General features: G+C 62.0%; 53 protein-coding genes and 1 riboswitch (1 of these 54 running past the window's edge). Of the genes, 23 read left to right on the top strand and 30 right to left on the bottom strand.

Annotation, left to right across the window (positions count from 1 at the left end; all coding sequences use genetic code 11):
- Positions 1-650: the 5' portion of a Fe(3+) ABC transporter substrate-binding protein gene (locus AB9K34_RS12005; protein WP_369954668.1), read on the bottom strand. It extends 367 nt beyond the left edge of the window; 650 of the gene's 1017 nt are visible here — the first part of the coding sequence; it begins with the start codon at positions 648-650; its stop codon lies beyond the left edge, outside the window.
- A 227-nt stretch (positions 651-877) separates the two neighbouring features.
- Between AB9K34_RS12005 and AB9K34_RS12000 the strand changes: the two genes are divergently transcribed.
- Complete coding sequence (locus AB9K34_RS12000; RefSeq protein WP_369954667.1) at positions 878-2134, top strand: D-amino acid dehydrogenase; 1257 nt, start codon at positions 878-880, stop codon at positions 2132-2134.
- 126 nt (positions 2135-2260) lie between these two features.
- Here the strand turns inward: AB9K34_RS12000 and AB9K34_RS11995 are convergent, their stop codons facing one another.
- The 4 genes from AB9K34_RS11995 to AB9K34_RS11980 form a co-directional block, all read right to left on the bottom strand.
- Positions 2261-3664, bottom strand: a complete 1404-nt coding sequence (locus AB9K34_RS11995; RefSeq protein ID WP_369954666.1) for an FAD-binding oxidoreductase — start codon at positions 3662-3664, stop codon at positions 2261-2263.
- Between the two features lie 62 nt (positions 3665-3726).
- Positions 3727-5517: a gamma-glutamyltransferase gene (ggt, locus tag AB9K34_RS11990; protein WP_369954665.1), complete on the bottom strand. Its 1791-nt coding sequence runs from the start codon at positions 5515-5517 to the stop codon at positions 3727-3729.
- A 54-nt stretch (positions 5518-5571) separates the two neighbouring features.
- On the bottom strand, positions 5572-6108 hold the full coding sequence (gene thpR, locus AB9K34_RS11985) for an RNA 2',3'-cyclic phosphodiesterase (protein ID WP_369954664.1): 537 nt from the start codon (positions 6106-6108) through the stop codon (positions 5572-5574).
- Between the two features lie 2 nt (positions 6109-6110).
- Positions 6111-7097, bottom strand: a complete 987-nt coding sequence (locus AB9K34_RS11980) for a 2-hydroxyacid dehydrogenase (protein ID WP_369954663.1) — start codon at positions 7095-7097, stop codon at positions 6111-6113.
- A 181-nt stretch (positions 7098-7278) separates the two neighbouring features.
- On the opposite strand from AB9K34_RS11980, the gene AB9K34_RS11975 reads away from it, so the two are divergent.
- Complete coding sequence (locus AB9K34_RS11975; protein WP_369954662.1) at positions 7279-7743, top strand: SH3 domain-containing protein; 465 nt, start codon at positions 7279-7281, stop codon at positions 7741-7743.
- A 206-nt stretch (positions 7744-7949) separates the two neighbouring features.
- A complete protein-coding gene (locus tag AB9K34_RS11970) occupies positions 7950-8939 on the top strand; it encodes an NADPH:quinone reductase (RefSeq protein WP_369954661.1) in 990 nt (329 codons plus the stop codon).
- Positions 8940-8953: 14 nt separating this feature from the next.
- Here AB9K34_RS11970 and tal read toward each other — a convergent pair whose 3' ends face one another.
- The 10 genes from tal to thiB form a co-directional block, all read right to left on the bottom strand.
- Positions 8954-9898 (bottom strand): transaldolase, encoded by a 945-nt coding sequence (gene tal, locus AB9K34_RS11965; protein WP_369954660.1) that lies wholly within the window; start codon positions 9896-9898, stop codon positions 8954-8956.
- A 183-nt stretch (positions 9899-10081) separates the two neighbouring features.
- Positions 10082-10828, bottom strand: coding sequence for a triose-phosphate isomerase (gene tpiA / locus AB9K34_RS11960; protein ID WP_369954659.1), 747 nt, complete (start codon positions 10826-10828; stop codon positions 10082-10084).
- A gap of 185 nt (positions 10829-11013) precedes the next feature.
- Positions 11014-11802: a cytochrome c1 gene (locus AB9K34_RS11955; protein WP_369954658.1), complete on the bottom strand. Its 789-nt coding sequence runs from the start codon at positions 11800-11802 to the stop codon at positions 11014-11016.
- Between the two features lie 17 nt (positions 11803-11819).
- Positions 11820-13166: a cytochrome b gene (petB, locus tag AB9K34_RS11950; protein WP_369954657.1), complete on the bottom strand. Its 1347-nt coding sequence runs from the start codon at positions 13164-13166 to the stop codon at positions 11820-11822.
- A gap of 11 nt (positions 13167-13177) precedes the next feature.
- A complete protein-coding gene (gene petA, locus AB9K34_RS11945) occupies positions 13178-13762 on the bottom strand; it encodes a ubiquinol-cytochrome c reductase iron-sulfur subunit (RefSeq protein ID WP_369954656.1) in 585 nt (194 codons plus the stop codon).
- A gap of 207 nt (positions 13763-13969) precedes the next feature.
- A complete protein-coding gene (locus tag AB9K34_RS11940) occupies positions 13970-14584 on the bottom strand; it encodes a glutathione S-transferase (protein ID WP_369954702.1) in 615 nt (204 codons plus the stop codon).
- A gap of 39 nt (positions 14585-14623) precedes the next feature.
- The gene (locus AB9K34_RS11935) at positions 14624-15253 is read right to left on the bottom strand and encodes an FMN-binding negative transcriptional regulator (protein WP_369954655.1); all 630 of its coding nucleotides are present in this window, start codon (positions 15251-15253) and stop codon (positions 14624-14626) included.
- Positions 15254-15351: 98 nt separating this feature from the next.
- Entirely contained in the window at positions 15352-16044 is a 693-nt protein-coding gene (locus AB9K34_RS11930; RefSeq protein ID WP_369954654.1) for an ATP-binding cassette domain-containing protein, read from the bottom strand.
- Positions 16031-17587: a thiamine/thiamine pyrophosphate ABC transporter permease ThiP gene (locus AB9K34_RS11925; RefSeq protein ID WP_369954653.1), complete on the bottom strand. Its 1557-nt coding sequence runs from the start codon at positions 17585-17587 to the stop codon at positions 16031-16033. The genes AB9K34_RS11930 and AB9K34_RS11925 overlap by 14 nt, the downstream gene beginning before the upstream one ends.
- Positions 17563-18540, bottom strand: coding sequence for a thiamine ABC transporter substrate binding subunit (thiB, locus tag AB9K34_RS11920; RefSeq protein ID WP_369954652.1), 978 nt, complete (start codon positions 18538-18540; stop codon positions 17563-17565). The genes AB9K34_RS11925 and thiB overlap by 25 nt, the downstream gene beginning before the upstream one ends.
- Before the next feature lie 33 nt (positions 18541-18573).
- A riboswitch (TPP riboswitch) is annotated at positions 18574-18673 on the bottom strand.
- Between the two features lie 167 nt (positions 18674-18840).
- Between thiB and aroC the strand changes: the two genes are divergently transcribed.
- The 3 genes from aroC to AB9K34_RS11905 all read left to right on the top strand — a co-directional run bounded on the left by aroC (position 18841) and on the right by AB9K34_RS11905 (position 22642).
- Positions 18841-19941 (top strand): chorismate synthase, encoded by a 1101-nt coding sequence (gene aroC, locus AB9K34_RS11915; protein WP_369954651.1) that lies wholly within the window; start codon positions 18841-18843, stop codon positions 19939-19941.
- A 112-nt stretch (positions 19942-20053) separates the two neighbouring features.
- Positions 20054-20992 carry a DMT family transporter gene (locus AB9K34_RS11910; protein WP_369954650.1) on the top strand — a complete coding sequence of 313 codons (939 nt, stop codon included), beginning with the start codon at positions 20054-20056 and terminating at the stop codon, positions 20990-20992.
- Positions 20993-21196: 204 nt separating this feature from the next.
- Complete coding sequence (locus AB9K34_RS11905; protein ID WP_369954649.1) at positions 21197-22642, top strand: fasciclin domain-containing protein; 1446 nt, start codon at positions 21197-21199, stop codon at positions 22640-22642.
- A 60-nt stretch (positions 22643-22702) separates the two neighbouring features.
- On the opposite strand, the gene AB9K34_RS11900 is transcribed toward AB9K34_RS11905, so the two are convergent.
- Both AB9K34_RS11900 and AB9K34_RS11895 read right to left on the bottom strand, forming a co-directional pair.
- Complete coding sequence (locus tag AB9K34_RS11900; protein WP_369954648.1) at positions 22703-24262, bottom strand: alkaline phosphatase; 1560 nt, start codon at positions 24260-24262, stop codon at positions 22703-22705.
- A gap of 113 nt (positions 24263-24375) precedes the next feature.
- Positions 24376-25242, bottom strand: coding sequence for a branched-chain amino acid aminotransferase (locus AB9K34_RS11895; protein WP_369954647.1), 867 nt, complete (start codon positions 25240-25242; stop codon positions 24376-24378).
- Positions 25243-25400: 158 nt separating this feature from the next.
- Between AB9K34_RS11895 and AB9K34_RS11890 the strand changes: the two genes are divergently transcribed.
- Genes AB9K34_RS11890 through dxs form a run of 6 tightly spaced genes read left to right on the top strand, consistent with a single transcriptional unit; the run spans position 25401 to position 30644 of the window.
- Positions 25401-25910, top strand: coding sequence for a MarR family winged helix-turn-helix transcriptional regulator (locus AB9K34_RS11890; RefSeq protein WP_369954646.1), 510 nt, complete (start codon positions 25401-25403; stop codon positions 25908-25910).
- A complete protein-coding gene (locus AB9K34_RS11885; RefSeq protein ID WP_369954645.1) occupies positions 25910-26611 on the top strand; it encodes a response regulator in 702 nt (233 codons plus the stop codon). Before AB9K34_RS11890 ends, AB9K34_RS11885 begins: the two co-directional genes overlap by 1 nt.
- Positions 26612-26658: 47 nt before the next feature.
- Positions 26659-27585 (top strand): histone deacetylase family protein, encoded by a 927-nt coding sequence (locus tag AB9K34_RS11880; RefSeq protein ID WP_369954644.1) that lies wholly within the window; start codon positions 26659-26661, stop codon positions 27583-27585.
- Positions 27582-27824, top strand: coding sequence for an exodeoxyribonuclease VII small subunit (locus AB9K34_RS11875; RefSeq protein WP_369954643.1), 243 nt, complete (start codon positions 27582-27584; stop codon positions 27822-27824). Before AB9K34_RS11880 ends, AB9K34_RS11875 begins: the two co-directional genes overlap by 4 nt.
- Positions 27825-28691: a polyprenyl synthetase family protein gene (locus AB9K34_RS11870; protein ID WP_369954642.1), complete on the top strand. Its 867-nt coding sequence runs from the start codon at positions 27825-27827 to the stop codon at positions 28689-28691.
- A gap of 24 nt (positions 28692-28715) precedes the next feature.
- A complete protein-coding gene (gene dxs, locus AB9K34_RS11865; protein ID WP_369954641.1) occupies positions 28716-30644 on the top strand; it encodes a 1-deoxy-D-xylulose-5-phosphate synthase in 1929 nt (642 codons plus the stop codon).
- On the opposite strand, the gene AB9K34_RS11860 is transcribed toward dxs, so the two are convergent.
- Positions 30645-31487 (bottom strand): SDR family oxidoreductase, encoded by an 843-nt coding sequence (locus AB9K34_RS11860; RefSeq protein ID WP_369954640.1) that lies wholly within the window; start codon positions 31485-31487, stop codon positions 30645-30647. It lies immediately after the preceding gene.
- A gap of 87 nt (positions 31488-31574) precedes the next feature.
- Between AB9K34_RS11860 and AB9K34_RS11855 the strand changes: the two genes are divergently transcribed.
- Positions 31575-32207: a class I SAM-dependent methyltransferase gene (locus tag AB9K34_RS11855; protein WP_369954639.1), complete on the top strand. Its 633-nt coding sequence runs from the start codon at positions 31575-31577 to the stop codon at positions 32205-32207.
- A gap of 9 nt (positions 32208-32216) precedes the next feature.
- On the opposite strand, the gene AB9K34_RS11850 is transcribed toward AB9K34_RS11855, so the two are convergent.
- From AB9K34_RS11850 to AB9K34_RS11835, 4 genes are all read right to left on the bottom strand, one after another.
- Positions 32217-33002 carry a carnitinyl-CoA dehydratase gene (locus AB9K34_RS11850; RefSeq protein ID WP_369954637.1) on the bottom strand — a complete coding sequence of 262 codons (786 nt, stop codon included), beginning with the start codon at positions 33000-33002 and terminating at the stop codon, positions 32217-32219.
- Positions 32999-35059 (bottom strand): acetate--CoA ligase family protein, encoded by a 2061-nt coding sequence (locus AB9K34_RS11845; RefSeq protein WP_369954636.1) that lies wholly within the window; start codon positions 35057-35059, stop codon positions 32999-33001. The genes AB9K34_RS11850 and AB9K34_RS11845 overlap by 4 nt, the downstream gene beginning before the upstream one ends.
- A 202-nt stretch (positions 35060-35261) precedes the next feature.
- The gene (locus tag AB9K34_RS11840) at positions 35262-36422 is read right to left on the bottom strand and encodes an acyl-CoA dehydrogenase family protein (RefSeq protein WP_369954635.1); all 1161 of its coding nucleotides are present in this window, start codon (positions 36420-36422) and stop codon (positions 35262-35264) included.
- Positions 36423-36509: 87 nt separating this feature from the next.
- The gene (locus AB9K34_RS11835) at positions 36510-37265 is read right to left on the bottom strand and encodes a class II aldolase and adducin N-terminal domain-containing protein (protein ID WP_369954634.1); all 756 of its coding nucleotides are present in this window, start codon (positions 37263-37265) and stop codon (positions 36510-36512) included.
- Between the two features lie 103 nt (positions 37266-37368).
- Here AB9K34_RS11835 and AB9K34_RS11830 point away from each other — a divergent pair, with 103 nt between their 5' ends.
- Complete coding sequence (locus AB9K34_RS11830; RefSeq protein ID WP_369954633.1) at positions 37369-38262, top strand: LysR substrate-binding domain-containing protein; 894 nt, start codon at positions 37369-37371, stop codon at positions 38260-38262.
- A gap of 91 nt (positions 38263-38353) precedes the next feature.
- On the opposite strand, the gene AB9K34_RS11825 is transcribed toward AB9K34_RS11830, so the two are convergent.
- A complete protein-coding gene (locus AB9K34_RS11825) occupies positions 38354-38800 on the bottom strand; it encodes a DUF1810 domain-containing protein (protein WP_369954632.1) in 447 nt (148 codons plus the stop codon).
- A complete protein-coding gene (locus AB9K34_RS11820; protein ID WP_369954631.1) occupies positions 38797-40014 on the bottom strand; it encodes an argininosuccinate synthase in 1218 nt (405 codons plus the stop codon). Before AB9K34_RS11820 ends, AB9K34_RS11825 begins: the two co-directional genes overlap by 4 nt.
- A gap of 99 nt (positions 40015-40113) precedes the next feature.
- Here AB9K34_RS11820 and ilvA point away from each other — a divergent pair, with 99 nt between their 5' ends.
- Positions 40114-41340: a threonine ammonia-lyase IlvA gene (ilvA, locus tag AB9K34_RS11815; protein WP_369954629.1), complete on the top strand. Its 1227-nt coding sequence runs from the start codon at positions 40114-40116 to the stop codon at positions 41338-41340.
- A gap of 27 nt (positions 41341-41367) precedes the next feature.
- Here the strand turns inward: ilvA and AB9K34_RS11810 are convergent, their stop codons facing one another.
- Entirely contained in the window at positions 41368-41700 is a 333-nt protein-coding gene (locus AB9K34_RS11810; RefSeq protein WP_369954628.1) for an Hpt domain-containing protein, read from the bottom strand.
- A gap of 158 nt (positions 41701-41858) precedes the next feature.
- Here AB9K34_RS11810 and AB9K34_RS11805 point away from each other — a divergent pair, with 158 nt between their 5' ends.
- Positions 41859-43139, top strand: coding sequence for a PP2C family protein-serine/threonine phosphatase (locus AB9K34_RS11805; RefSeq protein ID WP_369954627.1), 1281 nt, complete (start codon positions 41859-41861; stop codon positions 43137-43139).
- On the opposite strand, the gene AB9K34_RS11800 is transcribed toward AB9K34_RS11805, so the two are convergent.
- A complete protein-coding gene (locus AB9K34_RS11800) occupies positions 43126-43578 on the bottom strand; it encodes an NUDIX domain-containing protein (protein ID WP_369954626.1) in 453 nt (150 codons plus the stop codon). The two genes, AB9K34_RS11805 and AB9K34_RS11800, sit on opposite strands and share 14 nt — an antisense overlap.
- A gap of 78 nt (positions 43579-43656) precedes the next feature.
- Between AB9K34_RS11800 and AB9K34_RS11795 the strand changes: the two genes are divergently transcribed.
- The 7 genes from AB9K34_RS11795 to AB9K34_RS11765 all read left to right on the top strand — a co-directional run bounded on the left by AB9K34_RS11795 (position 43657) and on the right by AB9K34_RS11765 (position 52083).
- A complete protein-coding gene (locus AB9K34_RS11795; protein ID WP_369954625.1) occupies positions 43657-44643 on the top strand; it encodes an Hsp33 family molecular chaperone HslO in 987 nt (328 codons plus the stop codon).
- Positions 44633-45232 (top strand): CoA pyrophosphatase, encoded by a 600-nt coding sequence (locus tag AB9K34_RS11790; RefSeq protein WP_369954624.1) that lies wholly within the window; start codon positions 44633-44635, stop codon positions 45230-45232. The genes AB9K34_RS11795 and AB9K34_RS11790 overlap by 11 nt, the downstream gene beginning before the upstream one ends.
- Positions 45229-46383 (top strand): CCA tRNA nucleotidyltransferase, encoded by a 1155-nt coding sequence (locus tag AB9K34_RS11785; protein ID WP_369954623.1) that lies wholly within the window; start codon positions 45229-45231, stop codon positions 46381-46383. The genes AB9K34_RS11790 and AB9K34_RS11785 overlap by 4 nt, the downstream gene beginning before the upstream one ends.
- Before the next feature lie 175 nt (positions 46384-46558).
- A complete protein-coding gene (locus AB9K34_RS11780; protein ID WP_369954622.1) occupies positions 46559-48397 on the top strand; it encodes an ABC transporter ATP-binding protein in 1839 nt (612 codons plus the stop codon).
- A complete protein-coding gene (locus tag AB9K34_RS11775) occupies positions 48394-50226 on the top strand; it encodes an ABC transporter ATP-binding protein (RefSeq protein WP_369954621.1) in 1833 nt (610 codons plus the stop codon). The genes AB9K34_RS11780 and AB9K34_RS11775 overlap by 4 nt, the downstream gene beginning before the upstream one ends.
- Positions 50227-50264: 38 nt before the next feature.
- Entirely contained in the window at positions 50265-51518 is a 1254-nt protein-coding gene (locus tag AB9K34_RS11770) for a class I SAM-dependent RNA methyltransferase (RefSeq protein ID WP_369954620.1), read from the top strand.
- A 64-nt stretch (positions 51519-51582) separates the two neighbouring features.
- Positions 51583-52083: a murein L,D-transpeptidase family protein gene (locus tag AB9K34_RS11765; protein ID WP_369954619.1), complete on the top strand. Its 501-nt coding sequence runs from the start codon at positions 51583-51585 to the stop codon at positions 52081-52083.
- A gap of 302 nt (positions 52084-52385) precedes the next feature.
- Here AB9K34_RS11765 and AB9K34_RS11760 read toward each other — a convergent pair whose 3' ends face one another.
- The 4 genes from AB9K34_RS11760 to AB9K34_RS11745 form a co-directional block, all read right to left on the bottom strand.
- Positions 52386-53675, bottom strand: coding sequence for a carbohydrate porin (locus AB9K34_RS11760; RefSeq protein WP_369954618.1), 1290 nt, complete (start codon positions 53673-53675; stop codon positions 52386-52388).
- Positions 53672-54373, bottom strand: a complete 702-nt coding sequence (locus tag AB9K34_RS11755) for a hypothetical protein (RefSeq protein ID WP_369954617.1) — start codon at positions 54371-54373, stop codon at positions 53672-53674. Before AB9K34_RS11755 ends, AB9K34_RS11760 begins: the two co-directional genes overlap by 4 nt.
- Before the next feature lie 88 nt (positions 54374-54461).
- The gene (locus tag AB9K34_RS11750; RefSeq protein ID WP_369954616.1) at positions 54462-56009 is read right to left on the bottom strand and encodes a hypothetical protein; all 1548 of its coding nucleotides are present in this window, start codon (positions 56007-56009) and stop codon (positions 54462-54464) included.
- Positions 56010-56125: 116 nt separating this feature from the next.
- Positions 56126-57130, bottom strand: coding sequence for a helix-turn-helix transcriptional regulator (locus AB9K34_RS11745; protein ID WP_369954615.1), 1005 nt, complete (start codon positions 57128-57130; stop codon positions 56126-56128).
- Between the last annotated feature and the right edge of the window lie 541 nt (positions 57131-57671).

The raw sequence follows: 57671 nt of genomic DNA, 5'->3' as shown, positions 1-57671 counted from the left end.
TTTGCAACCGAAATGTCGCATTCCCCCGAAACGATGCCGCGCAGCTGGTCGGTATCCCCGCCCTGCGGTTCGCGGGCCATGTTATCGACCACGCCCTGCGCCCAGGCTTTGGCCGCTTCTTCACCGGAATGGGCGATGACCGAGGCCAGCAGGGTCTGGTTATAGAGGTTGGACGACGAGCGGATGCAAACGAGGCCCTTGTATTTGGGATCGGCCAGATCGGCATAGGTCAAGGGCGGCTCGCTCACATCTGCCTTGTCATAAAAGATGATACGCGCGCGCTGCGAAAAGCCGAACCACTGGTTGTCATCGTCCTGAAGATAGCCGGGAACGCGGGCTTCGAGCACTTCGCTGTCCACTGATTGCAGCACGCCGGCATCCTTGGCGCGCTGGAGCCGCGATGTATCTACCGTCAACAGAACATCGGCAGGCGAATTGGCACCTTCGGCCTGCATGCGGGCGATCAGTTCGTCTGCCTTGCCTTCGATACGGTTGATGGTAATGCCGGTGGCATCTTCGAAATCCGAATACAGACGCTCGTCGGTATCATAGTGGCGTGAGGAATAGAGGTTCAATTCGCCTTCGGCGCTGGCTGTGCTGGCCAGGGTGACCAGCAGGGTGGCCGTGATGCAGGTGGAAGATTTCAGCATTAAGCAAATTCCTGTCAGTTGGTGTCGGGTCCTGAACGTTTCCGACTTAATTAGTCAATTATAGGATATCTTGCGGGATGCAACCGGAATCCGAGTGAAACACTCGGAAACGGAGCTCGTGAAATGGAGCCTTGCCGATTTCAAGGGGTGTGCCACCCATTCTTTCCGTTTGGTAAGAGCGGAGCTTTGTGGTCTCATCGCGTGCATAATCCAGACGAGGTAGTTGCATGAAAATTGTCGTGATGGGCGCGGGCGTGATCGGGGTGACAACCGCATATTATCTTGCGCGAGCGGGAGCCGAGGTTGTCGTGCTTGATCGACAGACGGGGCCGGGGCTTGAGACCAGCTATGCCAATGCGGGCGAGTTGTCATACGGGATGACATCGCCATGGGCGGCACCGGGGATACCGGTCAAGGCCATCAAATGGCTGTTCATGAAGCGCCGCCCGCTGTTCATCTGGCCGCTGATCAGCCCGACTATGTGGAAATGGTGCGTGCAGATGCTGCGCAACTGCAACGACGAAAGCTATCGCATCAACAAGTCCCGGATGGTTCGGATTTCCAACTACAGCCGCGATGTCATGCCCGACCTCATTTCTGAAACGGGGATCGAATATGACGGCCGCGCGCAGGGGACGCTGCAGCTGTTTCGCACCGCCAAGCAGATGAAGGCGTCGCGCGCCGATCAGGAGATTCTCGCGGAATATGACAGCCCGTTCGAAGTATTGGGCCGCGATGCCTGCATCGAGGCCGAGCCGGCGCTGGCCGAAGTCCGCAACAAGTTTGTCGGTGGTTTGCGTTTGACAGCGGACCGGACCGGGGACTGCCGGATGTTCACGATTGCGCTTGCCGAAAAGGCGGCGGAACTGGGTGTCCAGTTTCAATATGGACAGTCAATTCGCGGCATCGCCGTGGAAAACGGCAGAATCGCGGGCGTCGATACCGAACTTGCCGGGCGCATCAGCGGCGATAAATATGTCTGCGCCCTGGGCAGCTTTGCGCCAGGCTTGCTGAAACCGCTCGGCATCCGGCTGCCGGTCTATCCGGTCAAAGGATATTCTGTCACGTTGCCTGTGGTCGATGACGCAATGGCGCCGCAGTCAACGATCATGGATGAAACCCACAAGGTTGCGATTACCCGTTTGGGCGATCGTATCCGGGTGGCGGGCACCGCCGAAATTGCCGGTTACAGCAATCGGCTTGGCCCGCATGCGACGGACACGGTGAAGCATGTTATCGGCGATTTGTTCCCCAAGGGCGGCGATATATCACAGGCCGAAGGCTGGACCGGGCTGAGACCGATGACACCGGACGGAACGCCGGTTCTTGGCGCGACGCAGTTCGACAACCTGTATCTGAACACCGGTCACGGAACACTGGGATGGACCATGGCCTGCGGTTCGGGGCGCGCGGTCGCCGATGTTGTGCTCGGGAAGACGCCAGAGATCTCCTTCGATGGCCTGACTGTGGCGCGCTATGGCTGACCGTCCGTAGTGGCGTGCGTGAAAACCGGACCGGAATGGTCATCGATTTGATCGGGTCCTGTCCGAGCCACGGTATTCGGTACGGTCCGGGGGCATGTGACTGCGCCCCGGACCATCGCATGACGCTCAGTTCGAGAGGATCTTGCCGGGATTGAGGATGTTGTCGGGATCGAACGCCGCCTTGATCGCAGCCATATAGCGTGTGCTGTCGCCCAGTTCGCGCGTCAGGTAGGGGCGCTTGCCCTGCCCGATGCCGTGTTCTCCGGTACAGGTCCCGTCCATGGAGATCGCGAGGTCGTTCAGCTTGCCGACAAACTGCTCGGCGCGGGCGACTTCCTCGGGATCATCAAGGTCGATCAGCAGAGTGGTGTGGAAATTTCCGTCGCCCACATGGCCGACGACCATTCCGATCAGCCCCAATTCCTCGATCATCTCGTTGTTGCGGGCGACGCACTCCGCGAGACGTGAAATCGGAACGCAGACGTCGGTGGCAATTCCGCTCTTGCCCTTGCTGACCTGGAGTGTCGCCCAGTAATAGTCATGCCGTGCCTGCCAGAGTCGGTTGCGCTCCTCGGCATTCGAGGTCCATTCGAATCCTGTGCCGCCCACATCCTTGGCAATCTCGCCGAACATCGCTGCCTGTTCGGCGACGCTGCTTTCAGAGCCGTGAAATTCGAGCAGAAGCAGCGGCGACACCGGCAGATCGAGCTTGGAATAGGCATTCACCGCCTCGACCGATGCAGTGTCGAGCAGTTCCATCCGCGCCACCGGAACCCCATACTGGATTGTTGCCATCACAGCCTGGCAGGCCGCATCTACGGTTTCGAACGAGCATCGCGCCGAGGACATCGCTTCGGGAATGCCCTGAAGCCGCAAGGTGATCTTGGTGATGATGCCCAGCGTTCCCTCAGAGCCGACCAGCAGACGGGTCAGATCATAACCGGCCGAGGATTTCTTGGCGCGCTGCGCGGTCTTGATGACATCACCATTGGCCATGACCGCCTCGAGCGCCAGCACATTGTCCTTCATCGTGCCATAGCGCACCGCATTGGTGCCCGAAGCGCGGGTTGCCGTCATGCCGCCGATGGTCGCGTTGGCACCCGGATCGATGGGAAAGAACAGGCCCTGATCGCGCAGATGGGCGTTCAACTGCTCACGGGTGACGCCAGGTTGCACAACGCAGTTCAGGTCTTCGGGATAGACCGCGAGGATCTCGTTCATCTGCCCCATGTCCATCGAAATGCCACCCGCCGGGGCATTCACATGCCCTTCGAGAGAGGTCCCGACGCCGAACGGAATAAGCGGCACCTTGTGGGCCGCGCAAATCCTGACGATCTCTGCAACCTCGTCAGTGGAGTGCGGAAACACGACGCCATCGGGCGGCTGGTTCCTGATCCATGTCGTCGTGTGGCCGTGCTGCTCGCGGATGGATGCACCGGTCTGGAACCTGTCGCCAAAACGCTGCTTGAGAATGCCAAGTGCGGCGGAGATTCCGTCTTCGTTGCGGGGCAGGTCAGTGGCCTGAACCATGATGTCACCTCTTGCTGTTCCCCCAATATCTGAAGCAGTTTGCGGTGACCCACAAGGTCCGACTATTCGCCCATGGCAATTCCCTCGCGCCTCGGATCGGCCGCTCCGAGCAACCCGTCGGGGGTTATCTCGATCGCGTGAAGGCCCGACGTCAGATCCCGCAGGTTGATCTCGTATCCCATTGCCGCCAGGGGCTCCTGCAATTTTTCGGCGTCGGTTCCTTCTTCCAGATCATAGGTCCCAAAACGGTTGACCGCATGGGGCAAGGACAGAGCCTCCTGAATGTTCAGCCCCCAATCGAGCCAGCCTATGATGCCGCTGGCGACATAGCCGATGATCCGGCTGCCGCCGGGTGATCCGATGGCAAGCACGGGTTTCCCGTCTTTCATCACGATGGTCGGTGCCATGGACGAGCGCGGGCGCTTGCCGGGTTCGATGCGGTTGGCAATCGGGACGCCATCGCTATGACTGCGGAAGGAGAAATCGGTGAGTTCGTTGTTCAGCAGGAACCCCCGCACCATCAGGCGCGAGCCAAAGCCGTTTTCGATGGTGGTCGTCATGGACAATACGTTGCCATATTGATCGACAATCGAGATATGCGAGGTCGATGGCAGTTCGATGGACTCGTCATCGGCGAGCAACAGGGCGTGATCGAACTCCGGCGTTCCGGGCGCTGTTTCGGGCAGGGCATCATCTCCGCCCAGCAATTCGGCCCGTCCTTTCAGGTATCCGGGATCGAGCAGCCCCCGTGCCGGTACTGGAACAAAATCGCTATCGGCCATGTAGCGGCCGCGATCGGCAAAGGCGAGGCGGCTGGCATCACCGATCAATCGCCAGCTTTCGGCGCTTTGCGGACCAAGTTTGCCGATATCATAGGGGGCAAGCATTCCGAGAATCTGCCCCACCGTCAGCGCCCCCGAGGATGGGGGACCCATGCCGCATATATCATGCGCCCGGTATGTTGTGCAGACCGGCGCGCGTTCCCGCACCTTGTATATGGCAAGGTCCAGTTGCGACAGCATGCCCGGATTACCCGGTGCATTGGCGACGGTGGCGGCGATATCGGCTGCGATCGGCCCGGTGTAAAACGCGTCGATCCCGTCGGACGCGAGGGCGCGCAGCGTCGCCGCATAGTCGGGGTTGCGCAGGATCTGACCTGCTTGCAGCGGCGCACCATCCGGCAGGAAATAGGCGGCGGTCGCCGGAAAACGGCCAAGACGCTCGGCGTCGCCGGCGATCAGGTCCGCAAGGCGCGGAGACACGGCGAAACCGTCCTCGGCATGATCGATTGCAGCACCAAACAGGGTTGGCCAGGGTGTGCGGCCCCATCTGCGATGTGCCTCGGCCAGCAATGCGGGTGTGCCGGGCGTTCCGACCGAGCGGCCCCCCACGACGGCATCGAAGAACGCGAGCGGTTCGCCGTTCTCGTCCTGAAACAGTCTCGGCGTCGCGGCGAGCGGAGCGGTTTCGCGCCCGTCCAGCGTTGTCAGCGTTTCGCTGGCCGCGTCATACCAGACGAGGAAGGCCCCGCCTCCAATGCCCGACGATTGCGGCTCGACCAGACCCAGAACGGTCTGTACCGCGACCATCGCATCCGCCGCGCTGCCACCGGCGCGCAGGATGTCCGCGCCCGCCTCGACCGCGAGCGGATTCGCGGCGGCAACCATCCATTTGTCAGCCTTGACCGGCTTATTCGCCTCTTTGGCCGCAAGTGCTGCCTCCACGGCGGCTGAGCCCCCGGCGAACTCAGTCCTCGCCGCGCCCTCTGGCGCAACGCTGTCGGCGGTTTCCTGTGCCAGCGCAGGCAGGGCAAGAGCGGTACTCAGAGCCAGGCAGATTAGTGTGCGTGTCATAGCGGTTCCTCCCGACATCAACCTTACGCGCACAACCCCTGATCGCAAAACCCCTTAGATCAGGTCATAATGCGCGAGTTCGTCATAGATCGGCCCGTCCGGACGCAGGTCGGAGCGGAACAGCGACATGGAGCTCACCGGCATGCTGGGGAGAGGCCTGTCGCCCAGCCCGGAGATCGCCGCCGCGATGCGATCCGCGCCAGCGCTACCGGGGCGTATGCGGGCGAGGGTGACATGCGGATGAAACCGTCGGCGGGCGAGGGCGATACCGGCGCGGCGGGCAGCGCCCAGAATCTTGCGGTGCACGTCTTCCAGTGCCGGGCTGGGCGAGACATCCGCAAAGATCAAACGGGGCTTGTCACCGCCAAAGCACCCGAGGCCAGAGAGCGACAGGGTGAATGCGGCAGCCCGTACCCGGTCCAGCTCGGCATGCAATTCTTCGAGCCTGTCCTCTGGCTGCTCATCGAGAAAGGCCAGCGTCAGATGCAGATTCTCGCGCGCCACCGGCCGACCCAGCGGCAGATGCGCCTGCACCGAGACAAGCGCGTCGCGCAGGTGGTCCGGAACGGGAATGGCAACAAAGCACCGCACGCTCAGAGCATGGAGGGAACGACCTGATCGGGCGGGCGGTGACCGTCTTCGAAGGTCTTGATGTTGATGATGACCTTCTCGCCCATCTCGATCCGTCCCTCAAGCGTGGCCGAGCCCATATGCGGAAGCAGCACGACATTGGGCAGATCGCGCAGCGTGGGATTCACATCGGTGCCGTGTTCGTAGACGTCAAGTCCGGCCCCCGCCAGTTCACCGGCGGCAAGCATCCGCGCCAGCGCGTTTTCGTCGATCACCTCGCCCCGGCTGGTGTTGACGATCACCGCAGTGGGTTTCATCAGCTTGAGCCGACGCGCGTTCATCAGGTGAAACGTGCTGGGCGTGGATGGGCAATTGACCGAAATCACATCCATCCGCGCGACCATCTGATCCAGACTCTCCCAATAGGTCGCCTCGTAACGTTCCTCGATCTCGGGGCGCAGACGTTTGCGGTTGTGATAATGCACCTGCATCCCGAAGGCTGCGGCGCGGCGCGCGACCGCCTGTCCGATGCGGCCCATGCCGAGAATGCCAAGGCGTCGCCCGCCCACCCGACCGCCAAGCAGCGCAGTGGGCGCCCAGCCCTGCCATTCGCCCTTTTGCATGATGGCCAGACCCTCGGGTATGCGGCGCGTCACGGCGAGCAGCAGCGACATGGTCATGTCGGCGGTGTCATCGGTCAGGACGCCGGGCGTGTTGCTGACCAGGATGCCGCGCTGCCGCGCGGTTGCAACGTCGATGTGATCGACGCCCGCGCCGTAATTGGCAATCAGCTTCAGGCGCCCGCCCGCCTGTCCGATCAGCCGCGCATCGATATCGTCGGTGACGGTCGGGACGAGAACATCCGCATCGCGCATTGCCTCGGCCAGTTCGGAACGGGACATGGGGGTATCGTCGTCACGCAGCTTGACGTGGAACAATTCGCTGAGCCGGGTTTCGACCTGTTCCGGCAACCGTCGCGTAACAACAACACTCAGACGTTCTCTTGGCACTCTGTCTCTCCCGCCGCTTTTCAAATCGCTTCGCGCCGTGTCATGGTGGCGCAGTAAGCATCGGGGCACAAGAACCCCACGCGAAAAACACTCGGCAGTTTTCTTGAGAGCAGGCAGACGGAAAGTGAAAATTCAGGATTCGATGCGACGTCTTTGCGCGGCGGTGTGTCTGGCGTTGGTCATGACCAGCGGTGCCACCGCGTCTCTGGGGGCGCCCGAACGCGGACCGGTCACCAACCTGCCGCTTCCACGTTATGTTTCGATGAAGGCGAACGAAGGCAACGTGCGGCGTGGTCCATCCCTGACCCATCGGATCGATTGGGTTTTCAAGCGTCGCGACATGCCGGTTCAGATCACCGCCGAACATGGCCACTGGCGCCGGGTTCAAGATCGCGATGGTGCCGGTGGATGGGTGCATTATGCGTTGTTGTCCGGCGTGCGCACGGTGCTGGTAGAGAAAGACATGCTCGCGATACATGCGCGGCCCGATCCCAGCTCTCCGATCAAGGCGGCATTCGAACTGGGCGTCGTGGCCCGGTTGGGCGCGTGCGAACCCGACTGGTGCCAGATCAGCGCGGGCGGCTACCGTGGCTGGGCCGCGAAAGAAGACCTGTGGGGCGTGGCCCCTGACGAAATCCGGGACTGAGCCGGGGCGTTTCGCGATCACCTGAAACATCTCGTATCACCTGATAGCTGCAAAATCCCCGATTTCAGGCAGCGCCCGGTGCGTGCGGTTCATCGCGCGACGCATCAAGGGCATGTCCGGTCCTGCAATCCCCACTCGACGCGCGGACACGGGCCGCTATGGTGCACTCTGTTATCCCCTGTGAAACACGCTGAAAGGATCGGGACTTGAAAGCTGTTGTTTATGATCGGTTCGGCGGGGCGCGCGACGTACTCCGGTTAGAAGAAATCGAAACGCCACGTCCCGAGGCGGGCGAGGTGACCGTCGATCTGCTGTTTTCCGGGGTCAACCCGTCCGACGTCAAGGCGCGCGCCGGCTCTCGACCCGGCGTGACCCGCCCGCCTTTCCCACTGGTGATCCCGCACAGCGACGGGGCTGGTGTGATCAGCGCGGTGGGCGAGGGCGTTGACGCGGCACGGATCGGTGAGCGCGTCTGGATATGGAACGGGCAATGGCGGCGGGCCTTTGGCACGGCGGCCAGCCGGATCACCCCGCCACAATCACAGGCCGTGACACTGCCGGACAGTGTCGATTTCGAAACCGGGGCCGTGTTGGGCATTCCCGGACTGACTGCGGCCTTTACCGTCTTCAGCGGCGGTGACGTCGCGGGCAAGACCCTTTTGATACAGGGCGGCGCCGGTACGGTCGGACTGTTGGCGGTGCAACTGGCGAAATGGGGTGGTGCGCACGTCATCGCCACCGCACGCGGGCGCGGTGCGGAGCGCGCCCGCGAAGCCGGGGCAGATGCCATGGTCGACTATGCGGCACCCGATCTGGGAGGGCGGATCCTCGCGGCAAATTCCGGCCGGCCCATAGATCGTATCGTCGAGGTGGAATTCGGCCGCAATATCGCGGCGGATACCGAGGTAATCGCCGAGAACGGCACGATCTGCGCCTATGGGTCCGCGCTCGAAATGCAGCCCGCGCTGCCCTTCTATCCGCTGCTCTTCAAGGCGGTGACCATCGAGATTGCGTTGATCTACCTGCTTGGAGAGGACCAGCGCAAATCGACAATCGACCGGCTCAATCACGCGTTGGCCGAGGGGGCGCTGCGCTGTCCGGTCGAGCGGGTCTATCCGCTCGCCGAATGCGCGGCGGCCCATGAAGCGGTCGAGGCGGGAAACCGGGCCGGCGCCATTCTGCTGGGCACCGGCTGACCGGCAGACGGTCTTCAGGCCATGCGATCGGCGATGAGGGCGATCAGCTTCTTGTGATCCGCGTCGAAATTGCGAATCCCCTCGGCGAGCTTTTCGGTCGCCATCGCGTCGCTGTTCATGTCCCAACGGAAGGTTTTTTCGTCCATCTCGATCCTGGCAATCTCACCCGCACTGTCCGGTGACAGGACCCGTGGCAGGGTGCCCGTTTCGCTGTCGAGCTGATCCAGCAACTTGGGCGCGATGGTCAGGCGGTCGCAACCGGCCAGGGCCTTGATCTGTTCCGTGCTGCGGAACGAGGCGCCCATCACAACCGTGTCGATAGCGTTGGCCTTGTAATAGGAATAGATCCGTCGCACCGATTTTACGCCGGGATCCTCGTCTGGCGTATAGGTTTCGACATTTTCCGCCTTCTTGTACCAGTCGGTGATCCGGCCCACGAAGGGAGAGATCAGGAAAGCGCCGGCATCGGCGCAGGCAACGGCCTGCGCGAGGCTGAAAAGCAATGTCAGGTTGCAGTCGATGCCCTCGCCCTGAAGCACCTCTGCGGCGCGGATGCCCTCCCAGGTGGAGGCGAGTTTGATCAGGATGCGATCCTTGTTCACGCCGCGCGCGTCATAATCGGCAATAATGTTGCGGGCGCGGGTCACGGACGCGTCGGTGTCAAAGGAGAGGCAGGCATCGACCTCGGTCGAAACGCGACCTGGGACGAGAGCAGCCAGCTCGGTTCCGACGGCCACGGTGAGCGCGTCACACACCGCTGCGGGGCTGAGCCCGGCCTTCTGCCCTGCCTCGATTTCGCGCGCGACCAGGTCTTCGGAGGCCGGATCCTTGAGCGCGCCGAGAACCAGCGAGGGGTTGGTCGTGCAATCAACCGGTGCGTGGGCCTTGACCGCCTCGACTTCGCCGGTGTCGGCGACCACGACGGTCATGGCCCTGAGTTGATCGAGAATGGTTGTCATTTTCTGTTCTCCTGTGCCCGGGACGGGTGCGGTTGACGATACCGATGGTTCGACCCGGCGCGCTTGCCAGCCACAAGTTCGAACAATGCGATACGGGTGCCGTGGCAAAGCCGGATTTGCAGCCGACATACCGGGTTCGGGCAAATTTGACCACCGCGTTGATGCCTGTCGGATGCGTGGAAATCAGGCCGCGTCAAGCGCGCGGATGATCGCCAGGAAATCCGATGCCTTGAGCGATGCGCCACCGACCAGCGCGCCATCCACATTCGGCACCGCGAATATCTCCGGCGCATTGCCGGGCTTGACCGACCCGCCATACAGCAGGCGCAGCGTGCGTGCCTCGGTGCCCAGTTGGCGGGTCAGCGTCTCGCGCATGAAATCGTGCATTTCACCGATCTGCTCCAGAGTCGGGGTTCGCCCGGTGCCGATCGCCCAGACCGGTTCATAGGCGATCACCGTGTTGGCCCCGGTTACGCCATCTGGCAGAGAACCGGCGATCTGCTCACCAACGATGTCCAGCGCGCGCCCGGCGTCGCGTTCGGCCTCGGTCTCGCCGACGCAGACCACGGCAACCAGCCCGGCCGCCAGTGCTGCCCCGGCCTTGGCCCTGACCAGATCGTTGGTTTCGCCATGATCCGCACGGCGCTCCGAATGGCCGAGAATGACGTGGCTTGCACCGGCATCCGACAGCATCGGCGCGGAAATGTCACCGGTATGTGCTCCGGACTCACTGAAATGGCAATCCTGCCCGCCCACAAGCAGGCCCGACCCCGCAGCCCAGGACGCCATTGGCGCGATCAGAGTTGCCGGTGGACAAAGCAGCACATCGCAAGCGACCTGCCCGAGCGCGCCGCGCAACGTCGCGACCTCGGGTTCGGCGGCGCGTGTCCCGTTCATTTTCCAGTTTCCGGCAGCGAGTTTCTTGGGCATGGTGGTTCCTTGTTTTCGGCAGGTGTGGATGATACCCGCAAGCCTGACATCTGCAAGGCCGGGATGGCCCACGAACCGGACATCCGAAGGCACTCGTAAAGCTGGGTGTCGCAAGGCGCGCAAGGGCACAAAAAAACTCCCGCACCGGGGATGCGGGAGTTGATGTTACGGGGGCGTGATCCGGATCAGGCGGTTTTCTTGCCTTTGATCGGTGCCCAGATACGCTTGTTCGTCAGATAGAGCAGAACCGACAGCAAGGTCAGGAACAGCACGCCGACAAAACCGGCCTGCTTGCGCGCCATCATCTTGGGCTCGGCGGCCCACATCAGGAAGGCGGACACATCCTCGGACATGTTGCGCACGGTGCTGGCGCGGCCGTCGGCGAATTCGACCAGATCATCCGAAAGCGGCGGCGCCATCGAGATCCAGCCGCCGGCGAACGCGGTGTTCTCGTAGAGGATCGTGCCGGCCTCTTCCTTTTCTTCGCCGGTATAACCGTTCAGCAGTGAGGCGATATATTCCGCGCCGCCCATGCCCTTGAAGAGCTGGTTCAGGCCCAGGCCATAGGGGCCGTGGAACCCGGCGCGGGCCTTGGCCATCAGGCTGAGGTCGGGCGCGCCGACCGCGTCGTTTGCCGGAAAGTGGTCGGTCGGCTTGGCCGGACGAAAATCGTCCAGCTCGGGGTCGAACACTTCGAAGTTCAGCGCAGCATAGGCACGCACGGCGACATCGGAGAGGCCAACGCCATCCTTGTCCGCAAGCGTGCGCAACGGCACATAGCGCATGCCGTGGCAGGCGGCGCAGACCTCGGTATAGATCTGCAGGCCGCGTTGCAGCTGCTGCTGGTCATAGGTGCCGAACGGGCCTTCGAACGAGAACGCAAAGTCCTCGATATGCTGCTCTTCATCGCCGGCCGCAAAGCTGGCGACAGGCGCGAGGGCGAGGGCGGCACTGAGTGCGAGTTGTTTGATCATCTGTCCCGGTCCTCTTCTTATTCGGCTGGGGCCGCTGCGGCATCCTTGCCGGCATCAGCTGTCTTGCCATAATGCGCCTCGAAATCCTCTTCGATGGTCGCCGGTTGCGGGTCGGGTTTCTCGATCACGCCCATGATTGGCAGGATCACCAGGAAATAGGCGAACCAGTAGGCCGAGGCGATCAGCGAGAAGGTCGCATAGGGTTCTTCCGCAGGCATGGCACCCAGCCACATCAGCGCGAAGAAGTCGATGACCAGCAGCCAGAACCACCATTTGAACATCGGACGATAGCGACCCGACCGGACCGAGGAGGTATCGAGCCAAGGTACGATCGCCATGACCGCAATGGCACCGAACATCGCCAGCACGCCGAAGAATTTGGCGTCGATGATGCCGCCGGTGATGAAAGAGGCGATCTGAACGACCCAGACCTCGGACGTGAAGGCACGCAGGATCGCGTAGAAGGGCAGGAAGTACCATTCCGGAACGATATGCGCAGGCGTCACCAGCGGGTTGGCTTCGATATAGTTGTCCGGGTGCCCGAGATAGTTCGGCATGAACCCGACGATTGCCCAGAAGACCACCAGGATCACCGCGAGGGCAAACAGATCCTTGATCACGAAATAGGGCCAGAACGGAACCGTGTCTTTCTCGGCCTCGGCTTTCGAGCCCCGGCGCACCTCGACCCCGGTGGGGTTGTTGTTGCCGGTGGTGTGGAAAGCCCAGATATGCACCGCAACCAGCCCGACGATCACGAAGGGCAGCAGATAATGCAGGCTGAAGAAGCGGTTCAGCGTGGCATTGTCGACCGCCGGTCCGCCGAGCAGCCATGTCTGGATGCTGTCACCGATGAACGGGATCGCACCGAACAGGCCGGTGATCACCGTTGCACCCCAGAACGACATCTGACCCCAGGGCAGAACATAGCCCATGAAACCTGTGCCCATCATCGCCAGGAAGATCAGCATGCCGATGATCCAGGTGATTTCGCGCGGCGCCTTGTAGCTGCCATAGTACAGGCCACGGAAAATATGCGCGTAGACCGCGATAAAGAACAGCGACGCGCCGTTCATGTGCAGGTAGCGCAGCATGTAGCCGCCATTGACGTTGCGCATGATGTGCTCGACGCTGGCAAAGGCCATGTCGACATGCGGCGTGTAATGCATCACCAGGACGATCCCGGTGACGATCTGCAGCGCCAGGCAGAAAGTCAGGATGATACCCCAGATCCACATCCAGTTCAGGTTCTTGGGCGTGGGGATCATGATCGTGTCATAAAGCAAGCCAACGATGGGCAGGCGGCTGTGCAGCCACTTTTCGCCACGGGTCTTGGGCTCGTAATGATCGTGCGGAATACCGGACATGATGTGCTCCCTTATCCCAGTTGGATCGTTGTGTCGTCGACGAACTCGGCCAACGGAACCGGCAGGTTCTCGGGCGCGGGTCCTTTGCGGATACGTCCGGCTGTATCATAGTGCGAGCCGTGGCACGGGCAGAACCAGCCATCGAAATCACCGGCCCCATCGCCCAGCGGAACGCATCCCAGGTGGGTGCAGACGCCCATCATGACCAGCCATTCGCTGTCCGATCCCGCCTCGGCACCGGGAGGCAGCAGGCCCCGGTTCGGGTCGGTTGCCGGTGATCCAGCCGAAATGTTCGCGTTGCGTGCAAGCGGATCGGGCAGGTCCGATATGTCGACTGCATTCGCCTCGTCGATCTCTTCCTGCGTGCGACGGCGGATAAAGACCGGTTTGCCGAGAAACTTGACACTGATCTGGGTGCCGACTTCGACATTGGCCACGTCGACGCGGATCGACGACAGCGCCTGAACATCGGCGGACGGGTTCATCTGATTGACCAGCGGCCAGATGGCGGCCCCTGCGGTTACGGCTCCGGCGCCAGCAGTGGCAAAGTAGAGGAAATCTCTCCGGGTGCCTTCGTGGTCTTCTGCGTGGGACACGAGGTTTACTCCAATTCCTGCGCCCGGGTCCGGGCAAATATGCATAAGGGCCGCATTTTCATGCAGCTTCTCACGGGCGTATTATCGTTGTGGTCCTCCTTCGTCCAGCGGTCATAGGCGCGCAGGATGCCGCAATTGGGCTGCTGTGTCGCAACTGCGTCGGTTGGGCGCGCCCCGGATCGGGCCGTTTCAGCTCCTGAACCGGTATCATGCGTCGGCAGGCGGGCGGGTTGCCTGCATCGATGCCCGCGATTCGAACTCGGCGAACCACGCCGCCAGCGCGTCGTTGCCATGCCGCCAGTTGCGCGGGCCATGCCGGAAATCGAGATATCCAAGCGCGCAGCCGACGGACACGTGCCCCATCGTGACCGGCCCCGAAAGATGGCTCATCCAGCGCGCGTTCAGGGCCGCGAGCGCTCGGGTGATCTTGCTCCATTGTGCCTCGAGCCAGTCGGTCGATTGCCGCTCTTCCGGGCGCAGCCGCACTTCGTAGGCCATCGAGACCGCCGAATCCATCATCCCGTCGCCGGTCGCCTCAAGTGTCAGGGTGTCCCATCGCGCGCCGCCCTGCGGATACAGACCGCCGCCATACAGGTCATTCAGGTAGGCGGTGATCACCCGGCTGTCATAGAGCGTGGTGCCCTCGGGCCGTTCCAGCGAGGGCAGCCTCGCGAGCGGATTGGCCGCCTTGAGCCCGTCGTCCGAGGCCATCACCGTTGTCGTGACCGTTTTCAGTTCGACCGCATCGGTCCGGTTCAGTTCATGCAGCAGCACACAAACCTTGCGGACATATGGCGAGGCGGGAGAGTGATAGAGCTTCATCATGATGGGTCCCGTGTTGTTTGCACCAGACTACCGCACCTATCCGCCCTGTCCATCCGCGGCGCGCATCAGGGCGGCGAGCGACGCTGTTTCCGCTCCGATGCCGGAGGCTTCGACATGGTCCGCCGCGCCAAGGCGTGCGTCATCGGGCTTGTTCTGGTTCAGCTTCCAGGTTCCATCCACCGCCTCGATCCGCAGACGATAGGGAACGATCATGCGCATCATCCGGTCCAGTGCGTCGCCGTCCATCTTGTCGGCACGCCACGGTGTCTTGGGCAGAAGGCGAGATTCGAAAAACGCCGATTCCCGATCCAGAATGTCGCGCAACTCGTCCTGTGGTCGCCGCTCCAACACTCCGGTCAGATGCACCGCAATGTAATTCCATGTCGGGACCTGATCCACGAGGCCGTACCAGTCGGGCGATATATAGCTGTCGGGTCCCGAAACGGCGATCCGTGCCGGTCGCGGAGTTGCACCGCGCGCGATCGGGTTGGACCGCACCAGATGCAAATCCGCACTCGCCCCGTCATCCGACAGAAGGAATGGCACATGCGACAGGTTCGGCGCACCGTCATCGGCCGCAACCGCCAAGACACCAAACCCGCGTTCGCGTGCAAAATCGATATTCGTCTGCGCGTCTGCGGTGCGGTATGCCGGGTTGGGATGCATCTGCCTGACTCCAGTGAATGCTCACTCATGCAGCGCGGGGCCGATTTTGGCAAGGGTCAGTGCGGTGAACATCTGGGTCTGCACGAACCGTTTCGGACCTAACCGAGATAGGCCCGCAGCGCCGGCGGCGGATCGTCCAGAAGCGGCGCCGCAGATTGCGGCGCGTGGGCAATGCCATCGGCCACCAAAACGATCTCATCCGCGATCCGGCGGGCATCCTGCGGATCATGGCTGACCATCAGGACGGTCGCGCCGGTCTCGGACGCCAGCCTGTCAACAAGGTCCAGCATCTCGTTCTTCAGAGCCGGTCCCAGAGCGGCAAAGGGCTCATCGAGCAATAACAATGGCCGGTCCTGGATCAAAACCCGGGCCAGCGCGGCGCGGCTTTGCTGGCCACCCGAGAGCGCGGCAGGTTTACGTGCGCCCATCCCGTGAAGCCCGACATGTGCAATCGCGGTTTCGACCTGCCGCCATTGCATCCTGTCCAGCCGCAGGTTCGGATTCAGTCCGAGGCCCACATTCTGCGCGATGGTCAGATGCGGAAACAGGTTGCCATCCTGAAACAGCATCGCAAGCGGTCGCGCACCGGGGGGCCTGTCGGTCAGGTCTTTGCCGTCCCAGATCAGGCGACCCGCCGCAACCGGATGAAACCCCGCGATCCCCCCGATCAGGGTGGACTTTCCCGCGCCAGACGGCCCTATGATCGCAACCTTGCGGCCCGCTTCGATGGCGAAATCAGCCGAGAGCGTGAAGCCGCCATTGTCGATTACGAGCTTTTCAAGCCTCAGCATGCCAGCGCCCCCCGCGATCCAGAAGCCAGAACAGGGCGATCGACATCGACAGCAGCAACACCGCCGCCGCCGCCGCCGTCTCCATCTGATATGCCCCCATGAGCCGGAACACCTGCAAGGGCAGTGTCGCCTGTTCGGAATCGGCAAACAGGGTGATCACCCCGAGATCTCCCATCGACAAGGCCGCCGAGAGCCCTGCGGCAAAACCGATCTGCGCCCGCATGCGGGGCAACAGAACGCGGCGCAGGAACGGTCGGCCCGCCATGCCCAGCGTCAGCGCCAGTCGCCCGCTGCGCTCGATCACCTGCCGCGCGCGCGGGACCAGGATGCGCAGCGCAAAGGGCAGGGCCATCAACGCGTTGACAAGGGCCGTCACCGGCAAGGACAACGCGGTCGGATTGACGAGCGGATACACCACCACGAAAAATCCGGTCCCGATGACCAGCGGCGATGCGGCCAGCCCGAGCAACCCGGCAAACTCGACGAACACCCCCCGTCCAAGCGCCACTGCCACCGCCATGGGCAGCGCCAGGGCCAGCGTGATCAGCGCGCTGATCGCAGCGACAAGGACCGAATTCATCGTCGCCGCAATCACGCTTGCGGGAAGCCTGGCCAATCCGCCAAGCCCCGAGAGAAAGATCGCTGCGAGAGGCAACAACAGGAACCCGGCGGTAAACAGGATGATGGAACCGTCCAGGACGCGGGCGATGGGATTGCGGGCGTCCCATCGCTGCACCGGGCGGTCCAGCCCGCCGCCAAACCCGTCGCCCCGCGACGTGCGCAGCGCAATCATCGCCGCCATGCCGGTCAGCACGATCTGGATGCAGGACAGAAGCGCCGCACGTCCGAGATCGAAATCAAAGCGAAACGCCTGATAGATCGCGAGTTCTATCGTCGTGGCCTTGGGACCGCCACCCAGCGTCAGCGCCACCGCAAAGCTGGTCAGGCAGATCGCGAAGACCACGGCAAGAACGCCGGGCGCGACCTGCCACAGCATCGGACGCTCCAGAAGGCGCCACATCGCATGCGGCCCGGCACCCAGTTGCGCGGCGAGGCGAAACCGCTCCGCGGGGATTTCCTGCCAGCCTTGCAGGATCAACCGCGTCGCCAACGGCAGGTTCAGGAACACATGCGCCAGCACCACACCATGCAGCCCGTAAACCTGCAGCGGCGGCAATCCGACCGCGCCAAGCGCCACGCTGATCCAGCCATTCCGCCCGAACACCGCGAGCAAGCCCAGTACGGCAACGATCACCGGCAGGATGAACGGCGCACCCAGCAGCACGATCAACAGCCGCCGTCCCGGGAAACGCCGTCGGGCGAGCGCGCGTGCCACCGGCACGGCAAGCGCGACACTGAACAGCGCAGAAAGCGCAGCCTGCAGCACGGTGAAGCGCACCGCCGCCCAGTCGGACGGTCCCATCCCGCGACTGGTCTCGGCGCGCAGGGCGACCGCGATCAACGCGCCCAGGATCAGCATCGCGACGATTGCCGCCGCGCCGATCCCGCCGCGATGACCTATCGGCTGAGCGCGCCGAGCCACTCTGCCAGTGCTTCATCCCGCAACGCGGCCGCTTCGTGCGCGGGCACGATCAGCGCCTTGTCCGGTTGGGCCAGCGTCTCGAATCCCTGTGGCAGCCCACCCGCAGGCATGACCGACGGGTACATCCAGTTTGTGGTCGGGATCACCGATTGAAACGCATCCGTCACCATGAATTGCAAAAACGCCCCGGCCAGCTCGGGCTGATCTGAATTGGCCAGCCTGGCCGCCACCTCGATCTGCAGGTAATGGCCCTCCTCAAAGACTGCGGCGGACTTGCTGGCATCCTCTTCCGCGATCAGGTGATAGGCCGGCGAGGTGGTGTAGGAGAGCACCATGTCCGCCTCCCCGTCCAGGAACAGACCATAGGCCTCACTCCATCCCTTGGTCACCGTCACGATGTTGTCGGCCAGCCCCCGCCAGATCGCCGCGGCCTCGTCGCCATAGGCGGCCTTGACCCACATCAGCAGCCCGAGCCCCGGAGTCGACGACCTCGGGTCCTGAATGACGATCCTGGCGTCGCTGTCGCCCAATGCCCGGAAATTCGATGGCGCGGCGGCATCGGCCTCGTGTACGAAGGCGAAATACCCCCAGTCATAGGGCACGAACACCGGATCGTTCCACGGGACCGGCAAGGCATAATCAGCCTGCACGGCGTGCTCCGCGAACAGCCCGGTCTCCATCGCCGCCGCAGTCAGGTTGGTATCGAGCCCGAGAACGACATCCGCATCACTGCGCGCCCCTTCCAGCTTGAGACGCGCCAGCAGCGCGGCGCCGTCGCCCGCGCCCACCAGCGTCAGGTTACATTTGCATGTTTCCTCAAAGGCCGCCTCGATGGCCGGGCCCGGCCCCCATTCGGAAACAAAACTGTCGTAGGTATAGACGGTCAGTTCAGGTGTCTCTGCCGTAGCGACCGTGGCACCGCAAATGCCCGCGGCGATCGCGAGATGTTTCATGGCATCCTCCCTTGGCGGCGACGGGCAGGGTCGGAAGGATGTCCAGACCTTTCCTACGCCGGTACGAGCCGGTTCAGGTTCAACGGGTCCGCATCGCGCGTCTCAGCCGGTCAAGGCACCCCGAGGTTGCCAAAACCCTAGATCGCGGCCCGACGAATGACAAGCGACCGCCGCTTCATCTTTGGCGAAATACTCCGGGGGAGCCGCCCGCAGGGCGGCGGGGGCAGCGCCCCGGCGTCAGACTATCGCTTGCGACGCCTTCCTGCCCCGGCTAAAGCACGGGCCAAAAGGAGCCTGCCCATGTCGATCAACAGCTTTGGCCACCTGTTCCGTGTCACCACATGGGGCGAAAGCCACGGTCCCGCGCTCGGCGCGACGGTCGACGGGTGCCCGCCGGGGGTCGAGATTGACGAGTCGATGATCCAGCACTGGCTGGACCGGCGCAAACCCGGACAGAACAGGTACACGACACAGCGTCGCGAAGCGGATCAGGTGCGCATCCTGTCCGGCGTGTTCGAGGGACAGACCACCGGCACCCCGGTGCAGTTGATGATCGAGAACACCGACCAGCGCAGCAAGGATTACGGCGACATCAAGGACAAGTTCCGCCCGGGTCATGCGGATATCACCTATTGGCAGAAATACGGTATCCGCGATTATCGCGGTGGCGGGCGCTCGTCGGCACGGGAAACCGCGTCGCGGGTTGCGGCGGGTGGTCTCGCCCGCGAGGCGATCCGGGCGCTGGCGCCGGATGTTCAGATCACCGGCTACATGGTTCAGATGGGCGCACAGGCGATCGACCGGACACAGTTCGACTGGGCCCAGATCGAGGCGAATCCGTTCTGGGCGCCCGATGCCGAGGCCGCCCGGACATGGGCGGCGTATCTTGACGACCTGCGCAAATCCGGAAATTCGGTCGGTGCGATCATCGAAGTCGTCGCCCGTGGCGTCCCCGCCGGGCTCGGGGCGCCGGTCTACGGCAAGCTCGACACCGACCTTGCCGCCGCGATGATGAGCATCAACGCGGTCAAGGGGGTCGAGATCGGCGAAGGCATGTCGGCGGCGATGCTCACCGGCGATGCGAATGCCGACGAGATCTTCATGGGACAGGGCGGCCCGAGATACAGCTCGAATCATGCGGGCGGCATTCTCGGCGGCATCAGCACCGGGCAGGACATCGTCGTGCGGTTTGCCGTCAAACCCACCAGTTCGATCCTGACCACGCGCAAGACCATCACCAGAACGGGCGAGGAAACCGAGATCATCACCAAGGGCCGTCACGATCCCTGTGTCGGTATCCGCGCGGTTCCCGTGGGCGAAGCGATGATGGCCTGTGTGATCCTCGACCACATGTTGCTGCATCGCGGACAGGTGGGCGAAAATCGCGGCAAGATCGGGTAAGGGGCGGCGGTCACCGCCTCCGCGCGCTGCGGTGAGCCGGGAACTGCACCGGCCGGTGCGGTGCTGACGGATGCCCATTGATCTTTCCGCGTTTCGGGCGCAGGAAGACGCCATGGCAAAAATGTTAACATCGCATCGACCTGGGCTGGCGGTCTCTCTCAAACTGTGTGCAATCTGCCTGTTCACGGTGATGGCGGCACTGGTCAAGGCGACGTCGGCAGAGGTGCCGCCGGGCCAGGCGGTGTTCTTTCGCTCGTTTTTCGCGATTCCCGTGATCGTCGTCTGGCTGGCGGCGCGGGGTGAATTGCGCAACGGTCTGGTGACCCGGCAACCGATGGGTCATTTCTGGCGCGGGCTGCTGGGCACGATGGCGATGGCGCTGACATTTGCCGGGCTGGGCCTGCTGCCACTGCCCGAAGTCACGGCGATCGGCTATGCCACCCCGATCTTCACGGTCATTCTGGCCGCCATCATGCTGGGCGAGACCATCCGCATGATCCGGATTTCGGCGGTGCTCGTCGGGCTGGTCGGTGTGCTGATCATGGTCTGGCCGCGTCTGGGAAGCGGCGCGGATCTCGAAGACGGCGCGACACTTGGCGCAATGTTCATCATCACCGCGACGATTGCCCGCGCATTCGTGCAAATCCACATCCGCAAGCTGGTTCAGACCGAGCATACGGCGGCAATCGTATTCTATTTCTCTGCGACCGCCTCGCTGATTTCTCTGATGACTCTGCCGTTCGGCTGGGTCGTGCCGGAGCGTGACACGCTGGGTCTGCTGATCCTTGCCGGTCTGATCGGCGGCGTTGCACAGATCCTGGTCACCTCTTCCTACCGCTTCGGGCCGGCTTCGATGCTTGCGCCCTATGACTATGCCTCGATGATATTCGCCATCCTGCTGGGGTATTTCTGGTTTGGCGAACTGCCCACGGCGGTCATGCTGAGCGGGGCCGCGCTGGTGATTGCCGGCAACGTTCTGGTGATCTGGCGCGAGCACCAGCTCGGTCTCGAGCGCGCGCGCGCACGCGCTGTCACCGATCCCAAGAGCTGACAAGTCCAGGTTCTGACAGACTTCTCACGCTGCTTCACATGCCAGTGTGCCGGCAATGTTCCGGTGTGCGGGACTGATCTGCGCCCGATGGTGTTGCGTATACCCGTTTATCGCGCATCGCGAACGGCCTGCCCGACGGCCCGTTGAATGGCAAAGGGCGTGCCGCGGTGCGATGTGGCGTCAAACGTCTAAAGGGAGATCAGCATGTCATTTCTAAGTTTTCTTTCGGATATTCTGGACAAGTTCTTTCCGCCGGCTCCGGAACCGAAACCAATCTTGTCGATTGGTGAGATCGCGGCAAAGAACGACGATTTCGACATTCTGGAGGCGGCGCTGAAGGCCGCAGGGTTGTCCGACACGTTCACCGCGCCCGGTGACTTCACCGTCTTTGCGCCCACCGATGCGGCCTTTGTCGAACTGGCGTCGAATACGCTGGGTCTGGACGTCGCGGGCATGAGCGAAACCGAAATCGCGACCATGCTGGTTGAAACGCTGGGGGTCGAGACCCTGACCAGTGTTTTGACCTATCACGTGCGGGCCGGAAGCGCCAAAGTCAGCGATTTGCAGGCCGAGGGAACGGTCACGACGCTTTCGGGCGCGACCTTTGACGTAAATGGGACAACCCTCGTTGACGCGGATCCAGATGTCGAAAATCCCGATTTCATTACCGGGCTGACCGACATTCAGGCTACAAACGGTGTCATTCAGGCTATCGACCGGGTTCTCCTGCCGATTGACGTTGCCGAGGCCATGCAGCGTCCGACCATCGCGGATGTGGCCGGTTCCAATGACAGTTTCGAGGTTCTGACCGCCGCGCTTTCGGCGACGGGCCTTGATGCGGTCGTTGACGATCGCGATGCGTCCTTCACCGTGTTCGCACCCACCGATGAGGCGTTTCGCAAACTCGCCGCCGACCTGGGGCTGGACGTCTCATCGCTGGCGGATGCGGAGATCGCCGGGGCTCTTGTCACTGCATTGGGTGCCGAGCAGGTGACGGATGTCCTGCTTTATCACCTCAAGATCGGCGGCGCGTCGGTTGCGGAATTGCAAGATGCGCGGCTCGTCGACACGGCGCTTGACGGCGCGCGTCTTGGTATTGATGGCAATGAACTGGTCGATGCCGATCCCGATATCGCCAATGCCAGGTTCATTGACGGCCTGACCGATATCACCACCGCCAATGGCGAGATCCAGGCGATCGACCGGGTGCTTGTGCCGCTTGATCTGGGCGAGCCTAACGGCGGCTTTGTCAAGGGCACGCACAAGAAGGATGTCCTGATCGGCAGCAGCGGAGACGATATCATTTTCGGCCGCAAGGGGGCCGATGTCATCCTTGGCGGCGAGGGTGATGATTATCTGATCGGCAACCGTGGCAAGGACCGGTTGGTCGATGATGCGGGCGACGACCGCTTTGTCGGTGGACTGGGGGCCGACACGTTCGACTTTACCAACCTGTCCGGCGACAACATCGTGCGGGATTTCTTCTGGCGCGATGAACTCCTTCTGTCGCGCGAGGATTTCGCGACAGAGCAGGATGTGCTCGACGCTGCGACGGTCACCAATCGCGGGCTGAAAATCGAAGCCGGAGACGATTCGATCCTGTTGCAATGGGTGCACAAGATCGACGCGGACGATTTCGTACTCGTCTGATCCCAACCCGATGCGGGCCCCGGACAGATGCCGGGGCCCGTTTTCTGTTTCGCAATCCGATCAGATCGCCGCTTGCGTCGGGTCGAGGGTGACCGACCACAACTCGGTGTCGGCCCGATCCATCAGACGCACCGTCATCTGCTGGGTGGCACCGTCGATATCGACAAGACCAAAGAATTGCAGCCCCGCGCTCGGCGGCAGGTTCACGCCCTGCTCTTCGGTCGGAGCCTTGACGTATTTGACCTCTGGTCCAAAGGTACCATCCAGCGCGTTCGGTCCGAACGTACCGGCATGCAGCGGCCCCGAGACGAATTCCCAGAAGGGTTCGAAATCCTGGAACTGTGCCTTGTTCGGATCATAGTAATGCGCCGCCGTATAATGGACGTCGGCGGTGAACCAGACGGTGTTGGTGATCCTTGCCGTCTTGATGAACCGGAGCAACTCGGCGATTTCGATCTCGCGGCCCTTGGCCGTGCCGTCATCGGCGTTGGCGACCGCTTCGAACCTGGTGTCGCCATCGCGCACGACCAGCCCGATCGGCATATCCGAGGCGATGACCTTCCAGGTCGCCTGCGACTGGGCCAGTTCGCGCTTGAGCCAGGCCATCTGCTCTTGCCCGAGGATGCGGGTCGCGTCGGATTCGGTTTCCTGCACGTTGTCGCTGTTCGGACCGCGATAGCTGCGCAGGTCGAGGAAGAACACGTCGAGCATCGGGCCATAGCCGATCTTGCGATACACGCGGCCCGGTTCCTGCGGGGTGAAGCGGATGGGCGACATCTCGTGAAAGGCCCGTGCGGCCCGCGATTGCAGCAGGGCGACGGACTTTTCGGTATAGCGATCATCCGCGGTCAGGTCCTTGGACGCGGACCAGTTGTTGACCACCTCGTGGTCGTCCCACTGGAAATAGGTCGGCACGATGGCGTTCATGTCGCGTACATGGCCGTCCATCATGTTGTATTTCCACTGGCCCCGGAATTCGTCGAGCGTTTCGGCAACCTTGCGCTTCTCGTCGATCAGGACGGTGTTTTTCCAGATGCCGCCACCCGGGAGTTCGACTTCGTCCTGCATGGCGCCATCCGCATAGATGGTGTCGCCGGAATGGATGAAGAAATCGGGCTGGTGACGCGCCATCGTGGCATAGGTGGCCATGCCGTCCTCGTCGATGCCCCAGCCCTGTCCGGCGGTGTCGCCCGACCAGACGAAGCGCACGTCGCGGCGGGCCGCCGGTGCGGTGCGGAAGCGACCGACAATCGGTTCACTGATCGCATTCACGTCCTGCAGATCGGCAGCAACGAACCGGTAGAAGATATCCTGATCCGACGGCAGACCCTCGATCAGCCGCTTGACGGCCAGATCGCTTGACGGAACCGCATCCAGCGGCGCCAGTTGGCGCGCATCGGCAAAGCTCTCGGTGGTAGAGACTTCCATCGACACGCGCGCGGGGCGGTCTGTGCGGGTCCAGATCATCCCGCTGGACATGTCGACATCGCCGGACTGCACGCCATGGGTAAAGACGGGGCGGGAAGAGGCCCGGCTGATGGCGGGCATGGCCAGCGATGCGGCAAAGGCGGTTCCGCCCGCCAGCACGGCGCGGCGGGATGGTCTGTAGAGTTTGTTCATGGCTGCAATCCTGATTGGCTAGATGCGCGGATAGGATTGCAGCCGTGTAAACGTCAGTCGGCAGTATCATGAAATATTCGCGACAATCGCCGCGACGTTCACCCGCCTGTGGATCAGTTGCGGACCAGCTTTTCGTAGTCTTGCGCGATCTCGCGGGTCAGCGTGCCAACTTCGAACGTATAGTCGCCGATCTGCCCCACCGGCGTCACCTCGGCAGCGGTGCCGGTCAGCCAGCATTGCTCGAAGCCTTCCATTTCTTCGGGCATGATGTGGCGCTCGTGCACCTTGATCTGACGATCCTTGAGCATGCCGATCACTGTCTGTCGGGTCAGGCCATTCAGGAAGCAATCGGCCTTGGGCGTATGCACTTCGCCATCCTTGACAAAAAAGATGTTTGCGCCCGTGGCTTCGGCGACATAACCGCGATAATCCATGAACAGCGCGTCCGAGCATCCCTTGGCCTCTGCCTCGTGCTTGGACATCGTGCAGATCATGTAGAGGCCTGCCGCCTTGGCATGTACCGGGATGGTTTCCGGGCTCGGGCGTTTCCACTTGGAGATGTCGAGCTTGGCCCCCTTCATCTTGGCGTCGCCGTAATAGGCACCCCATTCCCATACGGCGATGGCCATGCGAACCGGGTTGCGTGCCGACGCGACGCCCATATCCTCGCCGGCCCCGCGCCAAGCAACCGCACGTACATAGGCATCCTTGAGACCGCTGGCGGTCAGAACTTCCTGCTTGGCGGCCTCGATCTCGTCGACCGTATAGGGAATTTCGAAACCGACCAGCTCGCCGGACTTGATCAGACGCTCGGAATGTTCCCGTGATTTGAAGATCTTGCCATTGTAAGCGCGCTCGCCTTCAAACACCGACGACGCGTAATGCAGCGCATGGGTCAGAATATGTACGTTTGCACCCCGCCAGTCCACGAGCTTGCCATCCATCCAGATTTGGCCGTCACGATCATCATAGCCTGACATTGCGCATCCTCCTGTGCATTGGGCGCCTTTGCATTTGTTGCGCGCTTATGTCCGGATCGGACACAATATTACGCTAAAATCGCGATTCGATACCTCTTCGCACTTGGAATGTCAACAAGGCTGACGTATGCTGGCAAAAATCGGGTGAGAGGCAGATCATGTCTGACGGGCGTGCAGCGCAGGTTTACGGTGGCGAAAGCCTGCTGTTCCTGACGGACGAGCAGCTGAGACAGGGTATCGAGGCAATGTTCTTCGCCTATCGGGGCTTTACGGCCGATCCTGATCGTATTCTCGGCAAGATGGCCTATGGCCGTGCCCATCACCGGGCCATTCACTTTATCAACCGCGCGCCGGGAACGACGGTCAACAATCTGCTGGCCATACTCGGGGTGACCAAACAATCGCTGAACCGGGTGCTGCGGACGCTGATTTCGGATGGTCTGGTCGAGAGCCGCGTCGGCACCAGCGACAAGCGCGAACGCCACCTTTTTCTGACCGAAAGCGGCCTGAAACTCGAGCAGGAATTGAGCGATGCCCAGCGGGCGCGGATGCGCGCCGCCTTTCGCGATGCGGGGCCGGAGGCGGTGGCGGGGTTCAAGCAGGTGCTCGAGGCGATGATGGATGCCGACATGCGCCGCGCATATGTCAAGTTGAGGGATGGAGCCTGATGGCGGAGCTGGATGCACATCTGTTGATCGTCGACGATGACGAGCGGATACGGGATCTGTTGCGCAAGTTTCTGATCAGGAACGGATTTCTGGTGACGGCGGCGCGGGACGCGGCGCATGCACGTCGTATCCTGTCGGGGCTGGATTTCGATCTGATCGTCATGGACGTGATGATGCCGGGCGAGGACGGCGTCACGCTGACCCGCAGCCTGCGTGAATCCCTGGCGACACCGATCCTGCTGCTGACTGCGCGGGGCGAGACCGAGAACCGGATTGCCGGGCTTGAGGCGGGTGCCGACGATTATCTCGCGAAACCGTTCGAACCCAAGGAGCTGTTGCTGCGCATCAATGCCATCCTGCGGCGGATGCCGGAAACGCCGGCGGGTGACACGGTGCCCAAAATCCTGCATCTGGGACCAATCCGCTATGATATCGAGCGCGGCGAGATGTGGCAGGGGGATGACCTCGTCAGGCTCACCGCGACGGAAAGTCAGCTTATGAAGATATTCTCTGCCAGCCCGGGCGAGCCGGTCAGCCGCAACAAACTGGTCGAGGATCTTGGCCGCGACCGGGGGCAGGCGCAGGAACGCGCGGTCGATGTGCAGATTACCCGACTGCGCCGCAAGATCGAAACCGACCCGAAGCAGCCGCGCTATCTGCAAACGGTGCGCGGCGCGGGATACATGCTGGCGCCCGACTGACCGGCGCGGCTTTCAAAGCGAACGAGACCGAGGGAAGGGGATCAGCGATGAAAACAGCAATGCTCACCCATGCCGACTGCCTGACGCATGTCACGCCCGACGGGCATCCCGAGCGGGTCGCCCGTCTGGAGCATGTTCTGCACACGCTCGAACCGCTGGACTTGAACCGCGTGACGGCACCGATGGCGGCGGATGACGACATTCTGCGCATCCACCCGGCGGGATATATCGAAGGGTTGCGCCGCGCGCTTCCCTCCGAAGGGCAGGTGGCGCTTGATGGTGACACGTGGATGTCGCCCGGCACGCTGAACGCCGCTTATCGTGGGGCGGGTGCGGCGGTGCGCGCGGTGGACATGGTACTGGGCGGTGAGGCTCCGAACGCGTTTGCCGCCGTTCGTCCACCGGGCCACCATGCCGAGACCGAAACACCAATGGGCTTCTGCCTGTTCGGCAATGCGGCGCTGGCGGCAAAACATGCGCTGGATCATCACGGGCTTAACCGGGTCGCGGTGGTGGATTTTGACGTGCATCACGGCAATGGCACGCAGGATTTGCTGTGGGACGAAAAGCGCGCATTGCTGATCACCAGCCAGCAAATTCCGTTGTTTCCGGGCACCGGGCGGGCCGATGAAACCGGGGCTTATGACACCATCCTGAACATTCCGCTGCCCCCCGGGTCGGACGGGGCGCATATGCGGCGCGAGTACGAGGACAAGGCGTTTCCGCGGCTGCGCGATTTCAAACCTGAACTGATCATCATATCGGCAGGGTTTGACGCCCATGCAGATGACCCGCTGGCCAATCTCGAATGGCAGACCGGGGATTTTGCCTGGCTGACCGCCGAACTGTGCAAGCTGGCGGATGAGTTGTGCGATGGCCGGGTGGTCTCGACACTGGAGGGCGGATATGATTTGCACGCGCTGTCCGCGTCGGTGCTGGCGCATGTGCAGGAACTGATGAAGGCCGCAAAATGACCGATACCCCCGTTGCAGAAATGAGCTTTGAGCAGGCGATGAAGGAACTCGAGTCGGTGGTCGACCGTCTGGAGCACGGGGACGTGCCGCTGGACGATTCGATCTCGCTCTACGAGCGGGGGGCGCAACTCAAGAAGCGGTGCGAGGAAGAGCTCAAGCGGGCCGAGGAAAAGGTCGCCGCGATCAAGCTTGACAGCGACGGCAATCCCACCGGAACCACCCCGGTCGACGCGCAATAGATGTTTCCGGAGCGACTGGCGCGGGCCGCCGAGCGGATCCAGCGCCATTTTGATCAAGTTCTGCGTGATCTGGACCAGGTGCCCGTGGTGCAGGCGATGGCCTATGCCACCCAGGGCGGCAAGCGGTTGCGCGGGTTTCTCGTGCTGGAATCCGCGCGTCTTCATGGCGTTGCACCGGGGCAGGCGATCTGGCCGGCGACGGCGATCGAGGCGCTGCATGCCTATTCGCTGGTGCATGACGACCTGCCCTGCATGGATGATGACGATCTGCGCCGTGGCCGTCCGACAGTGCATGTCAAATGGGACGAAGCGGTGGCGGTGCTCGCCGGGGATGCGCTGCAAAGCCTTGCATTCGAACTGGTGAGCCACCCCGAGAGCGGATCGGCGGAGATACGCGCGGAACTGGCCCTGTCGTTGGCGCGGGCGAGCGGTGCGCAGGGCATGGTTCTGGGGCAGGCGCTCGATATGGCGGCGGAAGCGGCAAGCGAAGCGCTGACACTTGATCAGATCACCATGTTGCAGGCCGGCAAGACCGGGGCACTCATCCAATGGTCGGCCTGTGCCGGCGCACGCTTGGCCGGGTGCGATCCCGAGCCCTTGCGGCAGTATGCCGGTGCGCTCGGACTTGCATTCCAGATCGCCGATGACATCCTCGATGTCGAGGGCGATGCCGATAAAGCGGGCAAGCGCCTTCAGAAGGACGCAGAGGCCAACAAGGCGACCTTTGTGTCGCTGCTGGGGCTGGATGGTGCCCGGGCGCGCGCCTCGGACCTGATCGAGCAGGCCAGTGCGGCGCTGGATTCCTATGGAAGCGAGGCCGAAACATTGCGCGCAGCCGCCCGTTTCGTTATTGCGCGCGAGAGTTGAAACAGCCCCGCAGGGAGGCGGCATATGGCAGACCGACCAAACACGCCCTTGCTGGACGGCGTGACCCGTCCGGCAGAGCTGAAGCATTTCAGCGATGCGGAATTGCGCCAGATCGCCGACGAATTGCGTGCCGAGACGATTTCGGCGGTTTCCGTGACCGGCGGTCACCTTGGCGCGGGGCTCGGGGTTGTCGAACTGACCGTGGCGCTGCACGCGGTGTTCGATACGCCGCGCGACAAGATCATCTGGGACGTGGGGCACCAGTGCTATCCGCACAAGATCCTGACGGAACGGCGCGACCGCATCCGCACCCTTCGGATGAAGGATGGGCTGAGCGGGTTCACCAAGCGCAGCGAGTCACCCTATGATCCGTTCGGGGCCGCACATTCCAGCACATCAATCAGCGCCGCACTTGGGTTTGCCGTCGCGCGCGACCTGGGGGGTGTCACGCCCGAAGGTCTGGGCGACGCCATCGCCGTGATCGGAGACGGCGCGATGAGCGCGGGCATGGCCTTTGAGGCGATGAACAATGCAGGCCATCTGAACAAGCGGCTGATCGTCATCCTGAACGATAACGAGATGAGCATCGCACCGCCGGTCGGGGCCTTGTCCTCGTACCTGTCGCGGCTTTACGCCGAAGAGCCTTTTCAGGAGCTCAAGGCCGCGGCCAAGGGTGCGGTGTCGCTCTTGCCGGAGCCGTTCCGCGAAGGGGCCAGGAGGGCCAAGGATGTTCTGAAAGGCATGGCGGTCGGCGGCACGCTCTTCGAACAGCTCGGTTTTTCCTATGTCGGACCGATTGACGGGCATGACATGGACCAGCTTTTGCCGGTGCTGCGCACGGTCAAGGCGCGGGCACGGGGCCCCATTCTGATCCATGTGCTGACCCGCAAGGGCAAGGGTTATGCGCCCGCCGAACGGGCCCAGGACAAGGGCCACGCCACTGCCAAGTTCGACGTGGTGACCGGCGAGCAGAAAAAGGCACCGTCGAACGCGCCCAGCTATACCAGCGTGTTCGGCAAGACCCTGACCGAGATGGCCAAGGCGGATGACAAGATCGTCGCCGTGACCGCCGCGATGCCGGATGGAACCGGTCTGAACCTGTTCGCCGAGCGCTTTCCCAGCCGCTGTTTCGATGTGGGGATCGCCGAGCAGCACGCGGTCACCTTCTCGGCGGCGCTCGCGGCGGGCGGGATGAAGCCATTCTGCGCGATTTATTCGACCTTCCTGCAACGCGGGTACGATCAGGTCGTGCATGACGTCGCGATTCAACGCCTGCCGGTGCGCTTTGCAATCGACAGGGCCGGGCTCGTCGGTGCTGATGGTGCGACCCATGCGGGCAGTTTCGATACCGCGTTCCTGGCGAACCTGCCGGGCTTTACGGTGATGGCGGCGGCGGATGAGGCCGAGTTGAAACATATGGTGGCGACTGCGGTCGCGCATGACGATGGGCCTATCGCGTTCCGGTTTCCGCGCGGAGAAGGCGTGGGCGTGGAATTGCCCGAGCAGGGAAAACCGCTTGAGATCGGCAAGGGGCGCATGATCCAGCGGGGCAAGCGCGTTGCGATCCTGTCCTTCGGGGCGCGTCTGGCCGAGGTGCAAAAGGCCGCCGAGGCGCTGGCGTCAAAGGGTATTCGGCCAACCGTTGCCGACGCCCGCTTTGTCAAACCGCTGGACCGTGACCTGATCCTGTCCCTCGCGGAGGATCACGAGGCTCTGATCACCATCGAAGAGGGGGCGGTGGGCGGCTTTGGCAGCCACGTGGCGCAGTTGCTGGCCGATGAAGCGGTGTTTGATCACGGGCTGAAGTTCCGCTCGATGGTGCTGCCCGACACGTTCATCGACCAGGCCAGCCCGGCGGACATGTACAGGGTCGCGGGTATGGGGGCCGCACAGATCGAGGCCAAGGTTCTTGAAGTGCTGGGCGTGGCCACAATTGGCGAGCAACGCGCCTGATCAGGTGCCGTGCAGGGCGGTCAGACCCGAGCGATAGTCGGGGTAGCGCAGTGTTATGCCGAGGTCCCGCTTGATCCTGTCGTTGCGCACCCGCTTGTTCTCGCTATAGAAACTGCGCGCCATCGGGCTCAGGTCGGCCTCATCGAAGGGCACGGCGGGCGGCAGCGGCAAGCCCTGGAGTTCCGCCGCATAGGCGATGACATCCTGCGGTGGCACCGGTTCGTCGTCGCAGACATTATAGATCGCGCCGGGATCGGGGCGGTTCATCGAGGCCGCGAGCACCGTGGCGATATCGTCGACGTGAATGCGCGAAAACACCTGACCGGGTTTTATGATCCGGCGCAGACCGCCGCGTTTCAGTTTCGAGAACGGACCGCGTCCGGGGCCGTAAATGCCCGCGAGGCGAAAGATATGCAGCGGCAGGTCGGGTATCGCGGCCCATTGCTCTTCTGCATGCACCCTCAGCCGTCCGCGCTTGGAGGCCGGGGTTGCGGGTGTCGTCTCATCTACCCATGCGCCCTGATGATCGCCATAGACCGCCGTGGTCGACAGGTAGCCGACCCACTGAAACTGGCGGGCGCGCCGGGCGATCTCCTGTCCGAGGGCGTGCAGTACCGGATCCCCCTCTTCGGTCGGCGCCGTTGAAATCAGCAGATGTGTCACCCCGTCCAATGGCGGTACGTCACCGGGCCAGAGCATCGGTTCGGCGCCCGATTGCCGAATGTTGTCAAGCTGGTCCCGGTCACGGGTGGTGCCGATGACGCGCCAGCCCGCAGGAGCCACCCGATTTGACAAGGCCCGCGCGGTATAGCCGTGGCCCATGGAGAGAAGTGTACCGGTCATCGTTCCTTGATGATACGCGGCTTGATCAGATGCAAGTGCTTCAACGACGCACTTGATTCGAATCCCGGTTGTGACTTTGATGGGCTGATGAGCGATGATGCACCCGATCTGAAATCAGCCTATGCGCTGAACACGCCGCAGGACTCCCGGCGTCTCTATGCGGAATGGGCCGGTGATTACGATCAGTCCTTTGCCGCGCGCGAGGATTACCAACTGCATGTGCACACGGCGCGCGCCTTTGTCGCGGCTGGCGGGCAGGGGCCGGTTCTCGATGTGGGGGCGGGCACCGGCCTGTGCGGCGCAGTGCTGGGCGATCTCGGCGTCGGACCGATCGATGCAACCGACATCAGCGCCGAGATGCTCGATCAGGCAATGCGCAAGGACATCTATCGCGATGCCATCGAAGCCGATCTGAACCTTGGTATTCCGGTTCCGCACGAGAGCTATTCCGGCATCGTGTCCTCCGGCACTTTCACCACCGGTCATGTGGGGCCCGACGCAATCGACGCTCTGTTGCCGGTCGCGCGGCATGGTGCGCAATTTGCATTGTCCATCAATGCGAAGCATTATGAATGCGCCGGTTTCGCCGCCAAGCTCGCAAAACTCGCGGAAACGCGGATTCAGGCGCTTTCGCTGAAAGAGACACGGATCTACGGCGATCTTGCCACCGGCGAACACCGCGATGACATCGCTCTGATCGCGGTATTCTGCAAGCGTTGAGCGGCCCGCCTATCGACCCTTCCAGACCGGGTCCCGCTTTTCCGCAAAGGCGCGCGCGCCTTCCAGCTGATCCTCGGATGAATAGAGAATGTCGACACTCTGCAACTGACGCTTGGTGATCCGGTTCATTGCGTCCTGGAACTTGGAGTCTTCGGCGTCGCGCACGATTTCCTTGATCGCAGCATAGACCAGCGGCGGGCCGCTCGCGATCAGCCGCGCCAGCTCCATCGCCCGTTCCATCAGCGCGTCCGCTGGCAGGACCTCGTTGACCAGCCCCCAGCGATGCGCCTCCTGGGCATCGAACCAGCGCCCGGTCAGCAGCAGTTCCATCGCGATGTGATAGGGGATGCGCTTGGGCAACTTGACACTCGCCGCATCCGCGACGGTGCCCGACCGTATCTCCGGCAGGGCAAAGGTGGCGTGATCCGCCGCCAGGATCATGTCGGCGCTCAGCGCCAGTTCGAGCCCGCCGCCACAGGCGATGCCGTTGATGGCCGCGATCACCGGCTTGTTCATCCCGCGCAGTTCCTGCAGGCCGCCGAACCCGCCGATGCCATAATCGCCATCAACGGCATCCCCGTCCGCGGCGGCCTTCAGATCCCAGCCAGGGCAGAAGAACTTGTCGCCCGTGGCTGTCAGAACGGCGACCCGCAGGTCGGGATCATCCCGGTATTCACGGAAAACCTCGCCCATGACCCGACTGGTCACAAGATCGATGGCGTTTGCCTTGGGCCGGTTCAGCGTCACGATCAGCACGGCGCCCTCGCGCGAGGTGGAAATCGGGGATGTCGTCATGTCTTTGCCTTTCGGATCAGCGCGTCCACCGCAACCGCCCGGTCGGGCGTGCAGATCAGCGGGTTGATTTCAACTTCACCAACGGTTTCCGCGTTGGCAACCACATAGTCCTGCACCGCCATCACCGCGTGCAGGATCGCCCTCATGTCGGCGGCGGGCTGGCCGCGATACCCGGCCAGCAGCGGGGCGATGGCAAGCCGGCCAAGCGCCTCTTCGACCTGGGCCTCGGTAACCGGCAGCAAAAGGGATACCGTATCGCGCAACAATTCGGTCAAAATGCCACCGGCACCCAGCGTCAGCACATAACCATGTGCCTCGTCGCGCAGCACGCCGACCAGCAGTTCGGCGACCCCGTCGGCGACCATTTCCTCGATCAGGAACGCGTCGGTGCCGATTTGTCGCGCGGCCTCTTGCAACGCGTCCCGTGCCAGCCCGAGCCGCACAGCCCCATGTTCCGACTTGTGCGCCAGCCCGACGCCCTTGAGCGCAAAAGGCGGACGAAGCTCCGCGCTTGCTTCCATCAGCGCCCGTTGGCTTGCAACTATGCGAAAGGCCGGAACCGGCAGCCCGTGACGGCACAGTGCCGCCTTGGCCTCCGCCTCGGTCAGTACCGTGTCGACGGTCGCTTTACCGGGCAGCAATATGGGAGTCGGATCGGGCTCGGACACGCGCGCCGCCGCCTGGGCGGCCGCAAGTGCTTCCGCCAGCCCGGAAAACGGTACGACACCGTGCGACATCAACCGTTCCGCCGTGGACACCGGCATCAGTTCGGCCATGCTCGCCGCGATGGCAAAGGGCGCGCCGCTGCGGGCCCGGACCGCGAGCGCGGCCTCTGTCGCACAATCCCAGTCGCTGGCGTCGGTATGCGGGTAATCGACAATGCTCATTGTCAGAGCGACATCTCCTGCGGCCATCGCCGCCCAGGCTCGCGTCATGGCTTCGGTATCGCGCCAGATATAGGTGTGGTAATCCAGCGGGTTGGCCAAGGCGACCATCGGTCCGAGCGCCGATCTCAGCGCCTCTTTCTGATGCTGCCCCAATGGCGGAAACACAAGTTCGTGCCCAAGCGCCATGTCCGCGATCAGGCTCGCCTCGCCGCCCGAACAGCTGATCGAAGCGATCCGGTTCGACGCAAGCGGCCCCACCCCATGCAACAGTTTCAACGTTTCCAGCAACTCGGGCACCGTGTCGACCCGCGCAATCCCCAACCGATCCAGGAAAGCCTGCGCGCCGGCATCACTTCCCGCAAGCGAGGCCGTGTGCGATACCGCCGCGCGCTGTGCCTGTTCCGATCTGCCCAGCTTGAGCGCCACCAGCGGAATCCCGCGCCGATATGCCTTGCGCGCTAGCATTTCCCAGTCGCGCAACGCGCCAAACCCTTCGATATGCAGCCCGAGCGCCGTCACGCGATTGTCGTCCAGCAGCGCGGCGGCAATCTCGGCCTGGCTGGTTTGCGCCATGTTTCCACAAGTGACCATATAGGCAATCGGCAACGCCCGCTGCTGCATCGTCATGTTGATCGCGATGTTCGACGATTGCGTCAGGATCGCAACACCGCGCTCCACTGGCCGCATGCCATGTTGATCCGGCCAGATCGCCGCCCGGTCCAGCGCATTGACGAATCCATAGCAGTTCGGTCCAAGCACGGGCATATCGGCAGCCGCCGCAACCAGCCGGGCCTGCAAATCTGGCCCATTGGCATCTTCGGTTGACGCCTCGGTAAACCCCGAGGCAAAACACACCGCGCCGCCACTGCCCAGGCGTGACAGCTGCGACACGATATCGATGGTTGCATGCCGGTTCACGCCCACAAAGGCCACATCGATCGGCACCGCGCAATCGGCAACGGACGGCACTGCACGCAGCCCGGCAATCTCGCGCCCGTCGGGATGAACGGGCATGATCGTTCCGACAAACCCGATGCGCCGCGCGGCGCTCACGATCGACGCACACCAGGTCCCGCCACCGATGACCGCAATTCCGCGCGGCGCCAGCATCCGCGACAGGTCACGCGTCATCGGTACACCCGCCGACGTGCCGGACCGGCTGCGGAACATGAAATGTTAACCCTTCGGCGCCAGACTGCCGATACGGCACAGGCGGGGACGCCGATGGCCGTGCAGGGAAAAGAGCGTGCTCTTTCCGTTCGGGGGGCGATCATCCGGTCGTCTCCCCTTTTTCCTGTTGAAAATATCCCGGGGAGCGCGAGGGGCTGGCCCCTCGCACCGCTCGGATGGGCCATGCCCATTCGAACCGCCTTCACGCGCCCAGGGCCCGCAACAGATCGCGGCTGATGATATGGCGCTGGATCTCGCTGGTCCCGTCCCAGATCCGCTCGACCCGCGCGTCCCGCCAGAATCGTTCCAGCGGATAGTCGTCCATCAAGCCCATGCCCCCGTGAATCTGGATTGCCGTGTCCGTGACCCGCGCCAGCATCTCGCTGGCATAGAGCTTGGCGCTCGCGATCTCGCGATTGGCGGGCAGCCTCTTGTCCAGCCGGTCCGCGGCGGCCAGCGTCAACAGATCCGCGGCATCTATTTCGGTGATCATGTCGGCGATCTGGAACGAAACGCCCTGAAACTTGCCGATCTTCTGGCCGAACTGTTCCCGCGTCGCCGCGTAGTCCAGCGCATAGTCGAACACCCGTCGCGCGCGTCCGACCGACATCGTGGCGACGGTGATGCGCGTGGCATAGAGCCAGGTGTTCATCACCTCGAAACCTCCGTCCACCTCTCCAAGAACCTGGGAGTCCGGCAGCCGGCAATCGTCGAATTCGAGAATCATGTTCTTGTAACCACGATGGGACACGGATTTGTACCCGTCGCGGATGGTAAAGCCCGGCGTGCCCCGGTCGACCAGAAAGGCGGTGATCCGTTTCTTGGGCCCTTTCGGCGTCTGGTCCTCTCCGGTGGCGATGAAGACGATGATGAAATCCGCGTGATCCGCCCCGGAAATGAAATGCTTGGTGCCGTTCACCACCCAGTCTCCGCCCTCGCGGATCGCCGCGCACTTCATGCCGCGCACGTCCGATCCCGCGCCCGGCTCGGTCATCGCCAGCGCGTCCATGCGCTCGCCTCGCACGGCCGGCATCAGATAGCGTTCGACCTGCTCGCCCGCGCAGGCCATCAGGATGTTCTGCGGACGGCCGAAAAAGTGGTTGAGCGCCATCGATCCGCGCCCCAGTTCCCGTTCCACCAGGGCAAATTCCATGTGGTTCAACCCGGCGCATCCGACGCTCTCGGGAAAGTTGCAGGCATAGAACCCCAGTTCCTGCGTCTTGCGCTTGATCTCTTGCGCGATCTCGTCGGGTACTTCGCCGGTGCGTTCGACCAGCTCTTCGTGCGGATAGATTTCCTTCTCGACAAAGGCTCGCACTGTCGAGACGATCATCTCCTGTTCCTGCGTCAGGCCGTACTGCATCTTTACTCGCTTCTCTGGATTGTGACTGCGCGGCAGATGGCACTGCCCTCGCAGCGCCGGTCCGGTTTCTGTCTGGTATCTGAGTGGCTAGCTGGCGTAATCGGAGCCTTCGAAATCAAGGATCGCCTTGAGTTCGGTGAGGTGGCGTTCCGCCTGCTCCGGGTATTCCTCGAGTTCCCGTGCGGTCTTTTCGGCGATGTCATCTGGCAACACCCGCAGCGGTTGTCCGGTCTGAAGCGCACGGATATAGGTCTCGGCGGCGCGTTCAAAAAAATACATCCGGTTGAATGTATCCGCGACCGTGTCGCCGATTATCATGATCCCGTGATTGCCCATGATCATGACCTTGCATTTCGGGTCGGTCAGCAGCGCGGCGCAGCGTTCCCCCTCATCGCCAAAGGCCAGCCCGCCATACCCATCGTCGATCACGTAGCGATTGAAAAACGTGGCGCAATTCTGGTCGATCGGCGGCAGCCGGCTGTCGGCGAGGCTCGCGAGAACGGTGGCGTGGATCGAATGCACATGCATGGCACAGCGGGCATGCGGGCAAAGCCGGTGCAGCCCGCCATGCAGGCCCCACGCCGTTTCGTCGGGTGCGTCCGGCCCCTTGAGCGTGTCGGGATCATTCGCATCCAGTTCCAGCAGGTCGCTGGCACGGATACGGCTGAAATGTACCTGGTTGCGATTCATCAGGAACCGGGTGCCGTCGTCGTTGATGGCCATCGAGAAATGGTTCGACACACCTTCATGCATGTTCAGTCGGGCGGTCCAGCGAAAGGCGGCGGCGAGATCGACGCGTTCCTGCCAATGATCCATGTTCGGTCGCAATGTGGTGACTGTCATCTCGTGCTCCTCCGGTCATGCCGAACTTGCCTGCGTTCCCGCGGCAAATCGAACGAAAAAATCTGCCCTTTCGCATTAGCGCAACTTATGACAGGATTATGGCATGCAAGCCCCGCTACCTCCTCTGGGCTGGCTGCGCACATTCGAGGCCGCGGCGCGCAACCTGTCCTTCACCGGCGCCGCCCGCGACCTGAACATGACCCAGAGCGCGGTGAGCCAGCAGATCAAGTCACTCGAAGCCTATCTGGGCAGGCCGTTGTTTCATCGCCGTCCGCGTGCGCTGGAGTTGACCGAAAGCGGGCTGACCTATCTGCCGGTCGTTCGCGATGCCTTTCGTACTCTGGTGCGGGGCACGCGGGCGATCACCGGGAGCGATCAGGATGTGGTTCAGGTCCAATCCAACCTGACGTTTTCGGTTCACTGGCTTGCGCCGCGGCTGGCCCGGTTCCGCGCCGCGCATCCGGATGTGCAGTTAAACCTGTCCACCGAGCTGTGGGAGCCGCCGGGCATGACCGAAGGGGTCGATGTGGAGATCCGCTTTTCCCTTCGGCCGGCGGATTCAATCCGCGCCGAGTTGCTGCGCAGCGATCACTATTACCCGGTCTGCGCACCGGATTATCCGGTTACCCTGTCCGATCTGGCCATGCAGCCGCTCTATGATTGTTCCAACCTGCTGTGCAACTGGTCGGCCTGGGCCGAGGACCAGAACCTGCCCTGGCCCGATCCGCAGGTGACCTATGCAAATACGTTCACTCTGACTCTGTCGGTCGCGCGTGCGGGTGGAGGGTTGGCGCTGGCCCATGATACCATAGCCAGCGATCTTATCCGGTCGGGGCACCTTGTGGCGCCGTTCGGGCACCGCGCGCAGATGCAGGAAGCCTACTACCTGATCCTGTCACCACAGGCCGAACACTCACCGGGCACCGTTGCCTTTGCATCCTGGTTAAGGGCCGAGATGGCCGCCGATCAGGGGGCCCTGCGAGAGCGCCGGGGATAGCCGTTGTTGCATTGAACGACCTTGCGCGACGCGACCTGCATGGCGGCGTCGCGCCTTGTTCGCGCGGCTCTCGATGCCGTCGCCGGATGACTCAGGTTCGGCGCGGAACGCTTTGGCCCCGCAGCGCCGCGCGCGTCAGCGGACAGGGGGCGCCGCCATAAAAGGTTTCGAGAATCTGGGAAAATTCATCCGGCGCGTCGGGAACCGCGGAAAACAATGTCATGGACGATCGCAGCTTCAGCGCGTCCGTCGGACCAAGGATCGCTTCGGCGGTGCTGTCACGGTGGCGCAGGATGAGGCGCGACACCTCAAGCAGTCGCGCGCGCAGCTTGGGATCGTCCAGATAAGCGCTGGCCTCGGAAAGGTTGTGAATACCGTAGAGCTGGGCCATGTGCGACTGGCCCAGCGATGCGAGTTGCGGGAAGACAAACCACATCCAGTGACTTGTTTTCCTGCCTCGGGTCAGTTCCGAGATCACCGACGCCCACACGGTATCCTGCGCTTCGAGAAACAGGTCGACGTCGGTTTCGGCGGTCATTTGAGGCGACGGTTCCGCATCGCAATCAGGCGCAGGCGCAGGGCATTGAGCTTGATGAAGCCGGCCGCGTCCTTCTGATCGTAAGCACCGGCATCGTCCTCGAAGGTGACGTGTTCCTCGGAATAGAGAGACATGTCCGACCACCGCCCGACCGTGCGCGCGAGCCCTTTGTAGAGCTTCAGGCGAACGGTCCCGGTCACGTGCTCCTGGCTCTTGTCGATCAGGGCCTGCAACATCTCGCGTTCGGGACTGAACCAGAAACCGTTATAGATCAGTTCCGCGTATTGCGGCATGATCTGGTCCTTGAGATGCGCGGCCCCCCGATCCAGCGTGATCTGCTCGATTCCGCGATGGGCTTCGAGCAGGATGGTGCCGCCGGGCGTTTCATAGATGCCGCGCGATTTCATGCCGACAAAACGGCCTTCGACCAGATCGAGACGCCCGATGCCATGCTTGCCGCCAAGCTCGTTCAGGCGGGTCAGGATGGTTGCCGGGCTCATCGCCTCGCCGTTGATGCTGACCGCGTCGCCTTTTTCAAAACCGATCTCGATGAATTCGGGCTCGTTCGGCGCGTCTTCGGGATGGACGGTCCGCTGATATACATAGTCGGGCGCTTCCTCCGCCGGATCCTCGAGCACCTTGCCCTCCGACGATGTGTGCAGCAGATTGGCATCGACCGAGAAGGGCGCTTCGCCGCGCTTGTCCTTGGCGATCGGAATCTGGTGCTTCTCGGCAAAGTCGATCAGCTTGGTGCGGCTGGACAGATCCCATTCACGCCACGGGGCGATGACCGTGATGTCCGGGTTCAGCGCGTAAGCCGCGAGTTCAAAGCGGACCTGATCGTTCCCCTTGCCGGTCGCGCCATGCGCCACGGCATCCGCGCCGGTTTCGGCAGCGATCTCGACAAGGCGCTTGGAAATCAGCGGGCGCGCGATCGAGGTGCCAAGCAGATAGAGCCCTTCATAGAGCGCGTTGGCGCGAAACATGGGAAACACGAAATCGCGGACGAATTCTTCGCGCAGGTCCTCGATATAGATTTCCGACGCGCCCATCATCTCGGCCTTGCTGCGCGCGGGCTCGAGCTCTTCTCCCTGGCCAAGATCGGCGGTAAAAGTCACCACCTCGCAGCCATATTCGGTTTGCAGCCATTTCAGGATGATCGACGTATCCAGACCGCCGGAATAGGCCAGTACGACTTTCTTGGGCGCAGACATTGAGGTTCCTCTCGACTTGGATCGGCAGCGGGTTATCGGTTTTTCGGGCAGGGGGCAAGCTGTGGTTGCGCGTGGCGGCAAGCTGCGGCAGAGAGAGGCATGAACGATTTTCAGAACAAGGCCCGGCTTGCCGAAGAGGCGATGCGCGCGGTATTCCCGCAGACCCCTCTGCAACGCAATGTGCACCTGTCAGACCGCTTTGACGCGGATATCTGGCTCAAGCGCGAGGATCTGAGCCCGGTGCGCTCCTACAAGCTGCGCGGTGCGTTCAACGCCATGCGCAAACTGCCGGATCAAAAGCTGTTCGTATGCGCGAGCGCCGGGAACCATGCGCAGGGTGTCGCGTTCATGTGCATGCACATGGGCGTGCGAGGGGTCATCTTCATGCCGGTGACAACCCCACAACAGAAAATTCAGAAAACCCGCATGTTCGGCGCCGGTCACGTGGATATCCATCTGGTCGGCGATTATTTTGACGTCACTCTGGCCGAGGCGCAGGCCTGGAGCGCGCGCGAGGGCGGGTACTTCCTGTCGCCTTTCGATGATTCCGACGTCATCGAAGGGCAGGCATCGGTTGCTGTCGAGATCGCCGATCAACTGGGCAAGGATCCTGACGTGGTTCTGTTGCCTGTCGGCGGTGGCGGAATGTCATCCGGAGTTGCCACCTATTTCGCGGACAACACGCATTCGATCTTTGTCGAGCCTGCCGGCGGGGCCTGTCTCCGGGCGGCGCTTGCGGCGGGCCATCCGGTGACATTGCCGCATGTCGATACCTTTGTTGACGGTGCGGCGGTCGGTCGGATCGGGGAAAAGACCTTTGATTTGCTGAAAGATGTCCCTCTGTCCGATGTGGTCATTCTCGACGAAGACCGAATCTGTTCGACGATGATCGAAATGCTGAATGTCGAAGGCATCGTTCTCGAGCCTGCCGGGGCGCTGTCGGTCGAGGCTCTGGGCGATGTGCAGTCTCAGATTCGCGGAAAGACGGTAGTCTGCGTCACGTCGGGCGGAAACTTCGATTTCGAACGCCTGCCCGAGGTCAAGGAACGCGCGCTTCGCTATTCCGGGGTCAAGAAATACATGATCCTGCGGCTACCGCAGCGCCCCGGAGCGCTACGCGATTTTCTCGAAATCCTGGGGCCGGATGACGATATTGCCCGTTTCGAATATCTCAAGAAATCGGCGCGGAATTTCGGTTCGGTGCTGATCGGGATCGAAAGCAAGCACCCGGACAGTTTCGTACGACTGTTTGCGCAGCTTGATGAGGCCGGATTCGCGTATCGCGACATCACCAATGATGACACGCTGGCGCAGTTCCTGATCTGACAAGTGCATGGGCATGCGATGGCCCGCTCACGCGGCGAGCCGGACCGGCAGTTCGGCCAGAAATTCGTTCTTCGATCGTTCAAATTCGGCAACGATTTCCGGAATGTCGACCGCGTCGGCCTCGCCCTGTGCAGAAATGCGCTCGCCGTTCTGGCAAAGGCTTGAAAACGAGGCGAATCCGAGGCTCAGCGCGCTGCCCTTGAGGAAATGGAGGTTCTGTTCGAGTTGCGACGGATCCGGCTCCCTGCGCAGCCTGCCGATTACCTCGCCGACCTCTTCGAGAAACAGGTCGACAACCTCGTCGAAATCCTCAGAGCCAACCTCGTCGCACAATTCCCTGACCCGGGACCAGTCAATCATGTTCAATCCATCACTATCTTAAAACACATGTGGCACCATCTTGATTGAATGGAGCATCGATGAACAGGGGTGGGTTGCAGACAATTTTAACCTTCATACGCGATTAAGGTGTTCCGCCGATCATGGCGAAGGTTTTTGACACAATGCGCGGAATCACCATGTCTACTGTCGCTTCGGCGAGCCGGATACAAGTTGCGGGCCTGTCCGACGTCCGATCGATCCGGCAGGTCCTGCTGGTGGATGACAGCCGTCTGCAGCGGCGCATCATAGCCACGTCGCTCAAGAAATGGGGTTTCGAGGTCATCGAGGCCGAGAGCGGTGACGCGGCTATTGAACTATGCCGCAATTTCCGGCCCGATCTGGTGCTCAGCGACTGGATGATGCCCGGCATGACGGGGCTGGAGTTTTGCCGTGCTTTTCGCGAATTGTCAGGTCTCGATTATGCGTATTTCATCCTGCTTACCTCAAAGAGCGAAAAGAACGAGGTGGCTGAGGGGTTGAACGCGGGCGCGGACGACTTTCTGACCAAGCCGGTGAATAACAATGAATTGCGGGCACGTATTTCCGCAGGCGGCCGCATTCTGGAAATGCAGCGCGAATTGTCGGCAAAGAACAGGATTATTACCGACACCCTGGACCAGCTGCGCGTCGCCTATGACACCATCGACAAGGATTTGATCCAGGCCAAGAAAATTCAGCAATCCCTTGTCCCCGAATTCTCGAGAACCTTCGGCGATTCGCGCGTGAGCCTGTTGCTGAAACCCTGCGGTCATATCGGTGGCGATCTCGTGGGGATGTTCTCGGCCAATGAACAAGAGGTTGCATTTTATTCGATCGACGTGTCCGGCCACGGGATCACTTCGGCGATGATGACAGCCAAGCTCGGCGGATTGCTGAGCAGCAGCTATCCAGACCAGAATCTTGGAATGGTAAGGCTCGCCAATGGGCGTTACGTGCTGCGTGAGCCGGCGATCGTCGCAAGCATGTTGAACGAGCGGCTTTTGGCGGATTCCGGGATCGAAGAGTATTTCACCATGGTCTATGCCGTGGCGGATCTTGAAACAGGCAGGTTGCGGATGGTCCAGTCGGGGCATCCGCATCCGCTGCTGCTGCGCGCAAACGGGCGTTCGGAATTCGTTGGCGAGGGCGGTGTGCCAATCGGGCTGTTGCCTGACGTGACCTGCACGCAAGTCGAGATCGATATGGCCCCCGGCGATCGCCTGTTGCTCTATACCGATGGATTTACCGAAAGCCGGCTGGACGATGGCGGGATGCTCGAGGAACAGGGGCTTGTCGATCTGATTCGAAACTGTCCGGTCGGTCGGGCGGGCAAGGAATTTCTTGACGATCTTTTCTGGACACTCACGCAGAAGATGTCTTCCGAGATCGGAATGGAAGACGACGTATCGGCAACGCTGTTTGAATTCAAGGCCTTATGATCTTGCTCGCCAGCAGTGACGCAAAGTGCCGGTCGCCCGTGCTGCCAAGCGAACGCGCCGCCACGAGCGGGGTTGTCCAGAGTGCTTCGTGCAGCGGTTCGGTCGGTGGGCCGATACGCAGTGTCGGTCTTGCGATATAGATGAGACATATCTTTTCCGCCCAAAGGTCGTATTCCGGCATGTAGGTGAACCGTCGATAGGCACCGACGCGGCGCGGACCGCGGATATGCCAGCCGGTTTCCTCGTAGACTTCGCGATGCAGCGCCATGACGGGGGATTCGCCCGGATCCACGCCGCCGCCGGGAAGCTGCAAATCCGGGTGCGGATCGGACTGGCAGGTCACCAACATCCGCCCGTCTCTTGTCAGCAACGCATAGGCTCCGACACGCCGCACATAGCTCCTGTCGCGCTGCGGTGGAGCACCAAAGCGTGGAATCATAGGATTTTACCCTTACATCGCCGGTCATGGCCCTTATATAGCGCCGATATGCCAATCTGCGGCGCGTAAGGAAACCCCATGACCATCGGAACAAAACTCGCGTGGGACGACACGGTTCTGCCTTTTCAACTGGATGCATCGGATATTCGTGGCCGGGTCGCCCGGCTTGACGGTGTGCTCGGCGGCATTCTGGAGCAGCATGACTATCCGCCGCAGGTCGAGGCGCTGGTGGCGGAGATGGCGTTGTTGACCGCGCTGATCGGGCAGACGATCAAGCTGCGCTGGAAGCTGTCGCTGCAGGTGCAATCCAAGGGGGCCGTTCGCATGATCGCGACCGACTATTATGCACCCGATGTCGATGGCGAGCCTGCGAAAATACGCGCCTATGCCAGCTATGATGCGGACCGACTTACGCAAGAAGCGCCCTTTGCGCAGGTCGGCGAAGGCTATTTCGCGATCATGATCGATCAGGGCAAGGGAACGACCCCGTACCAGGGCATTACGCCCCTGACCGGCGAGTCGCTGAGTGCCTGTGCCGAGGCTTATTTCGCACAGTCCGAGCAATTGCCGACGCGGTTCTCGCTGAGCTTTGGGAAATCGTCCGAGCCGGGTGTTGCCGAACATTGGCGGGCCGGTGGGATCATGCTGCAACATATGCCCAAGGCATCTCCTTTCGTGGCGCAAGACGGCGGCAGCGGCGATGTGCTGAGCGCCGCCGATCTGGTGGACGGTGCGGAGGGCGAAAACTGGGGCCGGGTCAATATACTGCTGGATACGGTCGAGGATCTTGAGTTGATCGGGCCTGTGGTGCCACCGACGGATTTGCTGGTGCGGCTGTTTCACGAAGAACAGCCACGGGTTTTCGACGCGCAGGCCATCCGGTTTGGCTGCACCTGCTCGGAAGAGCGCGTGCGCCAGAGCCTGTCGATCTATTCGGCGCAGGATATCGAAAAGATGACGACCGAAGACGGGGTGGTGACGGCGGATTGCCAGTTCTGCAGCGCCCATTACGAACTTGATCCGACAACCGTCGGGTTCGAAGCAAGGGATGCCGATGGCGAATGATGTCGTCTCCCGGCTTCGGGCCGCGTTGGACCGCCCGGGAACATCCTCGTCGGATTTCGATCTGAATCCTGACACGGCACCACCTGCGGATCGTACATTGCGGCCCGCGGGTGTGCTGGTGGCGGTCTCGCTTGCCTATACCGAGCCGCGCGTGATTCTGACCAAGCGATCTTCGGCGCTCAAGCATCACCCCGGACAGATCGCGTTTCCGGGTGGCAAACAGGACGAAACGGACGCCGATGTCACGGCTGCGGCGCTGCGCGAGGCGCGCGAAGAGATCGGCCTGCCGGACGGGCTGGCCGAGGTTCTGGGCCATATGCCCCGGCACGAGACGGTCACATCGTTCCGGGTCACGCCGGTAATCGCCGTCCTGCGTGAGAAGTTCCAGGTGGTGCCGGAACCCGGAGAGGTTGAGGAAGTGTTCTCGGTGCCGCTCGATCACGTGTTGCGTCCGCAGAATTACCTGATCGAGTCGCGGCGCTGGCGCGGACGGCGCAGGTACTACTTTACGGTGCCTTACGGACCCTATTACATCTGGGGAGCCACCGCCCGCATGCTGCGGGCCCTGGCCGACCGGATGCAGGAATGAGCACGATAACCGCCGACTGGATCACCACGCCCCCGACCCGTGCCGTTTGTGACGCGCTGGGAGCAGAGGGGGCACAGGTTCTGTTCGTTGGGGGGTGCGTGCGCAATACGCTGTTGGGCGCGCCGGTCAGCGACATCGACATCGCGACCGATGCGATGCCGGATCAGGTGATCGCGCTGGCCCGGGCTGCGGGTCTCAAGGCCGTCCCGACGGGGATCGAACACGGCACGGTGACGCTGCTGAGCGGTGGTGTGCCGCATGAAGTGACCACATTCCGCAGGGATGTCGGGACCGATGGGCGTCACGCGCAGGTGGTGTTTTCCAACGATGTTGCGGAAGATGCCGCGCGCCGCGATTTCACGATGAACGCGATATATGCGCGGCCCGACGGCACGATTGTCGATCCTCTGGACGGAATGCCCGACCTGGTCGCGCGCCGGGTCAGGTTCATCGGCGAGGCGGCGGACCGGATCCGCGAAGACTACCTGCGTTCGCTGAGATATTTCCGTTTCCATGCGTGGTATGGCGATCCGGACGCGGGGTTCGACCCCGAGGCGCTGGCGGCCATCGCTCGCAATCTGGACGGGTTGGCGCGGCTTTCGCGGGAACGGATCGGTGCCGAGATCCGCAAGCTCTTGTTCGCGCCCGATCCTGCGCCTTCGGTTGCGACGATGCGGGCCACCGGGGCGCTGGCCTGTTTTATCCCGGGCGCGGATGACCAGGCGCTTGCGCCGCTGGTCCATCTCGAGAAAACGGCCCGGCTTCCGGCGAACTGGCTTTGCCGCCTGGCGGTTCTGGGCGGAACGGACCCGGTGGGCGCGTTGCGTCTCAGCCGCGCAGAGGCTGCATCGCTTGGCCGCCTGCGCGATGCTGCCGGCGCGATGACCGGGGCTGCCGAACTGGGGTATCGCCTTGGTGCCGAGGAAGCCTGCAGTGCGTTGTTGATTCGGTGCGCGCTGGTCGGACAACCGTGGAACGACGCCGCGCGCGATGACATAGAACAGGGGGCCAGCGCGCGCTTTCCGGTGCGTGCGAGGGATCTGATGCCGCGCTTTCAGGGGCCGGCTCTGGGCGCGGAGCTGGCACGGCTTGAAACGTTGTGGCTCGAGTCCGGATTCCGCCTCGATCGTGCCGCGCTGCTGGCCGGGTGAGATTTTGGGGTGACAATCCGGACGTCATCGGCTAGTTCAGGGATTGAAACATTCGGAGGGTACGAAATGTATTACGGGATTTGGCACAGCCCAAGCTGATACGCCGCCCCGTCACGGGTGGCCGACAGACGTCACCCCATGCATTTCGTTTTTGCGCTCATCAGGAGCATCCGCCATGTTTCGATTCTTTGAAAATCTCGTTGACCCGTATTGCGACTATACCGAGGTAGACCGTCCGCCGACGCGCATCTGGCCTTTCATGATGTCCTACACCCACCCTTTCAGGACGGTGTTCTGGTGGACCGGGGTGCTGTCCGTCGTGGTCGCGGCAGTGGAAATCTGGCTGATCTATTATATGGGGCGGCTTATTGACCTGCTGACGGGCGAGCCTGCGCAGGTGCTGTCCGAGCATGGCCTCGAACTGGCGCTGGTCGCCTTTTTCATCGTGTTCCTGCGCCCGCTGCTGCACATGGTCGATGTTGCATTGCTCAACAATGCCATTCTGCCGAATTTCGGCACGTTGATCCGATGGCGGGCGCACAAGCATGTCCTGCGCCAGCCCGTCGGCTGGTTCGAAAGTGATTTCGCCGGACGTATCGCCAGCCGTATCGTCCAGACCCCGCCCGCCGCCGGAGAGGTCGTATTCCAGGTGTTCGATGCGATTTCCTATTCGCTGGCCTATATGGTCGGTGCGGCGATCCTGTTGATGGCGGCAGACATCAGGCTGATCATTCCATTGCTGATCTGGTTCATTCTATACGGCGCGCTGACCCGCTGGACCGTGGCCAATGTCGGTCCGGCATCCCAGGCAGCGTCCGACGCGCGTTCGACCGTGACCGGGCGCGTCGTCGACAGCTATACGAATATCCATTCGGTCAAGATGTTCGCGCATCACGACCACGAACTGTCCTATGCGAAAGAGGCGATTGAAAATACGCGGCGGACCTTTCAGGTCGAGATGCGGATTTTCACCATCATGGATCTCGCACTGGTGGTTCTGAACGGATTGCTGATTGTCGGGGTGGTCGGCTGGGCCATCTATCTCTGGGCGATCGGCGAAGCGAGTGTCGGCGTCGTTGCGGCGGCGACCGCGCTGACCCTGCGGCTCAATGCGATGACCGGATGGATCATGTGGGCCCTGACCAGCTTTTTCCGCGAACTGGGCGTGGTGTCCGAGGGCATGCAGACGATTGCCCAGCCGATTGACCTGGTTGATGCCGAGGGCGCCAAGCCGCTGGCGTTGCGCAAGGGCGCAATCGAGATCCGCGACTTGTCACATCACTACGGGCGCGACAGCGGTGGTCTGGACCGGATCAACCTGACGATCAATCCGGGTGAAAAGATCGGCCTGATCGGACGCTCGGGCGCGGGCAAGTCGACCCTGGTCAAGCTGTTGCTGCGGTTCTACGATGCGGAAACCGGGCAGATCCTGATCGATGGGCAGGACATTTCCGCCGTGTCACAGGACAGCCTGCGCCGCAACATCGGCATGGTGCAGCAGGACAGTGCCCTGTTGCATCGTTCGGTCAGGGCGAACATTCTCTACGGTCGGCCCGACGCGACCGAAGAAGAGATGATCGCCGCCGCCAAGCAGGCCGAGGCGCATGATTTCATCCTGGACCTGGTCGATATGGACGGCAATACCGGCTACGATGCGCATGTGGGCGAGCGGGGCGTCAAACTGTCCGGCGGGCAACGGCAACGGGTGACGCTGGCGCGCGTGATTCTCAAGGATGCACCGATCCTGCTTCTGGATGAGGCGACCAGCGCGCTGGACTCGGAGGTCGAAGCGGCGATCCAGGAAACCCTGTACGGCATGATGCAGGGCAAGACCGTGGTTGCCATTGCGCACAGGCTTTCTACCATTGCACAGATGGACCGTATTCTTGTCATGGATCGGGGCCGTATCGTCGAACAGGGGAGCCACGCCGAATTGCTGGATCAACAGGGGCTTTACGCCGAATTCTGGGCGCATCAGTCGGGCGGCTTTCTGAGAACCGCGGCCGCCGAATGAAGCTCGCCGACCTGATCCAGCCGTTCCGGCGCCTTGATACGCCGCCGCCACGCACGCTTGGAGCGTTCACCCGGTGGTGCCTGACGGGCGCCTGGCCGATGCTGTTCGTTGCGGCGGCATTTTCGGGGCTTGCCGGTGCGATGGAGGCGGGAACGGCATGGATGCTGGGCCTTGTCATCGACACGGCGGTATCGGGCGGGCCAGAAGGTGTGTTCGACGGTGAGAATCTCGTGCGAATTCTCGCGGCGGTCGGATTTTTCATGCTGATCCGGCCGATCTTGTTTGGCCTGTCATCGGTGGCGAACAACTATATCGTGATGCCCAATATCACGCCCCTGGTGTTGTCCCGGCTCAATCGCTGGACATTGGGTCAGTCGGTAACCTTCTTTGACGATGATTTTGCCGGACGGATCGCGCAGAAACAGATGCAGACCGCGAACGCGCTGACCTCGATCGTGTCCGAGGTGATCAGCGCGATTGTCTTTGCCGTGGCTTCGATGTTCGGGTCGCTGCTGCTGCTTGGCTCGATACATCCCGCCGTCATGCTGCCCTTTGCCTTGTGGCTGCTGGTCTATTTCCTGCTGATCCGCTGGTATCTGCCCCGGATTCGCGAACGATCCGCCGCACGCGCCGGTGCGCGTGCGATGGTGACAGGGCAGGTGGTCGATACGATCACCAACATCAAGACGGTCAAGCTTTTTGCGCACGCGGCGCACGAGGATGACGCGGCGCGCGGGGCCATGGCGGTGCTGCGGGATCGCGCCCTGGCGTTCGGCAGGCTCTCGGCCAGTTTCCGGTTCTTTCTGATGACCCTTGCCGGGGTTTTGCCCGTGATGCTGATCGGTGCGACACTGCTGCTGTGGCGCGACGGCGTTGCCTCGGCCGGTGATATCGTCGCCGCCGGCGCGATTTCCATCCGCATTGCCCAAATGACCGGTTGGGTCAGCTTTACCCTGATGGGTATATACGCCCATGTGGGCGAGGTGGAAAACGGTATGCAGACCCTGGCGACGCGCAATCGGGTCGAGGATGACGAGGACGCGACCGAACTTGCCGTCGAACAGGGCGAAATCGTGTTTGACGGGGTCGAGTTTGCCTATGGGCGCGATGTGGGTGGCGTGCAGGGCATCGACCTGACGATCCGTCCTGGGGAAAAGCTGGGCATCGTGGGGGCGTCGGGCGCCGGCAAATCGACGCTGGTTTCCCTGTTGTTGCGGCTCTATGACGCCGAAGAGGGGGCGATCCGGATCGATGGTCAGAATATCGCCGCCGTGACACAAGACAGCCTGCGCCAGCAGATCGGCATGGTCACGCAGGAAACGGCGATGTTCAACCGCTCGGCGCGCGACAACATTCTCTATGGTCGGCCCGACGCAACCGAGGATGAGGTCATCGCCGCGGCCAAGTTTGCCGAGGCTGACGAATTCATCGGCGCACTTCAGGATTCACAGGATCGCGCCGGGTACGATGCCTATCTGGGCGAGCGGGGCGTAAAGCTCTCGGGGGGTCAGCGCCAGCGCATCGCGCTGGCCCGCGCGATCCTCAAGGACGCGCCGATCCTGGTGCTCGACGAAGCCACCAGCGCACTGGATTCCGAGGTCGAAGCCTCGATTCAGGACGCGCTGCACCGGGTCATGCAGGGCAAGACCGTTCTGGCAATCGCGCATCGCCTGTCCACCCTGTCGGAGATGGATCGCATCATCGTCATGGAGTCCGGGCGGATCGTCGAAGCGGGCACCCCGTCCGACCTGCCGGCCCAGGGCGGACTCTATGCCCGGTTCTGGAACCGTCAATCCGGGGGATTCATCCATACCGAGGCGGCGGAATAGGGGCTTTCTCACGCGCCTGCGGATATGTATCAGGCGGCATGATCACAGAACATGAAATCCTGCGCCTTGGACATCAGGGTGATGGCATCGCGTCGGGGCCGGTCTATGCTGCGGCGACGCTGCCCGGCGAAACAGTGCGTGGCGTATTGTCCGGATCGCATCTGACAGATATCCGGATCGAGACCCCCTCGCCGGATCGTGTGCAGCCCCCCTGCCGGCACGCCAAATCCTGCGGTGGCTGTCAGTTGCAGCACGCGTCGGACGAGTTCGTCGCACATTGGAAGCAGGACATCGTGGCACTGGCGCTTGAGGGGCAGGGGCTTGTCGCACCGATGCGCACGATCCTTACCTCTCCGGCGCAAACGCGCCGACGTGCGGTTGTGTCGGCCCGTCGTACGAAAAAGGGCGCGATGGCAGGGTTTCATGCGCGTGGATCGGACGTGATTGTCGAGATACCGCATTGCGAATTGGTAGATCCGCGATTGCGCGGTGGATTGCCGCTCGCCGAGGCGCTGGCATCTGCGGGGGCGAGCCGCAAGGGCGAGATCTCGGTGACGCTGACGGTCACGGAAAACGGTCTCGATGTGGCGGTAACCGGCGGCAAGCCGACCGATGGACCGCTCGAAGCCGCGCTTGCGCAGCTGGCGGAGCGCTTCGGCGTTGCGCGGCTGGCCTGGGACGGCGAGGTCATCGCCATGCGGCAACCGCCGGTGCAGCATTTTGGTGCCGCCAGCGTGACTCCACCGCCCGGCGCATTCCTGCAGGCGACACCCGAAGGCGAGGCGGCGCTGTTGGCCGGGGTGCGCGAGATTGTCGGAGACGCGGAGCGCATTGTCGATTTGTTCGCCGGCTGCGGCACGTTCAGCCTGCCTCTGGCGGCGCGGGCCGAGGTGCTCGCGGTCGAAGGAGACGCGGGGATGATCCGCGCCCTGGATCAGGGCTGGCGTCAGGCGCAGGGGTTGAAAAAGGTGACAGCTATCGCGCGTGACCTGTTCCGCAGGCCGCTGGTGCCGCAGGAACTGACCGGGTTCGATGCGGCAGTGCTCGACCCGCCCCGCGCCGGTGCCGAAGCACAGGTGGCGATGCTGGCCGAATCGTCGCTCGACCGGATCGCCTATGTGTCGTGCAATCCGCTGACCTTTGCGCGTGACGCGCGCGTGCTGACCGGGGCCGGCTATCGTCTGGCCTGGGTGCAGGTGGTCGATCAGTTTCGATGGTCTTCGCATATCGAACTGGTCGCGGCATTTTTCCGAACGGCGGTACAGGAATCGGACGTGCGGCCGCATTTATGATTTTGCGTTTTCCGCGGCAGGCGCTATTCGATTGCACGAGGCAGAATGACAAAGAGAGCAGCAGATGAAACGGCGTATTTTCGGGTTGGGAGCCATGGCGACCTTCGCGGTGGCGGGGTGTTCCACCCAGTCAAAGTTCCGGAGCTATAATGGACCCGAGGTGACTTCGGTTGTCGTGAACAAGGGGCAGCGGCGGCTGTACCTGCTGAACAACGAGGAGATCCTCAAGGCTTATGATTTCGATCTCGGTTTTGCGCCGACCGGTCACAAGCAATTCGAGGGCGATGGCAGAACACCCGAAGGCACCTATCTGATCGACCGGCGCAACCCGCGCAGCAAATACCATTTGTCGGTCGGAATTTCCTATCCGAATTCCAAGGATATCGCGAACGCAATCGCGGCGGGCCGCAGCCCCGGCGGCGAGATTTTTATCCACGGCCAGCCCAACAACGAGAAGGTCAAGCGCCGTGACTGGACCGCAGGTTGTATCGCCGTCAAGAATGACGCCATTGAAGAGATTTACGCCATGGTTCGCGACGGTACGCTCATCACCCTGCGACCCTGAGCAGTCGCGCAGCGCAGGGTTGCGCATGACGCTCTGGCGGCCGGTTCGAGACCATCGTTCCGACCTGCCGCTTTTGAAATCGCGGGAACTTGTCTGTGGCTTCCGACTTTGGGAAGGCCGCGACACCCCTCGTCAGCCTCCAGCCGCTATTCGTCGCCTCGACGCATACCGTTCGTCTGAGCGCGGATCACATCATGCATTATAGTATTTCGCGATAAACCTGAATCACCCAATGTTGCCTGAAATCAGAGATTTCAACGCGTTGAGTGATGCCAGATGTTTCAAGTTAATCGCGAAACACTTTAGAACGTCGCCCTGATCCGCAGGCCGACAACGGTGATGGTGTCTTTGCCCGGATATGCAACCGGGTTTCTGATCATCTGCACCGAGGGTGTGATTGCCAGGTTGTCCAGAATCTGGAACCGGTAATAGATTTCGCCGGTAACCTGTTCCTGAAGGACGCTGTTGGATGGATCGCCCCACGCCAGGCCGATGCCTAGAACATCCCGCGCCTTGCTTGCGGTGGTATCGAAATCAAAGCTGACGCCGACCGCGACGTCTTTCTCGAATATGGAGGCCCCGCCCGACGAGATACCGGCCAGCATGAACGGCATGACCCGGTCACCGAACATCAATTTGCTGGCGACAAAGCTGGCGCCGTAGCTTTCCGGAACATTCGCTTCCACACGGGCGTCCTGATGCCACAGTTGCAGTCGTACCTGATCCCATCGTGCGCGTTCGGGCGTGCTGAGATAATAACGCAGTTCGACCGATTTCAGGAACTCTCCCTGATGGATCGTATCGAACGGGTTGCTGGTGGTCTTGGCGTTGGCGTCGTGGATCCCTGCGACCGCGACCAGACGGGGTGTGAACTCGTAGCCGACCCCCAGTCCGAAACCCCGACCGGGGAACGCCCGGGTGTTACTGGCCTGCAGGGCGGTGTTCTGGAATCCGCGCTTGGGCGATGAAAGCGCATGGGCACCATACCAGCCCACGGCGCTGATCTTGCCAAAAACAAACCTGAAACGCCCATTCATCAGCGCCTGCCTCCAGGCGAGTTCGGACAGGTTGGCTTCGCTGTAATCACTGAACCCGGTGCCAACCAGTGTTCCGCTGCCGAACTGATTGCCCAGTTTGGAGGGCGGGATTTCAGTCCCCAGAGTCGAGCGGTTTTCCACCCGAAACGTCAGTTTTCCTATGTTTTTCGTGCCACGCCCGACAAGCTCCCACGAGCCGTTGATTTCCGCACGGCCCGCCGCTGCGGTTGTCTCTCCGGTCTGATTGTTGGAGTGTTGATGGAGCGTCTGAAGGCTGAAATTGAGCTTCAGCCCATATTTGTCGTACCAGCGGCGTTTTGCGTCAAACCATGGCTTCAGGGGTTGCCCGCGTATGGGAAAGGCTGCCCCGGTGTTGATATCATCCTGCTGGATGTCTTCGGTGACACTGTCGCCCCCTTCCAGCGAGTGGGATGACCCATATCCGGATTTCGACTGGCCGTTAACCGCGGTTGCGCCATTCATCAAAAGCGCCGCTCCCACAAGGAGAGCGGGCAAGCGCCGTGAGCGTGGCGTGGGTTCGTCGATATTCTTCATTTACCGTCCACACTGAAACGCGTGTAGTACTGGTGCATATCGTCGCCGACCATGTTGACGGGGTGATCCATCGTTCCCTCTACGACGAGGTCTTCGGTCGGAGTGACGGTTTCGAAACGCCATCCGTCCGCCAGCGAAAGCTGTTCCGCAAGGTTCGCCGGGTCACCGTCGCGGACCTCTTCTCCGTAGGCGTTCATGACATAGGTATTCCCCTCGGGATCGACCAGTTGATAATAGGGCTTGCCAGCCTCGAAGGTCATGGTTTGCAGCTTGGCGCTGACATAGGGCGCATAGGGATCAGAACCCTTCCCCGATCCCAACGCACTGAGGGGTAAGGTCGCCGCGTATCGCGCGTCGATGCCACCAAAGGTCTTGGTTTCACCGAGGCCGAGCACCTGTTCATCCATCGCCCAGAAGTGCGGTCCGTTGAGTTGCGCCTTGTCGGCGTTGTGCGCTGTTGCGATCGCCGCAATATCCAGCGCCGCCCACTTGTCTGCCGGACATCCGTTCGAGGCCGAGGTATTGTAGATCATGACCCTGTCATCGAAGATCAACAGAAATTCACAATACCGCATCGAACGAATATCGGACAGGGCGATCTCGTCCACATCGTTTTCCTGAGCCACCGCCACCATAACGATGGCTGTGAAACTGAACCCAACCACCAAGAGGCGCGGCCACGATGATTTCAGTTCCATTTACATTTCCTCTCTTGCGCTGAGACCCATGGCGGGTCTTCAGCTCAATTCTGTTTGATGGCGGCATTCTGTGAATGCGCCAGGTCACTCATTGCGGCCGTTTGGGCATAGGTTGCAGGACGGTGAAACCTTTCTCGTCCATGTAATAGAACCTGCCGCCGAAACCGGGGCTGAGCAGAGTGTTGAAGTTCATCGGTTCGAGGAAGTCGGACTCGGCCAGAAGCTTGCCGGTGCGCGCATCCAGCCAGATGGCCTGCATCTTGTAGGTTGGCGCTGACGTTTGCGAAAGGGCTTCGATCGTTGCGTTCGGGTCGGCTTGGGCCGTTCCCAGAACACGCTTGTCCGCCGGACCGTAGAGCGCCTGCAATGCCGAGGTCGCACTGTCCCGCGTCCAGACCACCGTCATGTCACCGGTTTCCTGATCCAGTTCGACCGCGCCGATCTTCTTCATCAGCAAATCTGCCGAAAACACCATGCTGTTTTCGACATCCACAGCCGCTTTGGGGGGCGCCCAGCTCACTCCTGTCGGCAGGTCTGTTCCGAAAGGATAGACACGGGTGATACGGCTTGCGTCGCTCTGATGGATTGAGACCAGGGATGAGGCGGCCGTTTTCGTCGGCAGGCCATTGACCTGTACGACAACCCAGTCTCCCAGTATTCCGGGCGCATCGCCGGCGGTCTGGCCCGGGTCGAGGTAACTCGCGGCGACCCAATCCGCATCGCGTGTCAGGGTTTGCGCTTCGGGGTTCCAGACGAAGCGATAGAGGCTGGCGATGGTTGCAACATAAACGACAATTTTTCCGTCATGTGTCGTGATGGTGTGCGGTGTTACCGCATTTTCGGGGACACTGGCGCTTGCGATGATATCGAATGTCTCCGGATCAATCACATGAAGAGTGGAGCCGGGCGAGGCCGCTGCCCCGCCGGGGCATTGAAAGGCGGCCAACGTGCCCTGGATGTTGCAGGGGGTCGCCCGCGTCTGGTTTTTGACCACCAACATTCCGTCAGGCGAAATCGTCAGATGTTTGAAGTTGCTGCCTTCGGGGGGCGCATCTGCGGGCAGGTCGATGTGCATCAGGATACGCCCGGTATCGCCGTCGATCTTGACCAGATGATTGCCAAAGGCGATCGGGATGTTCCCGTCCGGCAGGATATTCAGGTTTGCAGCTCCGACCCACGCCCCCGAAACATTACCGTTTTCCAGAACCGTACGCCAGATTTCCGTGCCCGTCGTGGCATCGACCTTGGCGACCCATGGTCCTGGTGGCACGACACCCTGCGCAGGAGGATTGTTGCCCCCGGTCAAATATAACTCGCCCGGACGGCGATTGTTCATGAACAGAACGCCTTGGTATTCGCCGTCGCCCCGCCATGCGTAGACGTCATTTTGCCCGTCCCAATTGCCCAGAAAGCTCGCACAGGGATAGGCTTGGCTCCGCGTGCTGTCGGCCACTTCGGCACCGTTGAGTGATTGGAAATATCCCGGCGTATCCTGCTCTTGCGCGCACTCCCATTCCTTCATGATCTGACCCAGATCTCCAGGCATCGGCCCGTTCGCTTGGACAGACGTATTCTCGGCCACGGCACCGGTGCCAATGATCATTGTCGTGGTGACGGCAGATAGCAGTTTTCGCATTGGTTCCCTCTCTCGAAATCGCTGCGATCTGTAGCGTAACGTGGGTCATTTTCAAGACCGTAAGGGTTGTAAACGGTCTTGTTTTGACTTCGCGCGCCAAAAAGACGTGAACGGTCTCAGTCGTCCGAAGCCAGTGCCGTAGGCGTCCGTCCGGTCAGCCTTCGAACAGCGCGGGACAAAGCCGATTGAGCCGAATATCCCAACCGTTCGGAAAGGTCGGACAGCGAGACCGACTCACTGCTCAGATACGCCAGCGCGAGGTTTCGGCGCACCAGATCGAGTTGTTCAGAATAGCTCGTGTTTTCGTCTCTCAATCGTCGTTGCAAGCTGCGCACACTGCTGCCATAGGCCCGCGCGATGCGCTCGATCGTGGGCTCTCCGCCGTGCAGCATTGCGGCAATCACAGGTTGAACGGATGCGGCGAGGCTGCAGTCTGTTGTCAGCGGCGGAATCCGCCGGGCATGGAAGTTGGCCGCGCGGTCGCGGGCGACGGTCGGGAACGGGATCCGGGCAATGGTCGGGTCAATACTGACCACGAGCTTGCGCCTGGCCGACGGATACACACCGTCCGAAAACTCGATGGAGACATGTGAAAGTCCGCAATCGGGATGCGGCAATATGCGTGCCCTTCTGAAAAGCGGTGGCTGCAACCCGGTGAATTTCAGCACCTGTTGCAGCATCGAAAGCAACAGAACCTGCACGACGTGCACGCTTTCGTCGTCGACCCGGCATGAAAACGCGTGTGTGACGTTTACTTCGTCAGCCTCAACCTTGATGTCAAAGAGTTCGTGGCTGGAATGCAGGGGCATCGCGGTGCTGAGTCTTTGCAAGGCTTCCAGCGGACTGCGCGCCCCGAGCGCGACCGAGCCGATGAAACCAAGTTCCGCGACGCTGGCTTGCGTGACGATACTGTTGCCAATTCCGGGGCCGTGATCCCGTGACAGCGCGCGCAGCAGAGCGATCCCGCTTCTCAGGGGAATGGGATCTGTCGGCGCCAACGCAAACCAATAGTCAAGATCGGCTTCGGCAAGGTAGACTTCGGAACTCAGGCGGTTGGCTTCGATCCAGCGCACCAATGGCACCACGTTGGCCGCTCTTATGAGGGGTATCGTCTTGGTCAAAGGCTATCCATCATCAGAGTCGTTCGGCGGTGACATATTGCAATAATCGCACTGTTTGGCCAAGTTCGCGTTTCCGGGAACGGGCAGGCCACATGAATTTCTTCGCCCCCGGAATTTGAAGCGTTGAGTCGGCCAGAACATGACGGTTGTAGAGAGTGTAGAGAGAGTGGGATATCACGACAACGCGCGGCGCGCCTGGTCAGGTAGCGGCGTCGGCACCGATACGCTCGAATTGCGTCGGACCCTGCCGAACTGCCGCATCAGCAAGCCTTGTACAAGGACCCAGTGCTGAATGGTTCCCATAGTTTCCGCGCCGGGCCTATCGCATTTCGCGTTAAACCTGTATCACCTAGGCCGTGTTGACAAAAGGGATTCACAATGCACCGTAGGCGTGATTCAAGCTAGGCCGTGTTGACAAAAGGTGTTAACAGGGCGGGCTGAACGTGATTCAAACTGGTATCTGCAATGGAGACCAGCTTGGCACGAGACCTGATGTCGGACGAAGAGTGGGCGTTTCATGAACGCTTCATCCTGGCCGCCC

The sequence above is a fragment of the Sedimentitalea sp. XS_ASV28 genome, from assembly GCF_041224545.1.
GTDB lineage: Bacteria > Pseudomonadota > Alphaproteobacteria > Rhodobacterales > Rhodobacteraceae > Sedimentitalea.
Note: the sequence above shows the minus strand (reverse complement) of the source record. Positions and strands in the feature narration are given on the sequence as shown.

Bases quoted from the DNA above. Each gene is read 5' to 3' on its own strand.
- AB9K34_RS12000 (WP_369954667.1), top strand. From the start codon at position 878: ATGAAAATTGTCGTGATGGGCGCGGGCGTGATCGGGGTGACAACCGCA.
- AB9K34_RS11995 (WP_369954666.1), bottom strand. From the start codon at position 3,664: ATGGTTCAGGCCACTGACCTGCCCCGCAACGAAGACGGAATCTCCGCC.
- ggt (WP_369954665.1), bottom strand. From the start codon at position 5,517: ATGACACGCACACTAATCTGCCTGGCTCTGAGTACCGCTCTTGCCCTG.
- AB9K34_RS11975 (WP_369954662.1), top strand. From the start codon at position 7,279: ATGACCAGCGGTGCCACCGCGTCTCTGGGGGCGCCCGAACGCGGACCG.
- tal (WP_369954660.1), bottom strand. From the start codon at position 9,898: ATGACAACCATTCTCGATCAACTCAGGGCCATGACCGTCGTGGTCGCC.
- tpiA (WP_369954659.1), bottom strand. From the start codon at position 10,828: ATGCCCAAGAAACTCGCTGCCGGAAACTGGAAAATGAACGGGACACGC.
- AB9K34_RS11955 (WP_369954658.1), bottom strand. From the start codon at position 11,802: ATGATCAAACAACTCGCACTCAGTGCCGCCCTCGCCCTCGCGCCTGTC.
- petB (WP_369954657.1), bottom strand. From the start codon at position 13,166: ATGTCCGGTATTCCGCACGATCATTACGAGCCCAAGACCCGTGGCGAA.
- AB9K34_RS11940 (WP_369954702.1), bottom strand. From the start codon at position 14,584: ATGAAGCTCTATCACTCTCCCGCCTCGCCATATGTCCGCAAGGTTTGT.
- AB9K34_RS11935 (WP_369954655.1), bottom strand. From the start codon at position 15,253: ATGCATCCCAACCCGGCATACCGCACCGCAGACGCGCAGACGAATATC.
- AB9K34_RS11930 (WP_369954654.1), bottom strand. From the start codon at position 16,044: ATGCTGAGGCTTGAAAAGCTCGTAATCGACAATGGCGGCTTCACGCTC.
- thiB (WP_369954652.1), bottom strand. From the start codon at position 18,540: ATGAAACATCTCGCGATCGCCGCGGGCATTTGCGGTGCCACGGTCGCT.
- aroC (WP_369954651.1), top strand. From the start codon at position 18,841: ATGTCGATCAACAGCTTTGGCCACCTGTTCCGTGTCACCACATGGGGC.
- AB9K34_RS11910 (WP_369954650.1), top strand. From the start codon at position 20,054: ATGGCAAAAATGTTAACATCGCATCGACCTGGGCTGGCGGTCTCTCTC.
- AB9K34_RS11905 (WP_369954649.1), top strand. From the start codon at position 21,197: ATGTCATTTCTAAGTTTTCTTTCGGATATTCTGGACAAGTTCTTTCCG.
- AB9K34_RS11900 (WP_369954648.1), bottom strand. From the start codon at position 24,262: ATGAACAAACTCTACAGACCATCCCGCCGCGCCGTGCTGGCGGGCGGA.
- AB9K34_RS11895 (WP_369954647.1), bottom strand. From the start codon at position 25,242: ATGTCAGGCTATGATGATCGTGACGGCCAAATCTGGATGGATGGCAAG.
- AB9K34_RS11890 (WP_369954646.1), top strand. From the start codon at position 25,401: ATGTCTGACGGGCGTGCAGCGCAGGTTTACGGTGGCGAAAGCCTGCTG.
- AB9K34_RS11885 (WP_369954645.1), top strand. From the start codon at position 25,910: ATGGCGGAGCTGGATGCACATCTGTTGATCGTCGACGATGACGAGCGG.
- AB9K34_RS11880 (WP_369954644.1), top strand. From the start codon at position 26,659: ATGAAAACAGCAATGCTCACCCATGCCGACTGCCTGACGCATGTCACG.
- AB9K34_RS11875 (WP_369954643.1), top strand. From the start codon at position 27,582: ATGACCGATACCCCCGTTGCAGAAATGAGCTTTGAGCAGGCGATGAAG.
- AB9K34_RS11870 (WP_369954642.1), top strand. From the start codon at position 27,825: ATGTTTCCGGAGCGACTGGCGCGGGCCGCCGAGCGGATCCAGCGCCAT.
- dxs (WP_369954641.1), top strand. From the start codon at position 28,716: ATGGCAGACCGACCAAACACGCCCTTGCTGGACGGCGTGACCCGTCCG.
- AB9K34_RS11860 (WP_369954640.1), bottom strand. From the start codon at position 31,487: ATGACCGGTACACTTCTCTCCATGGGCCACGGCTATACCGCGCGGGCC.
- AB9K34_RS11855 (WP_369954639.1), top strand. From the start codon at position 31,575: ATGAGCGATGATGCACCCGATCTGAAATCAGCCTATGCGCTGAACACG.
- AB9K34_RS11850 (WP_369954637.1), bottom strand. From the start codon at position 33,002: ATGACGACATCCCCGATTTCCACCTCGCGCGAGGGCGCCGTGCTGATC.
- AB9K34_RS11845 (WP_369954636.1), bottom strand. From the start codon at position 35,059: ATGTTCCGCAGCCGGTCCGGCACGTCGGCGGGTGTACCGATGACGCGT.
- AB9K34_RS11840 (WP_369954635.1), bottom strand. From the start codon at position 36,422: ATGCAGTACGGCCTGACGCAGGAACAGGAGATGATCGTCTCGACAGTG.
- AB9K34_RS11835 (WP_369954634.1), bottom strand. From the start codon at position 37,265: ATGACAGTCACCACATTGCGACCGAACATGGATCATTGGCAGGAACGC.
- AB9K34_RS11830 (WP_369954633.1), top strand. From the start codon at position 37,369: ATGCAAGCCCCGCTACCTCCTCTGGGCTGGCTGCGCACATTCGAGGCC.
- AB9K34_RS11825 (WP_369954632.1), bottom strand. From the start codon at position 38,800: ATGACCGCCGAAACCGACGTCGACCTGTTTCTCGAAGCGCAGGATACC.
- AB9K34_RS11820 (WP_369954631.1), bottom strand. From the start codon at position 40,014: ATGTCTGCGCCCAAGAAAGTCGTACTGGCCTATTCCGGCGGTCTGGAT.
- ilvA (WP_369954629.1), top strand. From the start codon at position 40,114: ATGAACGATTTTCAGAACAAGGCCCGGCTTGCCGAAGAGGCGATGCGC.
- AB9K34_RS11810 (WP_369954628.1), bottom strand. From the start codon at position 41,700: ATGATTGACTGGTCCCGGGTCAGGGAATTGTGCGACGAGGTTGGCTCT.
- AB9K34_RS11805 (WP_369954627.1), top strand. From the start codon at position 41,859: ATGTCTACTGTCGCTTCGGCGAGCCGGATACAAGTTGCGGGCCTGTCC.
- AB9K34_RS11800 (WP_369954626.1), bottom strand. From the start codon at position 43,578: ATGATTCCACGCTTTGGTGCTCCACCGCAGCGCGACAGGAGCTATGTG.
- AB9K34_RS11795 (WP_369954625.1), top strand. From the start codon at position 43,657: ATGACCATCGGAACAAAACTCGCGTGGGACGACACGGTTCTGCCTTTT.
- AB9K34_RS11790 (WP_369954624.1), top strand. From the start codon at position 44,633: ATGGCGAATGATGTCGTCTCCCGGCTTCGGGCCGCGTTGGACCGCCCG.
- AB9K34_RS11785 (WP_369954623.1), top strand. From the start codon at position 45,229: ATGAGCACGATAACCGCCGACTGGATCACCACGCCCCCGACCCGTGCC.
- AB9K34_RS11780 (WP_369954622.1), top strand. From the start codon at position 46,559: ATGTTTCGATTCTTTGAAAATCTCGTTGACCCGTATTGCGACTATACC.
- AB9K34_RS11775 (WP_369954621.1), top strand. From the start codon at position 48,394: ATGAAGCTCGCCGACCTGATCCAGCCGTTCCGGCGCCTTGATACGCCG.
- AB9K34_RS11770 (WP_369954620.1), top strand. From the start codon at position 50,265: ATGATCACAGAACATGAAATCCTGCGCCTTGGACATCAGGGTGATGGC.
- AB9K34_RS11765 (WP_369954619.1), top strand. From the start codon at position 51,583: ATGAAACGGCGTATTTTCGGGTTGGGAGCCATGGCGACCTTCGCGGTG.
- AB9K34_RS11760 (WP_369954618.1), bottom strand. From the start codon at position 53,675: ATGAAGAATATCGACGAACCCACGCCACGCTCACGGCGCTTGCCCGCT.
- AB9K34_RS11755 (WP_369954617.1), bottom strand. From the start codon at position 54,373: ATGGAACTGAAATCATCGTGGCCGCGCCTCTTGGTGGTTGGGTTCAGT.
- AB9K34_RS11750 (WP_369954616.1), bottom strand. From the start codon at position 56,009: ATGCGAAAACTGCTATCTGCCGTCACCACGACAATGATCATTGGCACC.